Source organism: Paraburkholderia terricola (assembly GCF_900142195.1).
In the GTDB taxonomy this organism is placed as follows: domain Bacteria; phylum Pseudomonadota; class Gammaproteobacteria; order Burkholderiales; family Burkholderiaceae; genus Paraburkholderia; species Paraburkholderia terricola.
Window position 1 is genome coordinate 57672 of the sequence record NZ_FRAB01000016.1, and the last position, 54986, is coordinate 112657.

56 protein-coding genes and 1 pseudogene (2 of these 57 cut by a window edge) are annotated in these 54986 nt (G+C 64.1%); 34 read left to right on the forward strand and 23 right to left on the reverse strand.

Annotated elements, in window-relative coordinates; genetic code table 11:
* Positions 1-89, forward strand: the end of a protein-coding gene (locus tag BUE39_RS15970; protein WP_073429640.1) for a replication initiation protein. Its footprint begins 1258 nt before the window's first position; only the last 89 of its 1347 coding nucleotides appear in the window; its start codon lies beyond the left edge, outside the window; its stop codon occupies positions 87-89.
* Positions 90-157: 68 nt separating this feature from the next.
* Here the strand turns inward: BUE39_RS15970 and BUE39_RS15975 are convergent, their stop codons facing one another.
* The 3 genes and pseudogenes from BUE39_RS15975 to BUE39_RS35485 form a co-directional block, all read right to left on the reverse strand.
* A complete protein-coding gene (locus BUE39_RS15975; RefSeq protein WP_073429641.1) occupies positions 158-1213 on the reverse strand; it encodes a ParB/RepB/Spo0J family partition protein in 1056 nt (351 codons plus the stop codon).
* A gap of 24 nt (positions 1214-1237) precedes the next feature.
* Positions 1238-1900, reverse strand: a complete 663-nt coding sequence (gene parA / locus BUE39_RS15980; protein ID WP_073429642.1) for a ParA family partition ATPase — start codon at positions 1898-1900, stop codon at positions 1238-1240.
* Between the two features lie 923 nt (positions 1901-2823).
* Positions 2824-3483, reverse strand: a pseudogene (locus BUE39_RS35485) (type 2 periplasmic-binding domain-containing protein); the annotation flags it as partial.
* An 845-nt stretch (positions 3484-4328) separates the two neighbouring features.
* Between BUE39_RS35485 and BUE39_RS15990 the strand changes: the two are divergent.
* On the forward strand, positions 4329-4619 hold the full coding sequence (locus tag BUE39_RS15990; RefSeq protein ID WP_073429643.1) for a DUF1272 domain-containing protein: 291 nt from the start codon (positions 4329-4331) through the stop codon (positions 4617-4619).
* 71 nt (positions 4620-4690) lie between these two features.
* Here BUE39_RS15990 and BUE39_RS15995 read toward each other — a convergent pair whose 3' ends face one another.
* Both BUE39_RS15995 and BUE39_RS16000 read right to left on the reverse strand, forming a co-directional pair.
* Positions 4691-4900 (reverse strand): zf-HC2 domain-containing protein, encoded by a 210-nt coding sequence (locus BUE39_RS15995; RefSeq protein ID WP_176035781.1) that lies wholly within the window; start codon positions 4898-4900, stop codon positions 4691-4693.
* On the reverse strand, positions 4881-5489 hold the full coding sequence (locus tag BUE39_RS16000; RefSeq protein WP_073429645.1) for an RNA polymerase factor sigma-70: 609 nt from the start codon (positions 5487-5489) through the stop codon (positions 4881-4883). The genes BUE39_RS15995 and BUE39_RS16000 overlap by 20 nt, the downstream gene beginning before the upstream one ends.
* A 432-nt stretch (positions 5490-5921) precedes the next feature.
* Here BUE39_RS16000 and BUE39_RS35905 point away from each other — a divergent pair, with 432 nt between their 5' ends.
* The 3 genes from BUE39_RS35905 (at position 5922) to BUE39_RS36010 (ending at position 7173) form a co-directional block, all read left to right on the forward strand.
* Positions 5922-6053 carry a hypothetical protein gene (locus tag BUE39_RS35905; protein ID WP_268801998.1) on the forward strand — a complete coding sequence of 44 codons (132 nt, stop codon included), beginning with the start codon at positions 5922-5924 and terminating at the stop codon, positions 6051-6053.
* A 554-nt stretch (positions 6054-6607) separates the two neighbouring features.
* Positions 6608-6892 carry a hypothetical protein gene (locus tag BUE39_RS16005; protein ID WP_073429646.1) on the forward strand — a complete coding sequence of 95 codons (285 nt, stop codon included), beginning with the start codon at positions 6608-6610 and terminating at the stop codon, positions 6890-6892.
* 11 nt (positions 6893-6903) lie between these two features.
* On the forward strand, positions 6904-7173 hold the full coding sequence (locus tag BUE39_RS36010; protein ID WP_310126419.1) for a DUF6723 family protein: 270 nt from the start codon (positions 6904-6906) through the stop codon (positions 7171-7173).
* Between the two features lie 126 nt (positions 7174-7299).
* Here the strand turns inward: BUE39_RS36010 and BUE39_RS16015 are convergent, their stop codons facing one another.
* A complete protein-coding gene (locus tag BUE39_RS16015; protein WP_073429648.1) occupies positions 7300-7506 on the reverse strand; it encodes a hypothetical protein in 207 nt (68 codons plus the stop codon).
* A 343-nt stretch (positions 7507-7849) separates the two neighbouring features.
* On the opposite strand from BUE39_RS16015, the gene BUE39_RS16020 reads away from it, so the two are divergent.
* On the forward strand, positions 7850-8404 hold the full coding sequence (locus tag BUE39_RS16020; RefSeq protein ID WP_073429734.1) for an NADPH-dependent FMN reductase: 555 nt from the start codon (positions 7850-7852) through the stop codon (positions 8402-8404).
* A 79-nt stretch (positions 8405-8483) separates the two neighbouring features.
* Here BUE39_RS16020 and BUE39_RS16025 read toward each other — a convergent pair whose 3' ends face one another.
* Positions 8484-9527: a hypothetical protein gene (locus tag BUE39_RS16025; RefSeq protein WP_073429649.1), complete on the reverse strand. Its 1044-nt coding sequence runs from the start codon at positions 9525-9527 to the stop codon at positions 8484-8486.
* Between the two features lie 208 nt (positions 9528-9735).
* Positions 9736-12018, reverse strand: a complete 2283-nt coding sequence (locus BUE39_RS16030; RefSeq protein ID WP_073429650.1) for a hybrid sensor histidine kinase/response regulator — start codon at positions 12016-12018, stop codon at positions 9736-9738.
* A 473-nt stretch (positions 12019-12491) separates the two neighbouring features.
* On the opposite strand from BUE39_RS16030, the gene BUE39_RS34870 reads away from it, so the two are divergent.
* The 8 genes from BUE39_RS34870 to BUE39_RS16065 all read left to right on the forward strand — a co-directional run bounded on the left by BUE39_RS34870 (position 12492) and on the right by BUE39_RS16065 (position 19818).
* On the forward strand, positions 12492-12650 hold the full coding sequence (locus BUE39_RS34870) for a hypothetical protein (RefSeq protein ID WP_159442571.1): 159 nt from the start codon (positions 12492-12494) through the stop codon (positions 12648-12650).
* Positions 12651-12707: 57 nt separating this feature from the next.
* Positions 12708-13076 (forward strand): response regulator, encoded by a 369-nt coding sequence (locus tag BUE39_RS16035; RefSeq protein WP_073429651.1) that lies wholly within the window; start codon positions 12708-12710, stop codon positions 13074-13076.
* Positions 13069-13692, forward strand: a complete 624-nt coding sequence (locus tag BUE39_RS16040) for a chemotaxis protein CheC (RefSeq protein ID WP_073429652.1) — start codon at positions 13069-13071, stop codon at positions 13690-13692. Before BUE39_RS16035 ends, BUE39_RS16040 begins: the two co-directional genes overlap by 8 nt.
* On the forward strand, positions 13689-14627 hold the full coding sequence (locus tag BUE39_RS16045; RefSeq protein WP_073429653.1) for a sensor domain-containing diguanylate cyclase: 939 nt from the start codon (positions 13689-13691) through the stop codon (positions 14625-14627). The genes BUE39_RS16040 and BUE39_RS16045 overlap by 4 nt, the downstream gene beginning before the upstream one ends.
* A gap of 280 nt (positions 14628-14907) precedes the next feature.
* Positions 14908-15756 carry a presqualene diphosphate synthase HpnD gene (hpnD, locus tag BUE39_RS16050; RefSeq protein ID WP_073429654.1) on the forward strand — a complete coding sequence of 283 codons (849 nt, stop codon included), beginning with the start codon at positions 14908-14910 and terminating at the stop codon, positions 15754-15756.
* Positions 15757-15760: 4 nt separating this feature from the next.
* Positions 15761-17029 carry a hydroxysqualene dehydroxylase HpnE gene (gene hpnE / locus BUE39_RS16055; protein ID WP_073429655.1) on the forward strand — a complete coding sequence of 423 codons (1269 nt, stop codon included), beginning with the start codon at positions 15761-15763 and terminating at the stop codon, positions 17027-17029.
* Positions 17026-19083, forward strand: coding sequence for a squalene--hopene cyclase (shc, locus tag BUE39_RS16060; protein ID WP_073429656.1), 2058 nt, complete (start codon positions 17026-17028; stop codon positions 19081-19083). The genes hpnE and shc overlap by 4 nt, the downstream gene beginning before the upstream one ends.
* Positions 19084-19086: 3 nt before the next feature.
* The gene (locus BUE39_RS16065; protein WP_073429657.1) at positions 19087-19818 is read left to right on the forward strand and encodes a phosphorylase; all 732 of its coding nucleotides are present in this window, start codon (positions 19087-19089) and stop codon (positions 19816-19818) included.
* Positions 19819-19991: 173 nt separating this feature from the next.
* Here the strand turns inward: BUE39_RS16065 and BUE39_RS16070 are convergent, their stop codons facing one another.
* Both BUE39_RS16070 and hpnN read right to left on the reverse strand, forming a co-directional pair.
* Complete coding sequence (locus BUE39_RS16070) at positions 19992-21017, reverse strand: MlaA family lipoprotein (RefSeq protein ID WP_073429658.1); 1026 nt, start codon at positions 21015-21017, stop codon at positions 19992-19994.
* Complete coding sequence (gene hpnN, locus BUE39_RS16075) at positions 21014-23635, reverse strand: hopanoid transporter HpnN (protein ID WP_073429735.1); 2622 nt, start codon at positions 23633-23635, stop codon at positions 21014-21016. The genes BUE39_RS16070 and hpnN overlap by 4 nt, the downstream gene beginning before the upstream one ends.
* Positions 23636-23873: 238 nt before the next feature.
* Between hpnN and BUE39_RS16080 the strand changes: the two genes are divergently transcribed.
* Complete coding sequence (locus BUE39_RS16080; protein WP_073429659.1) at positions 23874-24479, forward strand: MlaC/ttg2D family ABC transporter substrate-binding protein; 606 nt, start codon at positions 23874-23876, stop codon at positions 24477-24479.
* Positions 24480-24596: 117 nt separating this feature from the next.
* On the opposite strand, the gene hpnH is transcribed toward BUE39_RS16080, so the two are convergent.
* Positions 24597-25748 (reverse strand): adenosyl-hopene transferase HpnH, encoded by a 1152-nt coding sequence (gene hpnH / locus BUE39_RS16085; protein ID WP_073429660.1) that lies wholly within the window; start codon positions 25746-25748, stop codon positions 24597-24599.
* A gap of 10 nt (positions 25749-25758) precedes the next feature.
* The gene (gene ispH, locus BUE39_RS16090; protein ID WP_073429661.1) at positions 25759-26703 is read right to left on the reverse strand and encodes a 4-hydroxy-3-methylbut-2-enyl diphosphate reductase; all 945 of its coding nucleotides are present in this window, start codon (positions 26701-26703) and stop codon (positions 25759-25761) included.
* A gap of 366 nt (positions 26704-27069) precedes the next feature.
* Between ispH and hpnC the strand changes: the two genes are divergently transcribed.
* Together hpnC and BUE39_RS16100 are read left to right on the forward strand one after the other, a co-directional pair.
* Positions 27070-27936 carry a squalene synthase HpnC gene (gene hpnC, locus BUE39_RS16095; protein ID WP_073429662.1) on the forward strand — a complete coding sequence of 289 codons (867 nt, stop codon included), beginning with the start codon at positions 27070-27072 and terminating at the stop codon, positions 27934-27936.
* On the forward strand, positions 27936-29108 hold the full coding sequence (locus BUE39_RS16100) for a glycosyltransferase (RefSeq protein ID WP_073429663.1): 1173 nt from the start codon (positions 27936-27938) through the stop codon (positions 29106-29108). Before hpnC ends, BUE39_RS16100 begins: the two co-directional genes overlap by 1 nt.
* A gap of 70 nt (positions 29109-29178) precedes the next feature.
* Here the strand turns inward: BUE39_RS16100 and BUE39_RS16105 are convergent, their stop codons facing one another.
* Positions 29179-29658, reverse strand: coding sequence for a hypothetical protein (locus BUE39_RS16105; RefSeq protein WP_073429664.1), 480 nt, complete (start codon positions 29656-29658; stop codon positions 29179-29181).
* A gap of 150 nt (positions 29659-29808) precedes the next feature.
* Positions 29809-30819, reverse strand: a complete 1011-nt coding sequence (gene hpnA / locus BUE39_RS16110) for a hopanoid-associated sugar epimerase (RefSeq protein WP_073429665.1) — start codon at positions 30817-30819, stop codon at positions 29809-29811.
* 169 nt (positions 30820-30988) lie between these two features.
* Here hpnA and BUE39_RS16115 point away from each other — a divergent pair, with 169 nt between their 5' ends.
* Positions 30989-31282 carry an acylphosphatase gene (locus BUE39_RS16115; protein ID WP_073429666.1) on the forward strand — a complete coding sequence of 98 codons (294 nt, stop codon included), beginning with the start codon at positions 30989-30991 and terminating at the stop codon, positions 31280-31282.
* Between the two features lie 110 nt (positions 31283-31392).
* Here the strand turns inward: BUE39_RS16115 and egtD are convergent, their stop codons facing one another.
* Entirely contained in the window at positions 31393-32373 is a 981-nt protein-coding gene (gene egtD, locus BUE39_RS16120) for an L-histidine N(alpha)-methyltransferase (RefSeq protein WP_073429667.1), read from the reverse strand.
* Positions 32374-32893: 520 nt separating this feature from the next.
* Between egtD and rarD the strand changes: the two genes are divergently transcribed.
* A complete protein-coding gene (gene rarD / locus BUE39_RS16125; RefSeq protein ID WP_073429668.1) occupies positions 32894-33790 on the forward strand; it encodes an EamA family transporter RarD in 897 nt (298 codons plus the stop codon).
* A gap of 26 nt (positions 33791-33816) precedes the next feature.
* Here rarD and BUE39_RS16130 read toward each other — a convergent pair whose 3' ends face one another.
* Entirely contained in the window at positions 33817-34356 is a 540-nt protein-coding gene (locus BUE39_RS16130) for an Mpo1 family 2-hydroxy fatty acid dioxygenase (RefSeq protein ID WP_073429669.1), read from the reverse strand.
* 90 nt (positions 34357-34446) lie between these two features.
* On the opposite strand from BUE39_RS16130, the gene BUE39_RS35495 reads away from it, so the two are divergent.
* Complete coding sequence (locus BUE39_RS35495; protein ID WP_235004885.1) at positions 34447-35187, forward strand: Crp/Fnr family transcriptional regulator; 741 nt, start codon at positions 34447-34449, stop codon at positions 35185-35187.
* Between the two features lie 418 nt (positions 35188-35605).
* Here the strand turns inward: BUE39_RS35495 and BUE39_RS16145 are convergent, their stop codons facing one another.
* The 6 genes from BUE39_RS16145 to BUE39_RS16170 form a co-directional block, all read right to left on the reverse strand.
* Positions 35606-35983, reverse strand: coding sequence for a hypothetical protein (locus tag BUE39_RS16145; protein WP_073429670.1), 378 nt, complete (start codon positions 35981-35983; stop codon positions 35606-35608).
* Between the two features lie 225 nt (positions 35984-36208).
* The gene (locus tag BUE39_RS16150; RefSeq protein WP_073429671.1) at positions 36209-36469 is read right to left on the reverse strand and encodes a hypothetical protein; all 261 of its coding nucleotides are present in this window, start codon (positions 36467-36469) and stop codon (positions 36209-36211) included.
* Positions 36462-37211: a DNA/RNA non-specific endonuclease gene (locus BUE39_RS16155; protein ID WP_073429672.1), complete on the reverse strand. Its 750-nt coding sequence runs from the start codon at positions 37209-37211 to the stop codon at positions 36462-36464. Before BUE39_RS16155 ends, BUE39_RS16150 begins: the two co-directional genes overlap by 8 nt.
* A gap of 337 nt (positions 37212-37548) precedes the next feature.
* A complete protein-coding gene (locus tag BUE39_RS16160) occupies positions 37549-37908 on the reverse strand; it encodes a DUF3564 domain-containing protein (protein ID WP_073429673.1) in 360 nt (119 codons plus the stop codon).
* 355 nt (positions 37909-38263) lie between these two features.
* On the reverse strand, positions 38264-39946 hold the full coding sequence (locus BUE39_RS16165) for an acid phosphatase (RefSeq protein WP_073429674.1): 1683 nt from the start codon (positions 39944-39946) through the stop codon (positions 38264-38266).
* A 121-nt stretch (positions 39947-40067) separates the two neighbouring features.
* Complete coding sequence (locus BUE39_RS16170) at positions 40068-40355, reverse strand: hypothetical protein (protein WP_073429675.1); 288 nt, start codon at positions 40353-40355, stop codon at positions 40068-40070.
* Between the two features lie 201 nt (positions 40356-40556).
* On the opposite strand from BUE39_RS16170, the gene BUE39_RS16175 reads away from it, so the two are divergent.
* Positions 40557-41537 carry an IclR family transcriptional regulator gene (locus BUE39_RS16175; RefSeq protein WP_073429676.1) on the forward strand — a complete coding sequence of 327 codons (981 nt, stop codon included), beginning with the start codon at positions 40557-40559 and terminating at the stop codon, positions 41535-41537.
* A gap of 72 nt (positions 41538-41609) precedes the next feature.
* On the opposite strand, the gene BUE39_RS16180 is transcribed toward BUE39_RS16175, so the two are convergent.
* The gene (locus tag BUE39_RS16180) at positions 41610-42683 is read right to left on the reverse strand and encodes a porin (protein WP_073429677.1); all 1074 of its coding nucleotides are present in this window, start codon (positions 42681-42683) and stop codon (positions 41610-41612) included.
* Between the two features lie 440 nt (positions 42684-43123).
* Between BUE39_RS16180 and BUE39_RS16185 the strand changes: the two genes are divergently transcribed.
* The 13 genes in view from BUE39_RS16185 to BUE39_RS16245 are tightly spaced (at most 48 nt apart) and all read left to right on the forward strand, a layout consistent with a single transcriptional unit that may run on beyond the window.
* Positions 43124-43438, forward strand: a complete 315-nt coding sequence (locus tag BUE39_RS16185) for a non-heme iron oxygenase ferredoxin subunit (RefSeq protein WP_073429678.1) — start codon at positions 43124-43126, stop codon at positions 43436-43438.
* Between the two features lies 1 nt (position 43439).
* The gene (locus BUE39_RS16190; RefSeq protein ID WP_073429679.1) at positions 43440-43751 is read left to right on the forward strand and encodes a recombinase-like helix-turn-helix domain-containing protein; all 312 of its coding nucleotides are present in this window, start codon (positions 43440-43442) and stop codon (positions 43749-43751) included.
* 48 nt (positions 43752-43799) lie between these two features.
* Positions 43800-44891, forward strand: a complete 1092-nt coding sequence (locus BUE39_RS16195) for an aromatic ring-hydroxylating dioxygenase subunit alpha (protein ID WP_073429680.1) — start codon at positions 43800-43802, stop codon at positions 44889-44891.
* A complete protein-coding gene (locus tag BUE39_RS16200; protein WP_073429681.1) occupies positions 44884-45651 on the forward strand; it encodes an SDR family oxidoreductase in 768 nt (255 codons plus the stop codon). The genes BUE39_RS16195 and BUE39_RS16200 overlap by 8 nt, the downstream gene beginning before the upstream one ends.
* Before the next feature lie 26 nt (positions 45652-45677).
* Entirely contained in the window at positions 45678-46205 is a 528-nt protein-coding gene (locus BUE39_RS16205; RefSeq protein WP_073429682.1) for a cupin domain-containing protein, read from the forward strand.
* Positions 46206-46243: 38 nt separating this feature from the next.
* Positions 46244-47134, forward strand: a complete 891-nt coding sequence (locus BUE39_RS16210) for an alpha/beta fold hydrolase (protein ID WP_073429683.1) — start codon at positions 46244-46246, stop codon at positions 47132-47134.
* Positions 47135-48043 (forward strand): IclR family transcriptional regulator, encoded by a 909-nt coding sequence (locus BUE39_RS16215; protein WP_235004886.1) that lies wholly within the window; start codon positions 47135-47137, stop codon positions 48041-48043. It begins immediately after the preceding gene.
* On the forward strand, positions 48040-48837 hold the full coding sequence (locus BUE39_RS16220) for an SDR family oxidoreductase (RefSeq protein WP_073429684.1): 798 nt from the start codon (positions 48040-48042) through the stop codon (positions 48835-48837). The genes BUE39_RS16215 and BUE39_RS16220 overlap by 4 nt, the downstream gene beginning before the upstream one ends.
* On the forward strand, positions 48830-50488 hold the full coding sequence (locus tag BUE39_RS16225; protein ID WP_073429685.1) for a thiamine pyrophosphate-binding protein: 1659 nt from the start codon (positions 48830-48832) through the stop codon (positions 50486-50488). Before BUE39_RS16220 ends, BUE39_RS16225 begins: the two co-directional genes overlap by 8 nt.
* Positions 50481-51311: an aspartate dehydrogenase gene (locus BUE39_RS16230; protein WP_073429686.1), complete on the forward strand. Its 831-nt coding sequence runs from the start codon at positions 50481-50483 to the stop codon at positions 51309-51311. The genes BUE39_RS16225 and BUE39_RS16230 overlap by 8 nt, the downstream gene beginning before the upstream one ends.
* Positions 51312-51343: 32 nt before the next feature.
* On the forward strand, positions 51344-52834 hold the full coding sequence (locus BUE39_RS16235) for an aldehyde dehydrogenase (RefSeq protein ID WP_073429687.1): 1491 nt from the start codon (positions 51344-51346) through the stop codon (positions 52832-52834).
* Positions 52835-52861: 27 nt separating this feature from the next.
* Positions 52862-53827, forward strand: a complete 966-nt coding sequence (locus BUE39_RS16240; protein WP_073429688.1) for a VOC family protein — start codon at positions 52862-52864, stop codon at positions 53825-53827.
* Positions 53820-54986: the 5' portion of an NAD(P)/FAD-dependent oxidoreductase gene (locus tag BUE39_RS16245; RefSeq protein WP_073429689.1), read on the forward strand. It continues 99 nt past the right edge of the window; 1167 of the gene's 1266 nt are visible here — the first part of the coding sequence; it begins with the start codon at positions 53820-53822; its stop codon lies beyond the right edge, outside the window. The genes BUE39_RS16240 and BUE39_RS16245 overlap by 8 nt, the downstream gene beginning before the upstream one ends.

Below are 54986 nucleotides of genomic sequence, written 5' to 3' on the forward strand. Positions count from 1 at the left end.
TCTTCGACTGGCTGGCGCGCAAGACCTGGGGCGAGCCGACCGATGGCGATTTGCTCGCCTTTACGCTAAGTCAATCGCGCGCGGCGTAATCATTCATTGAGACGGCGGACACGATCATGTGCCGCAGTATCGTGTTCCGCGCTCATTCCAGCATCTCTTACTTCAGCATCTTTTCGATCTGCCGGAGGATGTCGTCGCGCTTTTCGCGCGTGAGCCCCTTCAGTCGCAATTCGATTCGATCGTCACCGTACGATTTGAGATCGCCCACCGAAACGCCCCCAAGCTTGATTTCGAGACGTTGAGCATAGCGTTGCCGGCCCGCCGGTTTGCTGCTTTCCTGGGCGGTGGCTCGGCCCTTCACGATGTCGGCGACTTGCCGCGTGCTGAGGTCATCGGAAATGATTTTGTTGATCAGGCGCAGCGTTGCATCCGCGCCGCGAGCGGTGTGATAGCGACCCACCTGATACGCCATGTTCGAGCCAAAACGGTCAGGCCGCGCGACCATTTCATGCATGACGGCCTCTGGCAACTTGGCGATCGACAAGGCAACGGCAACGGTCGATTCGTCCAGTCCGAGATGTTCGGCGAGCTCCTTTTGGCTCTGGAAATGCCGATCATCGAGAAAGCGTTTCCATACGACTGCGTTGTCAAATACCGTCTGCGAATCGCGTTGGACGTTGAGGTCATAACCAAGCTTATAGCTCTGGATCCCGATCGGCAGGTCGATGACGACCGCCTTAACCGATTCCTTGTTCGCTTCTTTCAGCGCCCGCACGCGCCGCCCTCCGTCGCTGACGAAGTAGGTGCCGGGATTTTCGTAATCGGGAATGACGTGAATCGCCTGCTGCTGCCCCTGCCTTGCGAGATTGACGGCAAGCTCGGCAATGGACGGCTTTAGGTAAAAGTGCCGGGGATTGAAGGGGCTCGGCTTGATCGTTTTGAGCGCGAGGTCGATTACCTGGCCTGGCCGATAGCCGTGCTCGATTCGCCATGCGCGATAGGCTGCGGACTCATTGGACACCTCGTCAGCGTCGATTTCTACGTCGCTTTGCGGCACGACCGGTGAAACTGGGCGCCCCGCTGCCTGGTTGCCCGGCGGGCCGTTCTTGACGAGACCGTCGATTGCATTCAGACGGTCGAGCGCGGTTCGCTTTTCACTGCTGGTCGTGTCAGGACGTGCTTGAAAGCCTTTGGCGAATTGGGAGGGTTTCATTCAGGGTCCTTTATGCGCATAAATTCACGGGAGCAGGGCGGCGATCTCGTTGGCGCACGCCCGTACTTCGATGGCGGCGAGCTTGGCACCGCGATCGTTCATTTGAAGCACTGTCTGCCCTAACGCCATTGCCTGCTTGTAGGCCTCGCGTGTCGGAATCTGGGTTTTGAGCAACGGGAATCCAAGCTCTTCCAACGCACGCTTCAGTTCGCGTGTGAGCATCCGTTTCTCTTCCGTCTTGTTGAGCAGGAATACCGCCCGGAGGTCCTCGTTCATTACTTGAGCTTGCTGGACCAGCTTCACCAATCCAACGCTCGACCAATAGTCGGCAGGCGATGACGACGTCGGAATTACCGCGACGCTAGCTGCGAGCAATACGACGCCGGAGACTTTCTCTGTGATAGACGGTGGGCAATCGACGACGATGATGTCGTAGTCAGCCACGAACTTCTTGATCTCGCGATGGATCTGGCTACCGGCTTCGGAAAGATTGACGACTGGAAACGGGATGCCGGTGTCGCCGTCTGACGATGCACTGGCCCAATGGATCAGCGTGTTTTGACCGTCTGCGTCTACAACGAGGACGCGTTTCCCTTTCTCATGGAATGCGGCGCCCAGGTGCATCGCGATTGTGCTTTTCCCGACTCCTCCCTTCTGCTGAGTTACCGCGATGATTTCTGCTGCCAATCTTCACCTCCTCTTTTTAGACGCAAATGGATTTTACCTGGATGAATTGGCATTTCAATCAATTTGTGTAAACGCGAGAAGAAATAGCCATTTGGCCTAGGTTTATGCGCATAAAGGTGGTCGGGCGATTAGACTCCCCTTTGCGACGATCCCGGTCCGGCGCATACCGGCGGGTTGGCCGGTCAATGCGTTAAGCCGCGACACTGCGCGCTGTGGGCGCGCCGCTTAGGGCTACCGCATGTTGTGTGTGGGCGAGGCGACGTTTGATTGATGTTCGTTGACGGTGCACTTCCTGGGCGGCCTCATATCATTGCCGCGGCCCCTAACGCACGCGCACACCGCAAGGGTTCGCGCGGGGAGCTTTATGCGCATAAAGCTCCGGACGAAGAGATTGTTTTGCCCGTTCGCTTGTGCTGGGTCGGCTGCTGCATATCGTTGCGTCAACAGGAAGGTCTATGGCTCAACGCGTAGGCGAACGCCATAAGGGCGCTGATAGCAACTCGGTGATGACGCTGACGTGGAAGCCGTCCGCGATCTCCTACTAGGAATGCCCAACCCCGTCCTCATCGGAAACCCCCGCAAGCGCTTTATGCGCATAAACCGTGGATATCCCAACGATGTTGAGGCAGCCAACTTGCCAACGGTCGCAGGTGGGCGCGAAGCCGGCGCTTCAGCTCGGCGCTAAAACATAAAGAAAAGGCCACGGCTCCATCGATCCATCCGACGCCACGCCAAACAACGCATGATCACCATCTACCACGACCCCCGCTGCTCGAAATCGCGCGTCACATGCGACTTCGTCGCCAGCACCTACAACACCGCCAATAATGAGAGGTGATCGAAGTCATCGAATATTTGAAGCAGCCGTTAACGGTCGCCCAACTGGCGCAACTCAACGCGCAATCGGTTGTACCGTCCGCAAGGTGATTCGCGATTCCCACTCCGTCGACGAGCAAGAGCGCATTCGACTGCCGCTTCCCGCTTCGAGGAACGGATCCCAGATCGCCCATGCTTCAATTGCGCCTCGCTGAAGCGGCGCGCGCGTCGCGGGCGGCAGAAAGACCGGCTGGACGTCGCTGTATTTCACGCCGCTCTTCTGTAGTGCTGAGACGAGTAACCAGTGAACATCGGAACCTTTGTTAAGCGCAAGTTTCTGTCTTTCGGATCGGCCTGCGTTTTGATCGGCGTCTCTCGATGCACAAGAATGCCTTCGGCACGCGGTGTCGGAATCTCATAGGCGGTATAGACGAAGTTTGGGCTACCTGCGCAAACACCGCCGGCGCCTCGCCGACATAGCCGAAGTCGATGGCGCCCACGTTCAGTCCTTCGAGCAACTGCGGTCCGGCAGGAAACTCGGTCCACCTGACGGTTACGCGCGAGAAGTGCGAGCCGCTTTTCGAGCGTGCCGTGCAACTTCAGCAGCACAGGCGTATTGGCGGCTTTCCGATAGCCGATGCAAAAATCCTTCGTGGACAGTCGTCGGCAAAGACGGAAGGGGAGATGGCGGATAGGGCGGCAGCGGCTAGCGAGGCACCCACGCCGGCGATAAACGAACGGCGGGTGAGCAGCGAATGATGAGACATAAAAATGCTCGTCAAAAAAGACGAGCGCAAAACGGTCCGACTGGCCGCGACGATAATTCGTCCGCAAGCCTAGATGAACGACAAATTCGCATAAGCAAATCATGTCCATGGACGGAACGAGGAACCTGCTGGTGCGCGGTCTACCCGTATCGGTCCGGACCCAGCTACACGGTCGCCAGATTGCTGCTTAAAGCAGAACGTCCTTTTCAATACGCTGCGGTGAGCCGTTGGCCGCGCTCACGCTCACCGCAACGCGGTGAACCCGGCTGCTGACGCTGGCATGACGCATGACCGGGGACGGCATTCCGCGCGAAAAAAAAGCTGTCGATGGCCGGTGCGCGTGCTCACCATCGTCGCCAGCGGCGGTCACAAACAGCGCTGATAATTGCCGGCATCAGCACGACGATTACCGAGGTCGCGGCCAACGCCCAATGCCGCTGATTCTATTGGCTTCGCTGACTCCTGCCGCACACGGCTGGCCGCCGGCTCGGCGCCCCTCCGCATGACCATCGCCCCAGCCGCGACGGCCGGCATCGTCGCACCGGTGGTCGCCAACCCGACATGATCGATTCAAGCGTTCCGGACAATGCGAAAACATTTCGGGTTTCTTCAAAAAGCACGACAAATACTCGTGCGCCCGATATACAAACAAATCATGCCCACCGCTGGCCTTACCGCGCCGCGCCGATTGCGAACCGTGCTGAACCCGACAGCACAGCACCAGCCGCCGCCGTGGCAGGAATTGACGCCTGGCTGTCCATTCCGCATGACCCGCGCCGCTTACACTGCAGCCTTATACATGAGCGTACGACCCGTACCTCACTCCCTAGTCACGCGGAGCCATCATGCTTGAACTAAGACCATCGTGCGAAGGATGCGGCAAGTCACTGCCGCCGAACGCCTCCGACGCAATGATCTGCACGTACGAATGCACGTTCTGTGAAACGTGCGCGCTCACCAGGCTGCGCAACGTATGTCCGAATTGCGGTGGCAATTTCCAGCGCCGGCCGATCCGTACCCGCGAGCAACTCGCGAAACATCCGGCGCGTACCGAACCACATCCCGTCTCGATCGACGAAGCGTCGCACGCGGGTTTCTTCGAGCGCTATCGGAGCACGCCGCCCGGCGAGCGCTAAAAGAGCCTGCGTTTGCGCCGCCAATTGCGTTCAACAGTCGATGATCAACGCTCGATGCGCCGTCAAGCACTTCAATCGTCACTACCCGTAGAGTCCGGCGTCGCAATCCCGCTCATCGAACGCGCCGCTACACGCAACAGACGGATCTGCTTGCGGTAATTGCGACAGCCGCTGCAGGTCGGCAGATGCAGCCGGATCGCCACCCATTCGCCGGTTTTTAGCGGACGGTCGAGCGCGTCGGACAACAGGCGCGTGATGTTCTTACACTTCCCCATTCGCATCCTCCCTCGACAAACCCTTTTCGCTCAGACAAGTGCGTAAGCGCAGCCGCGCGCGGTAGATCAGCACGCTGCAATGATTGGCGGTCATCTTGAGTTCCGCGCAGATCGCCTCGGTCTCCAGGTCGAGAAATTCGCGCATCATGAACACGCGTCCGATGTGTTCCGGCAGATGTTCGAGACACATCTCGAACAAGGTCCAGAACTGTTGCTGACGCAGCGCGGTTTCGGGCGTGGGCCAGGGCCGCGGCTTGGTTTCGCTCGACCAGTGGCCGTTGTCCTTGAACAGTTCGCGATCGAGCAGCGCCTCGCCGTCGAGTTCAGACTCCAGCGCGGACAGGTTCACCGTGCGTTGCCGTGCTCGCAACGTGTCGACGAGCTTGTGACGCAGGATGCCGAACACCCAGGTCTTATGCTCCGATTGCGCGGCGAACCGGTCGGCTTGCGTCCATGCGGCGGCGAGCGCTTCCTGCACGGCGTCTTCGGCGGCGGCGGCATCACGCAATTGCAGTCGGGCGAAGCGAACCAGGTCGCGCCGCAATTGCGTGAGATAAACGGGATCGTCGAGCGCCGGCCCATTTACACGCGCCATGACATGCTCCACGGCCGGGCATTTCTTGTTGAATCGTTGCGGTTCATAAGGGGGTGCTTTTGCTCGCGCGTTCTCTGGGATCGTGCGCCATTCTCCCGCACGTCCTTGCACAAGCGAAACGGTATCGAGCATATTCCCGCCGACAAGCGCTGACCGATGAGCTTGGTCGCGCCGGACGGGACGTTATGACAATCGAAAATAGATTATTGCGCAAATCGAAAAATGGGCATGTGGGGCATACACACGTCAGCAGGCTGTAAGCGAAGCGGCCATTGGCGGGCCAGAGCGGCACCCAATCGATTCGGACGGGCAATTATTTCATTCCTTGAAAAAATGTCTTCTTGGCTTCGCGGTTTTTAGGCCGACGCTGAATCGCTATCCTTCGCTCATTCGATCGCCCAGATCGCGAACCCAATGCCAAGGAGTAGCACCATGAAACGCATTCTTTCCGCCCTGATCGCTTCGGTTGCTCTGTTCGCCGCCGCCTCCGGCGCAGTTCACGCCGCCGCTCCCGCGCAATGCAACGGCCCGGCATCCTACTGCAATGTGTTCTTCGGTAACTGATCCGGCTGGCTGCGCGCTGCCCGGACGCTCGTCCGGCGCGCAGCGCTAGGATAAGAAAGCCTTGGAAGAAGGGCGCCGCTATCGGCGCCCTTCGTGCATTCAAGCCACCGTGGAGCGAAATGCGACGCTGCCCTACGCGGCAAGCGCCAGCCCGCGACGCCTCGCTGACTCGCCCGACACCGCGCAAGAACAGAGCAAAGAGATAGAGAGCGCTCCCACAAGACACGACGCCGCGAGCGGGCTGAAGCAACACGCGCGCCTGTCTCGTAAATGCGCCTAACACTCGTCCTCTAACGTGTTACAGTGGGCCAACAGCCTGCAGTTCTCCTGCGCGCTTCGCGCAGTCACCGACGCAAACGTCCCTCGCCACGGCGCCCTGGATCGAGCAGGTCCCTTCCTCCTACCTGGTTTGCAGTGCCGTCAGCCCGGCCCAACTGACGCGGCTGCTGTTCACACGCACCCGTCGCTCACATTGTTTTTGCAGAAGCGCCGCGATCCGGCCGGCGTCACGCCACTGCGACACGGTTCACGAAAGCCTTCACGGAGATCCGCACATGAGCAATACGATCAGAAGTTACCGCGGCCTTGAGATTTATCCGCTGGTTTATCCGCACCAGCCGAGCGGTCTCGATCGCGTTCGCCATTACGATGCGGGCTTCGATGCGGCCGTGCGAATCAGCCGGCGCGGAGCCGACGACACGGTGACCGGCAGCCGGGTGTTTCGCGTGCCGAGCCGTTCGCCTTTCGGCGCGGCCGGCGACGCCCGCATTGCCTCCGCCAACTACGCTGAACAGGTGATCGACGGCATGGTAGCCGGCCAGTCGATCGCCGGCCTTTGATGCGCGCGACAATGGCAAGTCCCGTTTCCAGGCGCTCGCAGAGCGCGCCGCTTCCCGCTCTCACAGGCCGCGCGAACTATCAGGTGACGGCGTCGTCACGCCGTACCTCGAGCGGCACGGTGCCGACGCTCAAAGTGCTCCGCTTGAGCGACGAACGGGTGATCTACCCGTTCCAGGGTCATGCGGATATGCCCTTTTTCGCCGAAGCCGGCGCGGCGCAGTCCTATGCGGAAGCCTATGGCTGGCAGCTTGTGGATGGCGACATCGCGGTTCCGGAGTGAGCGCGAACGCCCGCGCCTGAACCCGGCGGCAGGCGCCTGCCCTGGCGTCCCGCGCGCGGCATGCATGTCTTGCGGTTTCATCGATCCCGTGTCGCACGCAGCACACTCGCGCGGAGTCATCGCCGCTCAGATTTTTCCGCCGCCGTCCATGCCGTGTCCCTGACGCCATACTTCCTTGCCGCGTTCGGACAGCTCGCCGCTGCTGTGCGTTGCATCCGCTTGCGTATCGTCGACGGCCATGTCGCCGCCGGGCTGTTCCTGCGACCGCTGCTTCTGCTTCTTCCGGGCCGCCAACGCTTCATCGTGCGACTTACCCGCGTAGTCCCGAGTCATCGTGGGTTCCTCCATTGAGTGGCTTACCGCAACCATCCAGCAAGCGCCGTTCTTGCCGCGCGCCCATCCGCCGCCGATCGAGCCATTTGCCTCGAATCGTCCAACCCCGAAAGCACGCTTGATTGACAAGGCAAAAGTACGAGTTATCCACAAGGTTATTCAGTAAATCTGTGGATAACTTTATCGGCAGCGGGGTTATCCACCGGTGGTCTTGCAGGACACCTTCCCGCGCCGTCAACAACGCGCGTTTTTTGCCCTTGGCGACGTCATCCGGCGCGGCTTTGCCTATGATGGACAGTTCATCCCTTTCGCGCGTCAAGCGCCTTTCGTTGAGGAAGTGAACATGGCCTATCACATCGCAGTCGTCGTCGGCAGTCTGCGCCGCGAGTCGTTCAACCGCCAGTTGGCGCAAGCGGTGGTGTCCCTCGCGCCGGCCGATTTCACGTTCGAATTCATCGACATCGGTTCGTTGCCGCTTTACAGCCAGGAATACGACGCCGACTACCCCGAGGCCGGCAAGCACTTGAAGCAGCGCGTGGAAGCCGCCGACGGCCTGCTGTTCGTCACGCCCGAGTACAACCGCTCGATACCCGGCGTGCTGAAGAACGCGATCGACTGGGCATCGCGGCCGTGGGGCACCAATTCGTGGGGCAACAAGCCCGGCGCGGTGATCGGCACGTCGGTCGGCGCGACCGGCTCGGCGCTTGCGCAACAGCATCTGCGCAATGTACTGGCGTATCTCGACGTCGCGACGTTGGGTCAGCCCGAAGTGTTCATCAAGCACGACCCGGCGGTCATCAACGAAAAAGGCGAGATCCTGAACGACGGCACCCGCAAGTTCCTGCAGACCTTCGTCGACCGTTACGTCGCGTGGGTCAAGCGGCATACCGCCGCCTGACGATTCCGCCAGCGCCAAACCCGCCGTTGACCGATGCGGCGGCATTGCCGCATCTCAGGCACGCCGCCGCGACCGTCTTCTATACGTGGTGATGCCCCGTCACCCGTTCCCAGCCGTGGCGCACGGCGAGCTTGAAGCGCTCCCACGTGCTTTCCGTCGACGTGGTTTCCCAATGACGACGGGCCTCCGGCTCGATGTCGTCCCACGGCCTGTCGCGGAAACGCATGTCGTTGCCGATCTCCGCGCCATAGCGATAGGCGGGCACGTAGTCTTCGTAGCGCGAATTTTCGGCCGCGTATTGCTCGTCGTAGTGGTTGCGGAAGTCTTCCTCGTATTCCAGATATTCGTTCGGAATCTGGCCGCCCAAACCGGCGGTGGGCTCATCAGCGTTAGGGATCACCTCCGACGGACGCATGACCGCGCCCGAACCCGGCACGGAACCGGCGGCGATCGCGCTGCGTCCCGCGTCGCCCGTCAGCGGCTCCCTGATCGGCTCGTTGACCGGGTCCGCCGTCGGCCGTTCGTTGGGCGGCGGCGGCACGAACCGTTCGGCCTCGGTACTGCGCGAGGGCGAGGTGTACATCGGATCGGCCGTCGATGTGGACCGCGCGGTGCTTCCCGGCATCGCTTCGCCGGGCGTCGTCACGCCGGGCGCGGCCGTGCCCGATGCGTTCGGTGTACGCTGCGCGCCGCGCGCCGCGGTGCCGATGCCCAGTTCGTCGAGCACCGAATGCTCGCGCGCGGCCTCCGGTGACACATCCTGATCCGGCGAGCGTTCGCCGACGTCGGTTGCGCCGAGCCGCCTGAACGTGTTGCGGGCGAGTTCCGCGTGCGATTCGCTCGCCGCGTTCACGCAGACCAGCACTGCGCCGCGCCGAATGGCTTCGGCGTAACGCGACTTCTCTGCCTCACGCGAACCGCTTGAGAACAGGCTGGACAGAAAGCGTTCGATGTTGGCGAGCACGCCCGAGCCCGCGACTTCGCCGGTGGCCGATCCGACGGACGGCCCCTCGTTCGCCTGCAATTCGATGGTGTCGCGTGCGAAGCCGGTTTGCACGAGCGTGTCGCGGGCGGCTTCCGCTTGAGAATAGGTGTCGAATAAACCAATCACGGCGTGTCGCATGGCTGTCTCCCGACATATTGAGGCGAGCGGCGGAACGCGCCGCCCTTCTATTTCCTCTGCCTTGCAACGATCGTGCCGGCATCTGCCGATGCGGCCGCGCGCCCGCTGTGAGCCCGCCGATCAACATGTCGGGCAAACGGGCACGCCATGCCGCTTCCGCGCTTTTACAACGCCCGGTAAATGGCGCTAGCGCCGGCTCGAGCCGGTTCTATGGCGCCGGATGCGCCGCCGGATCGGTGTCCGGTTGCGCGAGGTCGCGCTGGATCGCTTGCAAAAGCTGGTCCAGCAACGCGATATCGAACGGCTTCGACAGCACCCGCACGTTCACATGACGCGCGCGGTCGAGTTCTTCCGCGTAGCCGGTCATCAGAATGACCGGTAGCCGCGTATCGAACGCGAGAACGGCTTCCGCCAGATCGATGCCGTTCATCTTGCCCGGCATGTGGATGTCCGACAGCACGAGATCGAACGGCAGCGGCTCGCCGGTGCGAGCCTGCTTCGCATGCGCGTCGTCGAACAGACGCAGCGCCGTATCGGCGTTGAAGACGCAGGTGACCTGGTGGCCCATCATCTGCAGCAGGGCTTCGGTGCCCGCGGCCACCTCCTCGTTATCCTCGACGAGCAGAATGCGCAAGCCATGCGGCGCGCCGCTGTCCTCGGCGCGCGCTTCGGCCGGTCCCTCGGCTTCCGGCGCGGCCGTCGCGCGCGGCAGATAGAGACGCACCGAGGTGCCCGCGCCGACCGCGCTGTCGATCGCGGCAAGTCCGCCCGAGCGCTCGCAGAACGCAAAAACCTGCGGCAGCCCGAGGCCCGTACCCATGCCTTTCGCCTTGGTCGTGAAGAGCGGCTCGAAGGCGCGCGCGAGCACGTCGGGCGCCATGCCGGCGCCGGTGTCCTCGAGCGAGAGTTGCACGAAGTCGCCGGTCAGCGGAAAGCCGTCTTCGTGACGGAAATGGATGTTGGTGGCCCGCACGGTGAAGCGCCCGCCGTTGGGCATGGCGTCGCGCGCATTCACGGCGATGTTGATCAGCGCCAGTTCGAGCTCCGCCACGTCGACGCGCATCGGCCAGATGCCGGCGGCGACGTCGATCACCAGCGAAATCTTCGCGCCGAGCGACGCGCGCAGCAATTCGCGGCAGGCCGGCAGCCAGCGTTCGAGCGCCAGCGTCTCATTGCGCAACGGCTGCTTGCGCGCGACACCGAGCAATTGCCGGGTCAGCGACTGACCGCTCTTGAGCGCCCGCTCCATCGCCGACAGTTCACGATCGAGGCCGGGCGCGCCGCGCCGCCGCGCGATCTGCAGGTTGGCCGAGACGATCATCAGCAGATTGTTGAAATCGTGCGCGACGCTGCCGACCAGCGTGCCGAGCGCCTCCATCTTGCGCGATTGCCGATACGCGGATTCGATCGAGCGGCGCATCGACGCTTCGGCCTGCCAGCGCTCCCACGCTTCCTCTTCGGCCCCGAGGCGCCGCAGCGACAGCCAGATCACGCACCACAGCGCGATCGACGGCGTGAACAGCGACAGCAGCAGCACGCTGAGATGCCGGTACCACGCCGCCCAGATCGCCGACGCGCGATAGCCGCACAGCACGTACACCGGATACGAACCGACGTGCCGGTAAGCGACGATCAATTTCTCGCCGTCGATGTCGGAATGCGTGCGCACGACGCCGGCCCGCCGCCCTTGCGCGAACGCTTCGGCGAGCGGCGATTGCGCCGGCATGGCGCTCGGCTCGCGCGGGCTGCGCGGATAGTGAGCGAGGATCGCGCCGTCCATGCGCACGAGGGTCATCGTCATGGCCATGCCGTCGCTGCCGCCGAGCAGTTCGCGGTAAAACGCGCTGAAATAGCTGGGCCGCAGCGCCACCGAGACCATGCCCGCGAACGCGCCGTCGGCGCCGCGCCGCTCGACGCCCATGTTGAACACCTGTTCACCGGCGACGTGCCCCGTCATGACCTTCGACACGTGTTCGAGGTCGCGCCCGTCGCGAATGCCGGTGAAATCCTCGCGCCCGGCCACCGAGAGCGTCGGCACGGGATAGAAACGGCTGCTCGCGAGCAAGCGGCCATCGCGCCCGAAGATCGACACCGCGGCCACCTGCGGATAGCCGCCGCCCATCACGCGCAGCTTCTCGTGAATGTCGGCCTCGCGCGCGCTGATGCCGTCGTCGTCCAGATCCTGTGCGAGATCGACGATGCGCGAGTCGAGCGTTTCGTTCATGTCGAACACCTTCAGCGCATGTTCTTCCGCCACCCGCACCGTGCGCAGCGCCATGTCGGTGGCGTCGGCCTCGCGCGCGCGGAAGTCGCTGAACGCCATGGCCGCGACATACACGCACGGCAACACGATCGCGGCGATCAGAAGCGCGATCAGGGTGAGGCGCCGCACCTGGAAGTTCTGTTCCGGCACGGCGGGGAACAACGCCTCGTCCTGCCGGTTAGCGGAAAGGCGGCTCGCTTGAGACGGGTCGAACCGGTCAGGTGTCATTTTTCGATCGTGCTAAATGCGTTCGGCGCGAGGAGGCGGTGAGTCGGCATGATACGAGAAGCATAGACGCGCAACGGCGGTAGAAGTTACCGCGATGACCCAGCATGCATTCGGTCCGCAGCTATTTGTCTGTTTTTTTAAACAGTGACGAATCGGGAAGCGCAAACGTACACAAAAGTATAAATATAAAAAATTGGCATCCGATGCTAATAAAATATGTTCAAAATTCGCTTGAAGCAGGAAAAAACGATTAGCGAACATCGAATTGTCGTGTTGCCTTTCCGCTGATTTGCTTCGAAAATCGACGCCACGATAAAAAATGCGCCCGCCATGTTCGGACGCATCTGCCGCGAGGGCCGCCGCACCATGCGTACAACGCGTGAGGGAAGGCGTTCGCGGAAACACGCGCGCGGCAAGAGACCATCCCGATCCATCGAGCCGCGCGGGATTCCTCTACGGGGTAGGCTTCGAACATGCCGGTCATCGCCGTCGTCCACCGTGCGCGCACGCATCCCTGCATGCCCGACGGTTCCGCCATGCGCATCCCGCCGCACGCGCGCCCCGCTCGCCCGCAACGTGCATTCCCGCAAGCCGCGGCGCATCTTGCCGCCGACCGGCACATCACGCGCTAAAGAAAACGCCCCATCCGCCGATAACACGCAAGAGCTAATACCGCACTCCCACCGCCCATGCCTTTGCCTATCGTGATCGCCGATGATTCGCTGCTTGCCCGCAAAGTGCTCACCAAGGCATTGCCGCCGGACTGGGATGTCGACGTGTCGTACGCGTCGAACGGACGCGAAGCGCTGCGCCTCTATCGCGAAGGCAAGGCGTCGGTGATGTTCCTCGACCTGACGATGCCGGACATGAACGGCTACCAGGTGCTCGAAGCGTTGCAGCATGAGGATCTCAACACATTCGTCATCGTCGTGTCCGCCGATGTTCAGCCGATGGCCCAATCGCGCGTGCGCGCGCTCGGCGCCGCCGCGTTCATCGCCAAGCCGGTGACGCCCGCGGCGGTACTTCCGATCCTCAAGGAGTACGGGTTGTATGTCTGAGCGAGCCCTCACTGAAGATCAGCGCGACGCGCTGCAAGAGGTCGCCAATCTGGCGATGGGCCAGGCCGCGACGCGTCTCGCGCGGCTGCTCGATGCGTTCATCGAATTGTCGGTGCCGCGCGTGCGGGTGGTCGGCGTCAGCGAAGCGGCGCAAACGCTGCGCGAGATGACCGGCATTCAGGACACGGTGAGCGCGGTGCGCCAGGGCTTTCGCTCGGACATCAAGGGCGAGGCGCTGGTGATCTGCCGCAGCGACAGCATCGAGCAATTGTGTTCGCTCGTCAGCGATCCGTACTCGCGTTCGGCCTACGAGGCGGTGAGCCAGCAGGAGCTCGTGTTCGACGTCGCCAACGTGCTGACGGGCGCGTGTGTGTCCAGCATTCTCGACCAGCTCGGCCGCACGCCGGTGTTCTCGGCGCCCGGCCTGCTCGGCGAGGCCATGACGCTCGAGGAAGTGTTTCAGCCGGGCGTGCTGCAATGGGAAGTGGCATTGCTCGTCGAAGTGAACTTCGCGCTCGAGGACCAGAGTTTTCGCGCGCACCTCGTGATGTTGATGGCCGAAGAATCGATTCGCCATATGAACGGAGCGCTCGACGCGCTGTTGTCCAGCCTATGACTGTGTCCGTGGATTCGCTCAGCGATCTCGTGGTTGAACGTGTCGGCTTCGGCATCTTCGTGCTCGATCGCGAGATGAACGTGCTCATGTGGAACCGCTTCATGCAGGACCACAGTGGCTTGCCCGCGGAGCAGATGGTCGGCAAGTCGCTCTTCACGCACTTTCCCGAACTGCCGCGCGTGTGGCTCGCGCGCAAGATCGAAAGCGTGTTCCAGCTCGGCAGCTTCGCGTTCAGTTCGTGGGAGCAGCGCCCGTATCTGTTCAAGTTCGATCACGACCGGCCGATCACGGGCGGCGTCGATTTCATGCAGCAGGACTGCACCTTCATGCCGCTCATGCGTGATCGCGAAGTGGTGGCCGTGTGCGTGACCATCTCCGACGTCACGCACGTGAGCATCGTGCAGCGCGAACGCGAGGAGGCGGTCGCCAAGCTTCAGGAATACGCGGACCGCGACGGTCTCACGGGCATCGCCAACCGGCGTTTCTTCGAAGCGCGCCTGCGCGACGAATACACGCGCTGGCAGCGCTACGGCGGCGACATGTCGGTGCTGCTGTTCGATCTCGATCACTTCAAGAAGATCAACGACCAGTTCGGCCACGGCGTCGGCGATACGGTGCTGCGTGTCATGGCGCAGCGGGTCGCCGGGGTGGTGCGGGCCCAGGACACGTTCGGGCGTTTCGGCGGCGAGGAGTTCGCGTTGCTGTTGCCCTGTACGCCGCTCGACGACGCCATGCGGGTCGCCGAAAAGATCCGCTGCACGATCGCCGATACGCCGGTCGAAGTGCAGGGCACGAGCGTGCCGGTGACGGCGAGCGTCGGCGTGGCGGCGGCGCGCGTGGGCGCGCCGGCCTACGACGTGCTCATCAACGAAGCCGACGCCGCGCTTTACAGCGCGAAGCGGCAAGGGCGCAACCGCTCGGTGGCGTTCGTCTGACGGCGCGGCGTTTGCGTGCGTGGCGGGTGCCGTAAGCCGACACCCTGCACAAGGGTAGTATCGCGCTACGGCCGGACGGCCTTTCGGTCGTGCTCGGCTTCCAGCCCTGTATTGACCCCGCGATTCTGCGGCATCTCAGAAACGTTGCTATACTTTTCGCCGTTTCCGGCGTCCCTGCCGGGTGTTTCGCGCGTGTCCGCGCGCGCGGGCCGCGTGCCCTGCGGGTAGGCATTAAAACTTCTTGAACGCCTTTCAGCGGGCGCCTCCAGCGGAGATCGTCTTGGCTGTTTCCAATCTTGTCGTGGACGATACAGAAATCGACGCCGCTGCCGCCACCTCCGGCAGCTCGTTCTATATCGCAATGCGCATCCTGCCGGCCGCGCAGCGCGACGCGATGTATCAGGTCTACGCTTTCTGCCGCGCCGTCGACGACATCGCCGACAGCGATCTGCCGCGCGCCGAACGCGCCGCCGCGCTCGAGCGCTGGCGCGCCGACATCGACGCGTGCTACGCCGGCGCGCCGCGCGCTTCGTTGCGCGCGCTGACGCGGCACATTCACACGTTCCATCTGCAACGCGAGGATTTCCACGCGATGATCGACGGCATGGCGATGGACGCCGCCGCCGACCTCTGCGCGCCCAACGAAGCCACGCTCGACCTCTACTGCGACCGCGTGGCAAGCGCGGCGGGCCGTCTATCGGTGAGGATATTCGGGATGCAGGACGAGCCGGGCCGCCTGCTCGCGCACCATCTCGGCCGCGCGCTGCAACTCACCAACATCCTGCGTGATATCGACGAAGACGCCGGCATCAACCGCTGCTATCTGCCGCGTGAGTTGCTGGCGCGCGAAGGCATCGCCATCGAGAGCCCGGCGCAAATCGCCGACGACCCGTCGCTGCCGCGCGTCTGCGCGACGCTCGCCGAGCGCGCCAAGGAACACTTCGCCGCCTCCGACGCCATCATGAACCGCGAGCCGCGCGCTCAGGTGCGCGCGCCGCGCATCATGTCGGGCGTCTATCGCGTACTGCTCGATCGCACGCTCGATCGCGGCTTCGACATTCCGCGCACGAAGGTCAGCAAGCCGAAGCTGCGCATGCTGTGGATCGTCGCGCGTTACGCGTTCTTCTGACCTGATGCAAAAGCTCGTACATGTGGTCGGCGCGGGCCTCGCCGGCCTCGCCGCCGCGGTGCAATTGCAGCGGCGCGGCGCGCAAGTCGTGCTGCACGAGGCCGCCGGCCAGGCGGGCGGTCGCTGCCGTTCGTACTACGACGCCAAGCTGGGCGCGACCCTCGACAGCGGCAATCACATGGTGCTGTCGGGCAACGCCGCCACGCTCAACTACGCGCGCGCGATCGGCGCCGCTGATGAACTCGTCGGCCCGGTGCAGCCCGACTTTCCGTTCGTGGATCTCGCGACGCGGGCGCGCTGGACCGTGCGGATGTCGCCGGGACGCCTGCCCTGGTGGGTTTTCGATCCGCATGCGCGCGTGCCCAATACCGGGCCGGGCGAGTACCTGTCGCTGATACCGCTGCTGTTCGCCAAGCCCGGACGCCGTCTCGTGCAGACCATGCGCTGCAATGGCCCGTTGTGGGACCGTCTGCTGCGGCCGCTATTTCTCGCGATGCTGAACGTCGAGCCACGCGAGGCGTCGGCCGAACTCACGAGCGCGATGGTTCGCGAAACGCTGCTTGCCGGCGGCCTCGCGTGCCGGCCTCTGATGGCGCGCAACGGACTCGGCAGTGCGTTCGTCGATCCGGCACTGCGGCTGCTGCAACACGGCGGCGCGGCGATCCGGCTCGGCTCGCGTCTGCAAGAGATGGCGTTTGCCGCCGATAACCGCCGCGTGCACGCGCTGAATTTCGCGGACGAGACCATCGCGATCGAAGCGAATCACGCCGTGATTCTCGCGGTGCCGCCGCAGACCGCGCAGACGCTCGTGCCCAACGTGCGCACGCCGAACCGCTTCGCGGCGACGCTCAGCGTGCACTTCGCCGTCGAGCCGCCATTCGGCTTGCCGCCGGTCACGGCGCTGCTGAACGCCACGGCCGACTGGCTGTTTGCGTTCGACGGCCGCGTATCGGCGACCGTCTACGCCGCTGACCGCCTGCTCGACACGCCGCACGAAACGCTGGCGCAAACCGTCTGGGCCGAAGTGGCGCAAGCCGCCAACCTGCCGGCCGAGCCGATGCCGCCGTGGCAAGTCACGCTGGAAAAACACGCGACATTCGCCGCGCTGCCGGATCAGGAAATGCTGCGTCCCGGCACGCGTACTCGCTGGAACAATTTGATGCTCGCGGGCGACTGGACGGCCACCGGCCTGCCCGCGACGATCGAAGGCGCGATCCGCTCCGGCCAGAAGGCCGCGGACACGCTGCTGAATCAACCGATGGAACGCCGATGAACGACTTATCCCAAGCCCAGCAGTTGGGCGCCGTCCCACCAGAATTCGCCACCGAGCCGGCGCTCGATGCGCCCGCCGCCGCGCCGCAAGCGGCTGTAGAGCATGCAGCGCCCGATGTCTCGCTCGACGCCGCCCTCGACGCCACGATCGCGCGCGCCACCGATGCGATTCTCGCCGCGCAGAAACCCGACGGCCACTGGGTCTACGAACTCGAAGCCGACGCGACGATTCCCGCCGAATACGTGCTGCTCGTCCACTATCTCGGCGAAACGCCGAACGTGGAACTGGAGCAGAAGATCGCGCGCTATCTGCGCCGCATCCAGTTGCCCGACGGCGGCTGGCCGCTTTTCACCGACGGCGCGCTCGACATCAGCGCGAGCGTGAAGGGGTACTTCGCGCTGAAGATGATCGGCGACCCCGTCGACGCCGAGCACATGGTCCGCGCGCGCGAGGCGATTCTCGCGCACGGCGGCGCGGAACAGGCGAACGTGTTCACGCGGATTCTGCTCGCGCTGTTCGGCGTGGTGTCGTGGCGCGCGGTGCCGATGATGCCAGTCGAAATCATGCTGTTGCCCATGTGGTTTCCGTTCCATCTGTCGAAGGTGTCGTACTGGGCGCGAACCGTGATCGTGCCGTTGCTGGTGCTGAACGCGAAGCGGCCCCTCGCGCGCAATCCGCGCCGCGTGCGCATCGACGAATTGTTCCGCGGCGCGCCGGTCAACACCGGCATGCCGGCGCGCGCGCCGCATCAGCATGTCGGCTGGTTCCGCTTTTTCCGTGGCGTGGACGTGCTGCTGCGCGCGGTCGACGGCCTGTTCCCGCATCCGCAGCGCGAACGCGCGGTGCGCGCGGCGGTCGCTTTCGTCGATGAACGGCTGAACGGCGAGGACGGCCTCGGCGCGATTTTCCCGGCAATGGCCAACTCGGTGATGATGTACGACGCGCTCGGCTATCCGGCCGATCATCCGAACCGCGCGATTGCCCGCCAGTCGATCGAAAAACTGCTCGTCGTCAAGGATGACGAGGCGTATTGCCAGCCTTGTCTGTCGCCGGTATGGGACACGTCGCTCGCCGCGCACGCGCTGCTCGAAACCGGCGAGGCGCGTGCCGAACAGGCGGCCGAGCGCGGGCTCGCGTGGCTGCGTCCGCTCCAGATTCTCGACGTGCGCGGCGACTGGATCTCGCGCCGCCCGAACGTGCGGCCTGGCGGCTGGGCGTTCCAGTACAACAACGCGTATTACCCGGACGTCGACGATACGGCGGTGGTGGCGATGGCGATGCATCGCTCGGCGGCGCTCACGCAATCCGACGTCGACCGCGAAGCCATTGCGCGCGCGCGCGAATGGGTGGTCGGCATGCAAAGCAGCGATGGCGGCTGGGGCGCGTTCGAGCCGGAAAACACCCAGTACTACCTGAACAACATTCCGTTCTCCGATCACGGCGCGTTGCTCGATCCGCCGACCGCCGACGTATCGGGCCGCTGTCTGTCGATGCTCGCGCAACTCGGCGAACTGCCGCAGGGCAGCGAGCCGGCGCAGCGCGCATTCGCCTACATGCTGAAAGAGCAGGAATCGGACGGCAGCTGGTACGGCCGCTGGGGCCTGAACTACATCTACGGCACGTGGACGGCGCTCTGTTCGCTGAACGCCGCCGGCATGCCGCACGACGACCCGCGCATCAAGCGCGCGGTGCAGTGGCTGCTGTCGATCCAGAACGAAGACGGCGGCTGGGGCGAGGGCGGCGAGAGTTACAAGCTCGACTACCGCGGCTACGAGCGCGCGCCGAGCACGGCATCGCAAACCGCGTGGGCGCTGATGGGCCTGATGGCCGCGGGCGAGGTCAATCACGAAGCGGTGGCGCGCGGCGTCGCCTATCTGCGGCGCGAACAGCGCGAGCACGGCCTGTGGGACGAAACACGTTTCACCGCCACGGGTTTCCCGCGCGTGTTCTATCTGCGCTATCACGGGTATCGCAAGTTCTTCCCGCTGTGGGCGCTGGCGCGCTTCCGTCATCTGAAGCGCAACGGGCTCACGCGCGTCGCGGTCGGGATCTGACGGATGCCGTTTTCGACATCGCCGTCAGCCGAGGCGGGCGGCGGCAGCTTGCCGGTGATCTTCGTGACGGGGATGGCGTTCGAGGCGCGCATCGCGCGCGGCCAGGGCGTGGAGGTGGTCTATGCGGCGCGCGCCGATCTGCTCGAGCGCGCGTTGAGCGCGGCGGTCGCGCGCGGCTGTTCGGGGATCGTCAGTTTCGGCACGGCGGGCGGTTTGGCGCCGGATCTGGAGCCGGGCGCGCTGATCGTCGCCGAGGCCGTCGAGGGACCGTTTGGACGTCTGCCGACCGATCGTCCGTGGGCTGACAGACTCGCCGCCGCATTCGCCAGCGGACCGCTGGCGGCGCGTCTACGGCGCGGCCTCGTGGCCGCTGTCACCGCACCGTTGGTGAGCGCGGACGACAAGCGGGTGCTGCATCGTTCGAGCGGCGCGTTGGCGGTGGATATGGAATCGCACATTGCCGGCGCGACGGCCGCCGCGCATGGCGTGCCGTTCGCCGTGTGCCGGGCCATCGTCGATCCGGCGTGGCGCACGCTGCCGTCGGCCGCCACGGCCGGTCTGCGGGACGACGGCAGCACCGCGCTCGCGCCGATTCTGCGGGAATTGATGCGCCAACCGTCGCAGATCGGAGCGCTGATCCAGGTCGCCGCCGATGCGCGGGCCGCGCGGACTTCGCTGGTGCAGGCCCGGCGCGCGATGGCCGTGGCTGGCGCGTTGCTGCCGACAGCAGGCTGAAGCGGCTGCGAGCCGGAGCCGAGCCACCGCTACGTCGAGCTGATCGAGCGCGTTTTCTTTGCTACGCCGCGCCGCATGCGTAGGCCGCAATTCTTCCTAGGTCTTGTCCTGTCTCCGTGGTGCGCTCATGTGAAGCGCACCACGGCGGCGCATTGCACGCCGCGACCGAATCGTTACTGCGCCGCAGGCGTGGCGGCCGGCTGTTTCTCACCGACCGGCGCAACCTGAGGTGCCGGCGCAACCTCTCCTGACGCGCCCGCGGGTGCCGCGGCCGGCGTCGCCGGCGTTACGCCCGCTGCGCCGCTGGCGGGCGCAGGCGCGTCGTCGGGATCGGTGTAGTTAGGCACCCCCGCCGGAGCGCCTGTGGCGCTTCCCGAGGCTGCGTTCGGGGCTTCTGCCGTATCGCCCGGGTCGGCGTAGTTCGGCAGGCCGGCGGGCGCACCGGCGGCCGCGCCCTTGGCCGGGATCGCCGGCGTGCCGGAATCGCCCTGGTCCTCGTAGTCCGGCAGCGGCGCGGCGTTGTCGCCCGTGCCGCGCAGACGCGCCCGGCGCTGCTGCGTGTACGCATCGCGCACGAACGAGTATTTGTCCAGCGCGGCCTGTTGCAGCAGATCGGTCGCGCCCAGCAGGTCGGAGCGCACGCTCACGAATTGCAGCACGTACAGCGGATTGCGCTCCGCCGGCTCGATGTAGTTCAACGGATTGAATTTCACATCGACCACGAGACCCATGCTGTCGCGCACCGTGCTCGGGCCGAACAGCGGCAGTACGAGATACGGGCCCGACGGAATGCCCCAGTGGCCGAGCGTCAGCCCGAAGTCCTGATGGTGTTTCGGCAGGCCGGCCGGCGTCGCCCAATCGAGCAGACCGCCCAGGCCGAAAGTGGAATTGAACGCGAAGCGGACGAGGTCTTCGGTCGCGTCGGTGATCTTCAATTGCAACAGGGCGTTGGCGGCGTTGCTCAGGTCGCCCAGGTTCGAGAAGAAGTTGCTCACGGCGGTGCGCAGCGGCTGCGGCGTGACCTTCTGATAGCCCTTTGCAACCGGCACGGCGATGTAGCGGTCCACCCCGTCGTTGAAGTTGAACACGGCCCGGTTCACCGGTTCGAACGGGTCGCCCGGCTTGCGGTCGGGGCCGGTCGCGCAGCCCGAGATCAGACCGGTGGCGGCGAGCGCCAGCACGGTGGTACGCAGCTTCATTCTGATATTCCTTTGTGCTTCGCGCGACGGGCGCGCGGCTTGCCCATCAGCACGGGTTGGAACACCACCGCGCCGATCAGTGTGCAAAACAACGAGAGCGCCAGCAGGCGTCCCATGCTCGAGGTTCCCGGATGATGCGACAGCCAGAGGCTGCCGAATGCGGTCGCGGTGGTCGCCGCGCTGAACAGCACCGCGTGCGTGAGGCTCGATTGCAAGAGGCCGGTTTGGCCGTTGCGCCACGCCATCACGAAGTAGATCTTGAATGCGACGCCGACCCCCAGCATGAGCGGCAACGCGATGATATTCGCGAAGTTCAGCGGCATGCCGAACACCACGCACAGTTCCAGCGTGACGAGCGCCGACACCAGCAGCGGCACCAGCGTGCGCAGCATGTCGCCGAAGCGCCGCAGCGCGATCCACAGCAGGATCGCGATCGACAGCAGCGCCCAGCCCGCCGCCTGCAGGAACGCCTTGATGATCGTGTCCGCCGAATGCAGGATCGAAATCGGCCCGCCGATCGCGCCGGGCTCCGCCTTCTTCACCGCATGGGCGAAGCGGGCGAGCATCGCGTCGTCGTTCGGATCGGTGCCGGCCTGGACCTTCGGCGCGATGTCGACCAGCGCGCGGCCATCTTTCGAGACCCAGCCCGCCGAGATTTCCTTGGGCAGATTCTCGCGAGTGATCTGAGTCGGCTGCAACAGATTCTCCAACTGCTTCAGCGCGATGCGCAGCGGCTCGGACATCGCGGTTTCGGCGCGCTCGCGCACGGCGGCGTCGGCGGCGGCCAGCTTTTGCAGCGTCGCCGACAGATGCTTGGCCTCGGCGGCGCCGGGGCCGGGATGGTCGTCGGCGGCGAGCGCGAGCTGATTCGACGCGCGCTTTAACGCCGCGACGCGCAGCGCGTCCGTGGCTTGCGGCGCGGGGGTCTGCTGCAACGCGGGCAACAGTTGCTGCGCGGCGCTCGCGACCAGCATCAGCTTTTGCTGCTGCTCGGTGGGAATGAACGTGTCGAGCGTGGTGACGCGGCCCACTTCCGGCAGCGTGCGCAAATGCGCGGCCATGCGGTCGGCGTCGGCTTGCGAGGCGGCGAGCGCATGCACGTTGTTGACGGCGGCTTCCGGCGAATCCTTCAGCGAGATCAGCGTCGCCATGGACTCCGTATGCGGGTCTTTCAGATGCAGCGGGTTGAAGTCGAAACGCAAGTGCGCGAGCAAGGGCGTCGCGCCGAGCACGACGATCAGCGTGCCGATCAACACTGGCTTGCGGTTTTGATCGAGGAAATCGTCGACGGGAGCAAGTTGCTTGAAGCCCGGCGAAGCGGGTTCGCCCGGTGGACTGAAGACTTTCAGCAGCGCGGGCAGCAACGTCATGTTGGTGAAGTACGCGACGAACATGCCGACGCCCGCGATCTCGCCCAACTCCGACACGCCGCGATAAGCCGTCGGCAGGAACGAGAAGAAGCTCAACGCGACGGCGACCGCCGCGAGCGTGAGCGGCACGCCGATGCTGTGCGACGTATGCATGAGGGCCGCCGAAAGACGGTCGTCGCGATTGCGCTCCTCACGATACTTGACCCCGAACTGCACGCCGAAATCGACCCCGAGTCCGACGAACAGCACCATGAACGCGACCGAGATCATGTTGAGCGCGCCCACCAGCATCAGGCCGAGCGCCGCGGTGATCGCGAGCCCGACGAACAGCGTGATGAACACGGCCGCGATCATGCGGCCCGAGCGCAGCGCGAGCCACAAGATGATGAGAACGACAATAAACGTGCCGATGCCGTTGAGCACCGCGCCGTCCTTGACCGAGGCGAATTCTTCGTCGGCGAGCGGCTGTTCGCCGGTCAGGCGGACCGTGGCGCCATAGCGTGAGTCGAGGTGCAGCGAGGCGGCGGTGTCGCGGATCGCCTTCGACGCGCTCGCGCCCGGCTCCAACGCGTCGTAATTCACAACCGGCTGCACGACGACGAAAGCGCGCGCCGGATTGGTGGCGGCGCTCTTGTCGACCAGCGCGCGCCACGAGAAGGCGGCCGGCTGGCCGGCCAGTACGCGATCGAGCGTGGTGGCGCTTTGCGCCAGCAGATGGCTCATGTCGGCGAGCTTCACCTGGCCGAGTTGAAGCGGCAGCAACAGGCTCGTGGTGAGCGTGCCGGCGAGGCCGGTCAGGCTCGGATCGTGCGCAAGAGCGTTGACGAGCGGGCGCGACTGAACGAGTTGCGAAGTGGTCGACAGGACTTCTTCGGTTGACGGAAACAGCAGGCCGTTGTGTTCGAAGAACGGACCGCCCGCCGGCTGCGAAACCGCCACGAACTCCTTCGGATCGGCTTTGAGCGCGGCGGTGAGCGCGCCAGCGGCGGCGTCGGCGAATTCGGGAGCGCGCGCTTCGACCACCACCAGCACGGTTTCGCCGCGATCCGGGAAGGCCTCGCTCATGGCATGTTCGAGCGCCGACCATTGCGGGTCCGTCTCGATGAGACGGCTGATGTCCGTGTTGATCTTGAAGTGATGAGCGACGTAGATGCCGCTCAAAACGGCGAGCACGAGCGACAGGGCGATGATCCATAGCGGATGACGCACCGAATAGGCGACGAGACGGACGATGGATGACTTCAGCATGTAGGCGAGACGGGCCTTATCGCGGGTGTTGTTCTTGACGAAAGAGCACAAGTATACAGAGCCGAAGCGATCTGACTCAGGTTCGTCGGCAACCCGGCGTAACAAATCGAGGTAGCAAACGCGGCTCCCGGTCCGGCCATGCCGAGCGGGAACGCAATATCGGTATACTGGTCTATCCTGTTTTCGCCGCGGACTTGCGAACTTCGCGGCGCTGACTTCTTCCAGTTCTGGCGAGCGTATGAAACGTTATCTGTCTGCTTTTCTGGCTGCGGCCGTGGTGTCCACGGCGGCCTATGCGCAAAGCGCGCCCGATGCGTTGGTGAAGAGTGCCGTCGAGGGCACGGTGAGCGCCATGAAGGCCGATCCGCAGGCGCGCGGCGGCGACATGGCGAAGATCACGCAACTGGTCGAAACGCGGTTCGTGCCGGCAACGGATTTTCAGCGCACCACGCGCATTGCTGTCGGAAAGGCCTGGAGCACCGCGACGCCCGAGCAGCAAAAGCAGTTATATGAGCAATTCACGCTGCTGCTCGTGCGCACTTACGCTTCCTCGCTTTCGCAACTGCGCGATCAGGATGTGAAGTTCAAGTTCTTGCCGGCCAATGTTCCGGCCGGCGCCAGGGACGTCGTGGTGCAGTCGCATGTACTCAGTCGCGGCGGCGACGACGCCATCGACTACCGGCTGACCAAGGGTCCCTCCGGCTGGAAGATTTACGACATCAACATGATGGGCGCCTGGCTGATTCAGGTCTATCAAACGCAGTTCGCCGATCAGCTTTCGAAGGGCGGGGTCGACGGGCTGATCAAGTTTCTGACCGCGCACAATGCGCGCGGCGCAGGTTAGGCCCTCTTCCTTGGCTGCAGATAAAAAAGCGCGGTGGCTTTGATTGCCACCGCGCTTTTTTTATAACCCTTTAACCCCTATACGGGGCGGCGCGACACCGCCCCTGAACCAACCCTCTCAGTGCGCAGTAGCCGTCTGCACCTTCTTGCCCTTGCCGCTGCGCTGAATCTCTTCCAGCTTGATCTCGACGTGGCGGGAAAACACGTAATCGGCGGGGCGTTGCTTGTCCAGCGGAATGTCCTTGGTGAACGCGCCTTCCGTTTTCGGACCGCGCAAGCTGACCTTGAGTGCCTTCAGCGGATGCGCCACCGTGTCCATCACGGCCGTTGCCTCGAAGCCGCAGTGCACCATGCAGTCAGCGCACTTCTCGTAGTTGCCGGTGCCGTACTTTTCCCACTCCGTGGTTTCCATCAATTCCTTGAAGGTCTTCACATAGCCTTCGCCGACCAGATAGCACGGCTTTTGCCAGCCGAACACGGTACGCGCCGGGTTGCCCCACGGCGTGCATTCGTAGGTCTGGTTGCCGGCCAGGAAGTCGAGGAACATGGCCGACTGGCTGAACGACCAGTTCTTGCCGTTGTTGCCGCGCTTGAAAATCTCGCGGAACAAATGCTTGGTCTTGTCGCGGTTCAGGAAGTGCTGCTGATCCGGCGCGCGTTCATACGCATAGCCCGGCGAAACGGTGATGCCGTCCACGCCCATCGGACCGACCGTGTCGAAGAACGCGGCCACGCGCTCCGGCACGGCGTCGTTGAACAGCGTGCAGTTGATGTTCACGCGGAAACCGCGGCGCTTGGCTTCCTTGATCGCCGCGACCGCCTTCTCATAGACGCCGTCTTGCGAGACCGAGTGATCGTGCATCTGCTGGTCGCCGTCCAGGTGAACCGACCAGACGAAGTACGGATTCGGCTCGTAGTCGTCCATTTTCTTTTCCATCAGCAGCGCATTCGTGCACAGGTACACGAACTTCTTGCGCGCGATGATGCCCTTCACGATCTGCGGCATTTCCTTGTGCAGCAACGGCTCGCCGCCTGCGATCGACACCACCGGCGCGCCGCATTCGTCGACTGCGCCCAGGCACTCTTCCAGCGAGAGACGCTGATTCAGGATGGGATCCGGATAGTCGATCTTGCCGCAGCCATTGCAGGCGAGATTGCAGCGGAACAGCGGTTCCAGCATCAATGCGAGCGGGTAGCGTTTGTTGCCTGAGAGATGCTGACGCATGATGTATGCGCCGACCCGAACTTTCTGTAGCAGCGGAATAGACAAGACGTCCTCCTTAAACTTCGCGTGCAGCGAGTGGTTGCATCAGCTTCGATGGCAACTTGAATTCGACTTTTTCTTCACGGCCCGCCATCGTCGTGACATCGACAGGCCCCAATGCGCTCAGCGCATCGATCACGTTCTTCACCATCTCTTCCGGCGCCGAAGCGCCCGCCGTGATGCCGACGGTCTGCACGTTGGCAAACCATTCCGGCTTCACTTCCGAACCGTCGGCGACGAGATAACTCGCCACGCCGCTTTCGCTGCCGATCTCGCGCAGCCGGTTCGAGTTCGAACTATTGGTTGCGCCCACCACGAGCAGCACGTCGACCTGCTTGCTCAACTCGCGCACCGCCGCCTGGCGATTTTGCGTGGCATAGCAGATGTCGCGCGTATCGGGACCGACGATGTCGGTAAAACGGCGCAGCAGGGCGTCGATGATGCCGCGGGTGTCGTCCACCGACAGCGTGGTTTGCGTCACATAAGCGAGCGGCGTGTCGAGCGGCAGGTCGAGATGCGCGACTTCGGCTTCGCTCTGCACCAGCAGCACCTTGCCCGGGATCTGGCCGATCGTGCCTTCCACTTCGGGATGCCCGGCGTGGCCGATCAGAATCAGCGTGCGCCCCGCGCCCACATACTGGCGCCCTTGCACGTGCACCTTGGTGACGAGCGGGCAGGTCGCGTCGAGCACGTCGAGGCCGCGTGCCTCGGCGTCGCGTTCGACGGTTTGCGCGACACCGTGAGCGCTGAAGATCGCCACGGCGCCTTGCGGCACTTCATCGAGCTCCTCGACGAAGCGCGCGCCCTTCTGGCGCAGATTGTCGACCACGTGCCGATTGTGGACGATCTCGTGGCGCACATACACGGGCGCGCCGTGTTGCTGTAGTGCGCGATCGACAATCTCGATTGCACGAACAACGCCCGCACAAAAGCCCCGGGGTTGAGCAAGGATGACTCGCATAAGTTGGCGAACTCCGACTGACGCGGGATTCGAAGAAGCCGGTAAATCTGACTTTATCGCCGCGATCATCTAATTAGTTGACGTCTTGAACGCCGGCGCCATGCCGCCGGGTAGCAAAACCAAACGCGCATTCTAACGCTATCAGGCCGGCTTTGCTTTGCCAGGCCCGCCAGGCGTTGGGCGCACGCCGCAGTGGAGCGGTTGCCGCCAGGCGGCATATTGGCTGCGCGCGCGGCAATGCGCGGCAATGCGCGGCAATGCGCGGCAATGATTACACGCTGCACCGGATTATCGGAACCCTTAAACTACGTGGTCCTGCGGCGCGGTTTCGCGGCCGCATTACAGACTGGAATCGAGGCTCGCTGGATGGACGTCGATCAATACGAAAACTTTCCGGTCCCGAGCGTGTTGCTGCCGAAGGCGCTGCGCGCGCCCGCCGGCATTCTCTATCAGGTGGTGCGCACCGCCGCCGACATCGTGGACGAAGGCGACTGGAGCGCGGCCGAGCGGCACGCGCGCCTTGCCGACTTCCGCGCCGGTCTCGACGCGGTGGCGGCGCGCCGCGCCGCTCGCGTGCATCCGCTGCTGTTCGGCAAGCTGGCCGGCGTGGTGGCGCAATACAGGCTGCCGCTTGCGCCGTTGTACGACCTGCTGCTTGCGTGCGGGCAGGACATCGACGCCAACCGTTACGCCGACCGCGCCGCATTGCTCGATTATTGCCGGCATTCGGCGAACCCGATCGGGCATCTGCTGCTGCATCTGATGGACGCCGCCACGCCGGAGAATCTCGCCGACGCCGACGCGATCTGCACGGCGTCGCAGTTGATCAGCTTCTGGCTCGACGTCGCGGCCGACTGGAAACAGGACCGCCTGTATCTGCCGCTCGCCGACCTGCAGCGCTTTAACGTGACCGAGGCGCACATCGCCAACGGCGTCGTCGACGACGCGTGGCGCGAACTCATGGCGCACGAAGTCGCGTTCGCGCGCGAGATGCTGGTGCGCGGCGCGCCGCTCGCGTTGCGCATTCCGGGGCGGCTGGGTATCGAGCTGTGCGGCGCCGTCCACGGCGGTCTGCGTTTTCTGGAGCGCATCGAGGGGGCGGGCTACGACGTATTTCGCGCGCGCCCCGAACTCAACACGTTCGACTGGTGCGTCGTCGCGGTACGCACGGTGGTGATGCGCCTGTCGCGGCGCGTCGGCGGGCAAGCGCGTTCAATCGAGGGTAATGCTTAATGGCGGCGGTTCTGTTTCTTCTTTCGTGTCTTTCGCTGTTGATCTGGTGTGTGCTGCTGTTCGCGCGCGGCGGTTTCTGGCGCGCGCGTCCCGCCGCGCCGCTCGCGCTCGCGCCGCGCGAAACCTGGCCGGCGGTCGCCGCCGTGGTGCCCGCCCGCAATGAAGTCGACGTGATCGCCCAGGCGGTCAGCACGCTGCTTCAGCAGGACTATGCGGGCGATTTCCACGTGATCGTCGTCGACGACCACAGCACCGACGGCACCGCCGACGCGGCCCGTGCCGCCGCGCTGCAACTGCAATGCCCCGACCGCTTGACGGTGCTCGCCGCGAAACCGCTGCCGCCTGGCTGGTCCGGCAAGGTGTGGGCGCAGTCGCAAGGCATCGAGGCGGTGCGCACGCTCGGCGTGCCCGCCGATTTTCTGCTGCTGACCGACGCCGACATCGGCCATCCGGCGGATGCGCTCGCGCAACTCGTGGCTCGCGCGGATGCGGAGCAGCGCGACCTCGTCTCGCTGATGGTGCGTCTGCGCTGCGATTCGTTCTGGGAAAAGGCGCTGATTCCGGCGTTCGTGTTTTTCTTCGCCAAGCTGTATCCGTTCGCATGGGTCAACAACCCGCGCAATCGCACGGCGGCGGCGGCGGGCGGCTGCATGCTGGTGCGCCGCGGCGCGCTGGAGGAAGCGGGCGGCATCGAGTCGATCCGTGCCGAGCTGATCGACGACTGCAGTCTCGCCGCGCGGATCAAGCATCGCGGCACGGGGCGTCATCCGATTCGTCTGGACGTGGCGGCGCGCAGCGTGTCGCTGCGTCCGTACGATAGCTGGCGTGACATCTGGAACATGATCGCGCGCACCGCCTTCACGCAGTTGCATTACTCGCCGCTGCTGCTGGCGGGCACGCTGGCCGGCATGACGATCATTTACCTGATGCCGCCCGTGGCCGCGCTCGTGCTCGGTCCGGTGGGCTGGCCCGCGTGGCTGGCGTGGGCGGCCATGTGCTGCGCCTACGCGCCGATGCTCGGCTACTATCGCCGCTCGCCGTTGTGGGCGCCGTTTCTGCCGCTGGTGGCATTGTTTTATGTCGGCGCGACGTTCGCGTCGGCGGTGCGCTACTGGCGTGGCAAGGGCGGGCAATGGAAGGCGCGCGTGCAGGCGCCGGTGCAGGAGCGTTGAGGCGTCGCGCCGCGTGTTGCGAAGAACGGCTTGAACGAAAAGCGGCGCCCGGGAGCGCCGCTTTTTCATCTCAACCCTTGGTGAGCATCATGTAAAGCTGGATCACCATGTCGGGCGAGAACGTGAACGGCACCCAGCCGTGGCCGGTGTGGCGCATGACCAGCAAACGGTCGCCATTCGACTGTTTTTGCACCGCCATGACCGGATTCCTGGTCGACACGAAGCGCCAACCCGGCGGGATGCCAGGCGGCGGCTCGGGCGTCATCGACGCGCGCGCGTTCGACAATTCCTCGATCAGCTTGCCGATCTGATCAGCACGCAACGCGACTGTCTGGCCGCCGATCGTCATGGTGATCTCGTTCTGCGCGGGGCGATTGATTTCGAGCGTGGGCTGAAGCTGCGCGGCGGACTCCTCCACGGACGCCGGCGCTTGCTCCACGGCGGCAGGTGCGGGTGTCTCGGGGATGTTTTCGGCCTGCGGGGCCACGACAGCCTGAATGAGCTGATCGACGCCCGTTTCCAGTGCGCCGAGCTGTTCGTGAAGGTTCATGCGAGGTTTCTCTGGTAAGACCCGCGATTTTACCTGCTGCGCGTAGGCTTTTACCTGTCGCAACCACGTTGACGTTGTAACAAAATGCTGACGCCCGCGCCGGGTCGTGCGGCGCGGGCGTGATCGTTCATGCACGCGTCAGCGCGTTTGTCAGGGCTTCAGGAAGCCGGCTTGCCGGAACCATTCGAGCGCATCGCTCAAGCCTTCACGATAGGGCCGCGCGCGATAGCCGAGTTCGCGTTCCGCCTTCGCCGATGTGAAGTACATCTTGTTCTTCGACATCTTCAGGCCGTCGACGGTGACGAACGGTTCGCGCTTCGTGAATCTCGCGACCGCTTCCGCGCCCATCGCGAGCGGATAGAGCGGCCAGCGCGGCAAGCTCAGCGTGGGCGCCTTGCGGCCGGTCAGCGCCGCAATGTCGGCGAGCATTTGCTGAAGCGGCAGATTCTCGCCGCCGAGCACGTAGCGCTCGCCGATCTTGCCGCGTTCGAGCGCGAGAAAATGGCCGGCCGCCACGTCGTCCACGTGCACGAGGTTCAGCCCCGTATCGACGAACGCCGGAATCTTGCCGAGCGCCGCCTCGACGATGATGCGCCCGGTCGGCGTGGGCTTCACGTCGCGCGGACCGATCGGCGTGGACGGATTGACGATCACCGCCGGCAGCCCGTCCTCGGCGATCATGCGCTCCACCGCGCGCTCGGCCAGCACCTTGCTGCGCTTGTACACGCCGATGGCCTGATCAGCCTTGAGCGGCGAGGTCTCGTCCGCGGACTGGCCCGAGCTGGTGACTTTCAGCGTCGCCACGCTGCTCGTATAGACGATGCGCTCCACGCCTTCGTGCAATGCCGCGCGCATGGTCGCTTCGGTGCCTTCCAGATTCGCGCGCTCGATTTCGCTTGGGTCCGGCGCCCACAGGCGATAGTCGGCGGCGACGTGCAGCAGGTAACGCACGCCGCGCAACGCGACGCGCATCGACGCTTCGTCGCGCATATCGCCCACGACGATTTCCGCGTCCAGCGCCTCGACGTTCTTGCGCGGACTGGTGGCACGCACCAGCACGCGCACCTTGAACCCCTTTTGTTGCGCGATGCGCGCCACCGACGAGCCGACGAAGCCGGATGCGCCGGTCACGAGCACGAGATCGCGATTCTGTTCGGACATTCTGTTTCCATTTCCCGCGTGACAGTCGACGGATTGTACGTGGCGCGCGCGCCGCGTGTCGCGCGGTGCGTGCCGGGCGCGTGCGCAAGGCAAACCCGCAAGCCGCCGAGCAAGCTCGCCGCGACGCGACTAGAATGCCGGCTTGAAAGTTTCGTGTAGCGAGGACGGCATGGCCCCGGATCTGGATCAGCGGATCGAAACATATTACGTGCGGGTGCGCGGCATCGTGCAGGGCGTCGGCTTTCGCCACGCGACCGTGCGCCAGGCTCACGCGCTCGGTATCAAGGGATGGGTGGCGAATCTCGACGACGGTTCCGTCGAAGCGATGCTGCAAGGTTCGGCCAATCAGGTCGACCGGATGCTGTCGTGGCTGCGTCACGGCCCGCCGGCGGCGCGCGTGACCGAGGTGGCCGGCGAGGAGCGCGCGACCGAAAAGCGCTTCGAGCGTTTCGAGCAGCACTGAGCCGCCATTACGAAGATCCGTAAAGGCAAAGGCGGCGGGCCATCGGGTTGATGGCCCGCCGCCTTGCTGTTTGTGCGTCTCGCGTCTCGGGGCGCTGACCGCTTATTGGCCTATTGCGCGACCAGCAAACTCTCCGCGAACCCCCATTCCTTTTCGACCCACTGATGGGTACACGCGAAGCCGGCGTCGTCGGCGATCGGGTGCATTTCTTCCGCGCGATATTTGTGGCTGCTCTCGGTCCAGATGGTTTCGCCCGCCTTGAGCGACACCGTCAACTCCGCCGCGCCCACGCGCACGATGAGGTCGCGTGTGGCGCGCAAATGCATCTCGATGCTGCGCGCGTCGGGGTTGAAGCGTGCGACGTGCTCGAACGCATCGAGCGGGAAATCGCCGTCGAGTTCGCGATTGATGCGCGCGAGCAGATTCAGATTGAACGATGCCGTCACGCCGATCGAATCGTCATAGGCCGCGATCAGCACCGGCGTCGGTTTGATGAGATCGGTGCCGAGCAGCAACGCGTCGCCGGGCGCGAGCATGGTGCGGATGTCGCGCAGAAAGCGCGTCGCCGCGAGTCTGCCGAAATTGCCGATCGTGCTGCCGAGAAACAGCACGAGCAGCCTTTCGTCCGCCGCGCGTTTCTTGCTGACTTCGGCGAGACCGGCCAGGTAATCGCGTTCATAACCGACGATCGAAATCCGCTCGATGTCGCCGAGTTCGCGCCTGCACAACTGCAACGCGCTGCGAGAAATTTCAATCGGGCAGTAAGAAGTAGGGCGCTTTTTACACAGTGCTTCCAGAATGCGCCGTGTTTTACGGCCGCTGCCGCTGCCGAGTTCGGCGACCGTCACGTCATGCGGCAAATGGGCGACGATGTCGGCGGCATGCCTCGCGAGCAGTCGCTCCTCGGCGCGCGTCACGCCGTATTCGGGCAGCACAGTGATGACTTCAAACAGCGCGGAGCCTACTTCGTCATACAGATACTTCGACGGCAGCTCTTTCTGCGGCGTATGGGTGAGTCCCGCGCGAACCTCGGCGGCGAAGGCTGAGCGCAGGTCGGGGGATGCGTCGTGCGAGAGGGCTGGCTGGGTCATGCTGGCTCCAGTAGTCACATTCGATGAGCAGGATTGCTGGCCGGGCGGCGGCATGCGGATTCGACGAAACGTCGATGCATGCCGCAGGGAAAGAAGGGGGCTCGGTCCGTGTTGACCATGTTGTAGCCGGCCCGGCTCGTTGAGGTGGCAAATGCGTTCAAACGGCGTTGCAAACGAAGTCGAGAAGCGTGTCGTCGGCAAACGATGCCGCGACAGACCGTCTAGCAAGATTCGCGCTTGAAGCATGGCGCGCGACGTTGCGGGTGAAATGTCTCCGATTCGCCCATCGCGCGTGAAGTTATGTTCTAGTGCATCGACGCGCGATGCGCACGAAATAAATTGCGGCCTGCGGCTCGACAACGCGCGAAGCGGCAAGCGGATAACCCGTCTAGAATGCCGCTTGCCTCGTGATCTGTCGAATACATCCAATGACAACAATAGCCGCCGCACCGCGCGATGTTGCGCTGCACACATCCGCGTTCGCGCTTGCGCGTGCATCGCATGCGCAACGGTTCGCGCGATGAACCAGTACGACCTCAGACGCGGTATCGCACTGTCGGTGGGCGCATCGGCGATGTTCGCCTTGCTCTCGGTTTACGCGAAGCTGCTCGCGCCGCTGAGCGGCCTCGACATATTCGCGTGGCGCATCGTGTGGACCGTGCCCGGCGCGCTGTTGCTGATCGTGCTACGCCAACGCATGCCGATTTTCCGGCAACTTGTTTACCGCATGGTGACCGAGCCGAAGATTGCCGCCGCGATGGTCGTGAGCGCCGCGCTGCTCGGCGCGCAACTGTGGGTGTTTCTGTGGGCGCCGTTACATGGCCGCATGCTCGAAGTCTCGCTCGGCTATTTCCTGTTGCCGCTTGCGATGGTGCTGGTGGGGCGCTTCTACTATCGCGAGCGTCTCGACGGCTTGCAGTGGCTCGCCGTTATCTGCGCCGCCGTGGGCGTGGGTCATGAACTGTGGATGACACGCGCTTTTTCGTGGCCCACCTTGCTCGTCGTGCTCGGCTATCCGCCGTATTTCGTGTTGCGCCGCAAGATCCAGCACGATTCGCTCGCGATCTTCACGGTGGAGATGGCGCTTCTGTTGCCGGCGGCGGTGGTGTTTATCCTCAGCGGCGATTCGCTGACGGTGATCGGCGGCCGCCTCGACATGTGGTGCCTGTTCTTGCCGGGCCTCGGCGCGCTCAGCACCCTTGCGCTGGCTTCGTACCTGAAGGCGAGCCGTCTGTTGCCGGTCGCGTTGTTCGGCGTTCTCGGCTATGTCGAGCCGGTGTTGCTCGTGCTCGTTTCGATCACGTTGCTCGGCGAAACACTGCGCGCCGAGCAATTGACCACCTATATTCCGATCTGGATCGCGGTCGCGCTGACCGCCTTGCATAGCGTGCGGCTCGTTCGGCTCGCGCCGACCTAGGACTTGGCCGGGTCCTGCTGCGTTGCTCAACGATGCGCCGCCGCATGATCCGCATTGATGCGAGTCGGGCCGACTTGCGCCTCGATCGCTTCGCGCAGCGCAGGCCGCCAGCCGAAAGCGAACAGCGCTTCGGCGAGAACGAATAGCGGGCCGATCAACAGGCCGATTACGTCGTCGACGAACGCCGGCTTGCGATGTTCGTAGGCCACGTGGCCGACGAACTGAAATACCCAGCCGATCACGAAGAGGCCGATGCCGGTGGCGAGCCACATGAGCGTGGATTGCGCGCCGAGCCACTGGCCGAACGCAACGCACAGCACCGACACGAGCGCCATCATCACGCCGAGCGGCGCGTCGAGCACGAGGTAATAGACGGTCGCCGCGCCAAACAAGATCCACGCCGGCGACAACGCAAACGGTAGCGCGCCGACGGCGAATGCGGGCCGGCTCGACAACACCCCGAGAGCCAGCACGATTAGCGGAATGCCGATGAAATGCGTGGCGATGTTGCGCCGGTCGCGATGATAGGCCGCGTATTGCGTAAGCTGTTGCGTCAGCGTTCTCATGGATGCCGCTCCTTTGTCAAAGTCAGCATAATCGCGGGCGGCGGAATTTGAAACCATCGGTTAGCCGACAATCGGACAGGATGCCGTCGCATGACTGCGAGTTTTGCATCGAATGAGCTTGCTGCGTTGCTTGCGCGCAGCGCGTGGTTTCGCTCCGCGCCTGCCGCCATGTGGGCACCGTTGCTGGAAGCGGGCCGCGTCGAACATCTTGCGCCGGGCGAGCGGCTCTTCACACGCGGCGATTCCGACGATGGCCTCTATTGCGTGCTCGACGGCCCGATGAGAATCGGCGCCGCCAGTTCGAGCGGCAAGGAAGCGTTGCTCGCCGTGATCGAGCCGGTGAACTGCTTCGGCGAGATCGCGTTGTTCGACAATCGCGCGCGAACCCACGACGCGTATGCCGAACGCGATTCCGCGCTGTTTCATGTGCCGTGCGCCGCGCTCGGCGCATTGCTCGAACGCACGCCCGAGTACTGGCACGCGTTCGGTTTGCTGCTGACGCAAAAGCTGCGCCTCGCCTTCGATGCCATTGAAGAGGCGGCCTTGCAGCTTGTCGCGTGCCGTGCCCAGACGTTCGATGAGTTGCGCCGAGGCGCGCGTGATCGGCATGCGCGTTTCGTCGGTGAGCGGGTGATCGAACGCGAGCATCGCCTTGATCAGCGCGCCTTTGCGAGCGTGCGCTGCCTCAACGGTCCGATCAGTGCTGCCGGAAGCGTCGAGATCAGCGTATGCAGCGTGAAATCGACGTCGTCGCGCGCAATGTCGAGCTCCACGCGAATTTCTTCGCGGACGGTTTCCATGCCGACGACATACACGCCAAGCGGGGAGTGAAGCAGTGCGCGCAGAAGCGTTGCTGGAACTTCGCGCGACGAGTGCGGCAGCGTTACCAGCAGGCGGGCGCGTGACGAGCGGAAGGGGATGACGTTGTTATGCTGAACCGGCGGCGCGCTGAGCGGCTGCGCGGCGAAGCTGTTGTTCGATTGGGTGAGAGCCATATGACGCGGCATGGGTTGACGCCGTGGTGAGTCGAGACAGTGTCAGATTAGATGCATGCGAGTAAACGCAGCGCAAAAATTGCGGGGCTCGCCGCAAAAATCATGCGATCGCCGCGTTAGTCGGCTTCACGGAATTGCGTGTCGAACGCGCATGAAAAAAGGCGAGTCGTCAGACTCGCCCCTCCCTGAACGGCACAGCTCAGCCTGAGTTATTTACGTCTGCGTGGCCGCTGCGTGCCGAAACCGTACACGTGTTATTGCGTTTTCGTCGTGTCGGTCGTTGCGCCGTCGGTTTTTACCGGGGCAGTGCTGGCCTCGTTCGCGCTCTCCGTCTTGTCCTTGGCAGCGCCGGTTTCAACGGTCTTCTTCGTGGCTTTATGCGTCTTGGCCTTGTGCGTGGTGGAGGTCTTTTTCACATGCGCCTTGCTCGCGGCCTTCGTGGGCGCTTTGCTCATGGCGGTGCTTTCGTCCGCGGCGCCGGTTTGCGCGGCGGTGTTCGCCTTCAGATTCGCCTGACCGGCGGCTTGCGTTTGCGCGGGTTGTGCGGATTCGGTGGTCGACGGTGCGGCCGTTTGTGCAAAAGCGGTCGACACGAGCAGGGCGGAAGCAACAGCGGCGAAAAGCGTCTTCATGGTGTAACTCCTGTTTTAACCGATCTAACCGATTGGTTCTTCGGTCTTACGGTGGTTTCGTCTTCGGCGGCCGAACTGGAATGTTCAGCGCTGCCGGTTTAACGTTGACCGGAAGACAGGAGTTGACGGCGCTGTGGTGACAAAACGTAAGCTATGAAACAGGTTGGATCAGGGCGAAGGCGGCGCGCGTCTTTCCGCCTTCGCGTGACCGTCGCGGCGGGCGCGTTATTGAAACGGATTCCGCACGACGCCCGGTTTCGCATCCGGCTCGTCTTTCACTTTCGCGGGCAATTGGCTGTCCGCCTGCAATGCGGCGACGATCGCGTCCACCGCGTCCTTCAGCGCGAGCGCCGCCTTCAGTCCACGCTGGTCCCTGGTCAGTTCGAGCGTGCCGTTCACGACGACGCGCGTGGTGCCGTTGCTCACGGTCAGCGCGTCGCCCTGAATGTTGAGCACGTCGTCATCGTTCGAATAGGGTTTAAACACCTTTCAGTCCTCCCGGTCGCTGATCCTTGAGATTTTCCGGTATGCCCGGAAAGCGGATGCCCGATGCCGCTTCGAGTTCGTGAATCGTCCTGATCTCGTAACGGCTGGTCGAGACATTCTCCACCACCACGGCGAACGCCAGTTGCCGCGAAGGCACGTAGACGGCCTTGAATAACTGCGTCGGCACGAACACGCGCGTCGGCCCGATGGTCTGCAATTGCTGGCCGCTGAAAATCGGCCCGGTGACCACGTAGGTATCGTCATACGACATGGCGATCTTGCGCACGGCCGTTTCGATGCGCGACCACAAGCGCTGATTGTTCTCGCGGTTTTGCGGCACGACGTTCGCCAGCGAGAACGATTGTGCCATCGCTTGCTGATTCCAGCGATTGCCCGCCGGACTCATATGACCACGATCGAAGCCGCTGCGTTTGTAGTCCGCGAGCGTCGCGCCTTCGCCGTCGGGCAGACGCCTGTCCTCGAAGAATTTGTTGGTGCGCACCATGTCTTTCGCGGCTTCGATGTGATCGCGCGTCAAAAGCTCGGCGGACCACAGCGGACCGTGCGTGATGCCCGAATGCAGAACCGCGAAATCGCTATAGCAAAGCATGCGCGCTTTCGGCGCCATCTTCTGATTGATCAGAACCGGCCATTGCGCATTCGGTGTGAACTGGGTGCAGGAAGACGCCGCGCTCGCGTGAGCGGCGACGGCGAATAACAGACAGGCAAACCACTTCTTCATGTGTCAGTCAGTCGAGGGAATTGGGGGCGCAAGTATAGCGTCGCGACTTCGAATCGAGCGGCGTTGAACGCGGAAAAAACGCGGAGGGACGCGGTGGCGGGAAGGGGAAGCGGGCGTGCGGCGCGAACAATCCCTGCACATGCGCCGCACAAAAAAACGGGCCGCTTTTCAGCGACCCCAATGCGTGGATTTCCGACTCTACGCACGTCAGCTTAAGTCGAGCTTAAACGCGTGGAGAACGGAGCATGACGTATCGCCCGACGAGCGAATGCGCGCGCTTGCGCGCATTCGTGTACGTGAGCGGGAATTTCGACCGAATGGAAGAAAGCGCCGGATATTAATTTCCGAATACGCTGTGTTCAGCGTGGACCGTTTGACGATCGACCGCTTGCAGGCGCCAGAAGCCGCTGGTTTTTGCGCGCGTCGGCAAGGCAGTCCATGCGGCGGCGCCTTGCGCCGCGCTCACGCGCTGCTTGCGGTCGACGTGCAAGCCGCGCAGCGTGCACAGCGGCGCATCCGTGCTGGGCGCACAGAGCGTGGTGACGCCGTCTTCATCGTGCAACTCGCCCCACGGGGGCAGATCGATCCCCTGATGCGCTTCTCTCGACCACCGATGTTCGTCGGTATCGAGCCATAGCACAGCGTAATCGTGGTTCACGGTGGGATCGGAACCGTTGATCAGGATGGTCAGTCGCATGGCAGTTCCGTGCAATTACAGAGTGGGGCTTTAAGAGTCTATGTCGCTGCGCGTGTTATGCAAGCCGGGTGTGTGAGCGGCGCACAAAAAAATGCGGATGCCATAAAGCGCACGGCTGTACGATTGCCGCGCGGTCATCGTCGTTCGCGCAGCCGAGCCATGCGGCATCGATTTCTACAACTGGCGGCATGCATGGGATGCCTGACTACGGCAACGTTCTGCGCGCAACGGACAGCGCATCGCTGCATGCGGCGGCTCAGTGATTCGCGGCGGTTGGTGAGACTCACCAGCTAGCCGCGGCAGAGCCGCCGCCAACCGCGAGCGGCGCCGCGAACACCCTTCGCACGACGAGCGCTTAAAGCAGATCCAACGGCGCGGTCAAATCCCCGAGCGGCGCGAGCCCGTTGCTCGCGAACGCCCGGTCGCGCGCGGCCACGCCTTCGAGCGGCGCCAGTCCATGCACGCGACTGATCAGGCGAAGAATCGAGTTGGTGTCGTACACCGTGTGGTCGACATATCCCTTCCTCGCCAGCGGCGAAATCACCAGCGCGGGAATCCGCGACCCCGGACCCCAGCGGTCGCCTTTCGGCGGTGAGACCGGGTCCCACCAACCGCCGTTTTCGTCGACGGTGACGATCACCACGGTATTCGCCCACTGCGGGCCGCGCTGAATATGCTCGATCACGTTGGCGATGTGACGGTCGCCCGATTCGACGTCCGCATAGCCGGCATGCATATTCAGATCGCCTTGCGGCTTGTAGAACGTGACGGCCGGGAGACGTCCCGCGTCGATGTCCGCGATCAGGTGATTACTCGACGCGTCGTTGCCGAGGCCCGCGTCGCGCAGATATTTGCGGCGTGCCGCCGTGCCCGGCGCGTAATTGGCGAAGTAGTTGAACGGTTGATGGTGATACTGGAAGTCGGGCACCGCGCCCGTGTCCTGATGCTCCCACGCGTATTGCCACGCCCCGCTGTACCAGGCCCAATCGACGCCCTTGTCCGTCAGACGGTCGCCGATCGTCGCATAGCGTTGCGGCGGCAGCACGCGCGGATTCGAGAAGTCCGCAAGGGCCGGATTGCCGCCTTCGGCCGGCCGCACGTTGCTCGGCTGATAGGGCGGCGCCATCGTGTTGACGGCATAGCCGTCGGCGGTGAACGTGCCGTCGTTGACGAATTTCGGCGGGCCGTCGAGCGCGGAGGCGGGCGAGTCGGCCGCCTGCTTCAGCCGCGTGCCGGTCGGATCGTCGCCTTCGATCACCGACACCAGTTTCTTCGCCGGGCTGTTGTGGATGTCGGGATAGAACGGCGCCTGCGCCGAGATCAGAAAGATGTGATTGAGCCACGAGCCGCCGAAGGCCGCCATGAAGAAGTTGTCGCACAGCGTGTACTGCTGCGCGAGACTCCACAGCCGCAACGTGTCGGCGGAATTGCGGTAGTGCCCCATCACGAGGCCGCCCGAATCGCCCCATGCGGCGAACTGGTTGTTGCGGCCGGCATTGATCTGCATCTGGTTCTGATAGAAGCGATGCACGAGGTCGCGCGTGATCACGCCGGCCGGCAGCGGCGCGCCTTGCGCGTCGGTGAGATGGAACGGCCCGTTTCGCAGATTGCCGATGTCCTTCTGGCCGATCATGTAGCGCTTGCCGTCCACTTCCTGCGCTTGCGGCACGAGCCCGCCCCAGATGGCGGGCAGGCGCGGCAGCGGTGTTCTGCCGTCACGGTCGAGTTGCAGATAGCGCTCGGCGCTGACCGCATCGAGCGGATGCTGAATGCCTGGAAAGTTACCGTACAGGTTCGCAAAGCTGCGGTTCTCGGCGTAGATCACCACGATATGCTTGACCTGATCGCGCAACGCCGCGTCGAGCCGCAAGTCGGCGGCACTGTGTGTCGCATCGCCCGCCGCGGTTTGCCCGGTCTTGCAGCCGGTCAGCGCGAGTCCGATGCCGACTGCCGCGAGACCGGTCAGGACGCGGCGGCGTTCGGGATCGTTGGGGGCGTCGTCGGGATTGGGCGGCAGGGTGGAGTCGTTGTCGTTCATCGGTAGGTTTCGAATTGTGCGTGACAGACATCGATCGCCGCCGGGGGCGGCGCGTCTGATACGCGTTGCGGGTTCGAGAGGTGGCCGGAAGACGCCGGCGAGGGGTGGGCCAAGCGAACAGCTAAGGCAATCGACGCTTCACGCGCCAACTGTTGTGCGTTGCGTCAACGGCGAGCAGAAGCCAATCTTTTGCGTCGACGGGATGGCGTTTTTGCGTGGCGTAACCGTCCACGGATAATTCGAGTTCGTCGAATGCGCGCCGATGGCAGGTGGCATGCGCGCCGGACCCGTCCGCGAATTCGACGATCGCCTCGGCCGCACGGGCCGGCTCGGGCAGATGCGCGATGCGCACCGAACAGCCGGGGTAAAGGTGCGAATCGGCAACCTGAACCTGAATGGATGCGGACATGGGCGTGGCCTCCAAACGCTGGTGAGCGAAAGCGCGGCGGTGAGACCTCGCGCAACCGACCGGAGGAAAGAATAGCACCGGGACCCACGATTGTTGTGCATCCGTGACGCGAATTGCAACGTCGCACGCGAGGCGTGGTCCATGATTCCTTCGCGCTATCATGCTGATCTAACGACGATGACAGTAGAAACGGCAGCCAAGATGGCAAAAGAAGAGCAGACAGGAGCGGGACGCAAGCGCGCGAAGCCGCGTAACGCGGCGGCCCCGGCTTCGCAGGATGAGGCGGCGATGTCCCATTCGGAGCGGGTCGCTTCCACCGATGCCGCCGACTCCGCGGAGGAAGACAACACTGGTGGCTCGACCTACCTCGTGCCGGGCCTCGAGCGCGGCTTGCGCATCCTCGCCGAATTCAGCGCGCGCGAACCGGTACTCGGCGCGCCCGAATTGTCCAAGCGCATCGGCATTCCGCGCACTACCACCTTCCGTTTATTGCAGACGCTCGAAGCACTCGGCTTTCTCGAACGGGTGAACGGCGACCGTTATTTCCGCCTGAGTGTCGCGGTGCTGCGGCTCGGCTTCGAATACCTGAACTCGCTGGAACTGACCGACGTCGGCACGCCGATCCTCGAACGCTTACGCGATGCCACCGGTCTGAGCACGCATCTGCTGATTCGCGACCAGCGCGACGTGGTATTCGTCGCCAAGGCGCAAACCCACGCGCCGATGTTCAGTTCGGTGAAGGTGCATGTCGGCACGCGTCTGCCCGCGCACGCTACCGTGCACGGCCAGGTGCTGATGGGCGATATGAGTTTCGAGGAATTGCGTCAACTCTATCCCGAGCCGCAACTGGAGCGTTTCACTGAACGCACGCCGGCCACCGTCGAAGAACTCTATGGACGCGTGCGCGAAAGCGCGGCGCTCGGCTACGCGTTGAGCGAGGCATCGTTCGAGCGGGGCATTTCCGTGGTGAGCGCGCCGGTGCGCGATCAAAGCGGCAAGATCGCGGCCGCGTTGACCGTCACCATTCCGCGTTCGGATATCGGCGAGGCTGAAGAGCGCGAACCGCTCGTCATCGCGGTTTGCCAGGCGGCGCTCGAACTGTCCGAGCGACTCAGTTATCGCCCGCGGCCGGACGATCCGACCGCGGTTCTGGCGCGCCGCAAGCCGGTCGCGGCGCACTGATTCCGCTGGATGTCGTGCAACGGCCCGGCGGTTTTCACCGCCGGGCCGTTTGCCTGGCCCGCTTCGTTCACATCAGAACGAGTGATGGATGCCGGTCAGAACGATCGTCTGGTTCCGGCCGCTCGACACGCCCGCCGTGAAGAACGCGGCATGCGCATTCGAATTGGCATGCTGGTACAGCGCATTCACGTAGAGCTGCGTCGACTTCGACAGCGCATAGATATCGCCGATCTCGAACTGCGTCCAGCGACGGCCGGCCAGCGTCGTCGTCGCGGCGCCGCCGGAAACGCTGTTGAACGGCGTGAACTGATAATTCGCGCCGACGTCGTAGCTCTGATAGGTGTCCGAGTGTCCCGCCGATTCCAGCTTCACCCGCGTGTACAGCCCATGCACCAGCAGTTTGCCGAACTGGTATGACGCGCCCGCGCCCATGTTTTCGACCTTGCTGGCGCTGTAGTTCGCTGCCGCCACGCCCTGGAAGTTGGTGATGCCCGTGGTGACGATCGACGGCGTGCGGTTGTGCTCGTTCGCATACGTGGCGCCGGCCTTGAACGGGCCGTTCGCATAGCTGAGCGCGAAACTCAGCGTCTTGCCCGTCGAGAAGTTCGTCGTGTTGCCGAGACCCATCATCGCGCCGACCGTGAAGCCGTAGAAACTCGCCGAGCGGAATTTCATCGAATTGTCGAACGGCACGACGCCGGTGTCGGCGAGCTCGTCGATATTGCCGGGGTGAAACGCGTACCAGCTCGCCGCCAGATAGGCCGTGCTCAACGGACCCAACACGTCGAAGCTGAACGGCGTTTGATGGCCGAACGTGACCGTGCCGATCTTGTCCGAACTCAGGCCCACAAAAGCGTGGCGATTGAACAGCGTGCCGGATTTCGCAAAGTTGCCGGTGTTCGTATAGAAGCCGTTTTCCAACTGGAAAACCGCCTTCAAACCGCCGCCCAGATCTTCCACGCCTTTCAGGCCCCAGCGGTCCGGCTGCATGTTGCCTTGCTCCATGATCCACTTCGAATGACCGCCTGCATTGCTGATATACGCAATGCCGGCATCCAGGCTGCCGTATAGCGTCACGCTGCTTTGCGCCCATGCGCCTGTCGTTGCGCAGGCTGCCGTCAAACCGGCTGCAATGATGTGCTTCACCGTTGGTCCTCCTGATCGCGCGGCGGATGGCGCGCGCCGATTTCGCCGTCCCTGATCCGTGCTTTTGGATTGAATGCAGCTCTGGCTCATACGCCAAACTACTGCGCTATTTGTTCCATATATGGGCGTTTGTATCGCCTATGGAAAATTATAGTGACTCAAACAGCGGTCAAAATAAAATTTTCGGGCTCGGGATAAACCCGCATGAAGGCTGTCGCAAGGAGTGCGGGAGTCACCGTAAAGCCAAGCCCATCAAGGCACACAGCCACAAATGGCGTCTTCGCAATCCACGCGGCGCTGCGTTCCGGGGCGTCACGCTCGGTGTTTTCCCCTACCGGTGGAAATTTTTATTTCTTCTCGTCGAAGCCGATCCTATACTTATCCATACGCGAACCACTGTTCCTTATATGGAACGTAAGGCTTCAGGAGAAAGGCGAGAAATGACTGACCAATGGCGCTGCGCCGGCCATGCCGGCGATCTGTCCGAAGACGCGCCGCTCGAGTTCAAGCTCGACGGCACCGAGATCGGCATCTACAAGGTGGGCGACGCGCTGTACGCGCTCGAAAACGTCTGCCCCCATGCGTATGCGCTGCTCACGCAGGGGTTTGTCGACGGCGACACCGTCGAGTGCCCGCTGCATGAAGCCGTGTTCCATATCCCGACCGGCAAATGCCTGAAAGAGCCCGGTGGCCGCGACTTGAAGACGTACTCGGTGCGTCTCGCCGGCGAAGAAATCCAGATCAAGGTGGAATGACATGCGAGAGGTAGCCGTGAACTTCAATCCCTTCCTGAAGCCGTGGCTCGCGCCACAGCCCAACAACGTGGCCGGCAAGGGCGTGATCGAAAAGCCGGGCGAGAGCGAGAACTTCATCTGGCAAACGCGTAAGGCGGAGCCGACCCAGTACGAGAACGACTTCGGCGACGCGCTCGAAAAAGTTTTCGAAGCCGGCGCGACGGAATTGCACGAGGTGGTCGACGGTTTGAATCGCGTGGGTTTCCGCACGCCGGAAGGCAATGCGTGGAACGCCGAACGCCTCGCCGCCGAATTCCGCCTGCTCGCCGAATAGGCGCGCTTTCCGAACACGTCTCACCGCTTTCGCATCCGGAGTCTTTTCATGACGTCCCCCAATACAACTCAGGGCGCGGCCGATCCGATCCAGTCTTATCTGGACAAAGGCTTGCGCAATTACTGGTATCCCGTCGCACCGAGCTGGCAAGTCGGCGACGCACCCATCGGCATCACGCGACTGGGCGACCAGATCGTGCTGTGGCGCGACAAGGAAGGCAAAGTCCGCGCGCTCGAAGACCGCTGCCCGCATCGCGGCGCGCGTTTGTCGCTCGGCTGGAATCTCGGCGGCAGCGTCGCGTGCTGGTATCACGGCATCGAAGTCGACGGAGGCGGCACGGTCGTCAAGGTGCCGGCGGTATCGAACTGCCCGCTTGAAGGCCAGCAGTGCGTGAAGTCGTATCCGGTCGAAGAACACGCCGGCGCGATTTTCCTGTGGTTCGGCGACGACGCGCACAAGAAACCCGCGCCGCTCAAGTTGCCGGATGAACTGGTCGGTGACGAATACGCGAACTTCGCGTGCATGTCGAACTGGAAGTGCAATTACCAGTACGCGATCGACAACGTGATGGACCCGATGCACGGCGCGTATCTGCACGCGACGTCGCATTCGATGGCCGAAGGCGACAAGCAGGCCGACATGCGCGTGCGCAAGACCGAGACCGGCCTGATGTTCGAAAAGATCGGCCAGCGCGACGTCAACTTCGACTGGGTGGAACTCGGCGAAACCGGCGCGCTGTGGATGCGCCTCGCGATTCCGTACCAGAAGAAGTTCGGCCCCGGCGGCAGCTTCGGGATCGTCGGCTTCGCCGTGCCCGTCGACGAAAACAACTGCCAGGTTTACTTCTGGCGCGCTCGCAAGGTGTCGGGCTGGCAGCGCGACGCGTGGCGCTTCCTGTACCGCAACCGGCTGGAAGGTCTGCATTGGGCCGTGCTCGAACAAGACCGCTACGTGCTCGAAAGCATGGCGCCGAACGCGCGCGAGCATGAATTCCTTTATCAACACGACGTCGGCGTGACGCGTGTGCGCCGCATGCTGCGCCAGCGCGCGCAACAGCATTTCGCCGAACTCGACGCCTACCGCGAGCAAGCGGCCGGCGCCGCGTCCGCCACCTCTGCCCCGGGCCACAGCCATGCATGACGAAGCGGTTGTCGCACTCAACGGCCGGCGCGTCCTCGTGACGGGCGGCGCGCGCGGTCTCGGCGCGGCGTTCGTCCGCGCGCTGGTCCAAGCCGGCGCGCGCGTGGTGTTCGGCGACGTGCTGCACGACGAAGGCGAAGCGCTCGCCGCATCGCTCAACGGGCAGGGCCACGAGGTCACGTATCTGCCGCTCGATCTCGCCGAACCCGCCAGCATCCGGCAATTCGCCGAGCAGGGCGCGGCGCGGCTCGGCGGTCTGGATGCGCTGATCAACAACGCGGCGATCACCAACTCCGGCGGCAAATCGGCCGACGAATTGTCGGTCGAGACATGGGACGCCGTGATGAACGTCAACGTGCGCGGCACCTGGCTGATGAGCACGGCCGCGCTGCCTTATCTGCGTGACTCGGGGCGCGGCAGCATCGTCAATATCGCGTCGGATACGGCGGTGTGGGGCGCGCCGAAACTGCTCGCGTATGTCGCGAGCAAGGGCGCGGTGATTTCGATGACGCGTTCGCTCGCGCGCGAATTCGGCGCTCACGGCGTGACGGTCAACGCGGTCGCGCCGGGCCTCACCGAAGTGGAAGCCACCGCCTACGTGCCCGCCGAGCGTCACCAGTACTACCAGCAAGGCCGCGCGCTCGCGCGCGCCCAACTGCCCGACGACGTAACCGGGCCGGTGCTGTTCCTGTTGTCCGACGCCGCGCGCTTCGTGACCGGCCAGTTGCTGCCGGTCAACGGCGGCTTCGTGATGAATTGATCTTGCCGAATCGAAAGGAGAAAGAGATGGCGGATGTCGATATCGAACGCAAATCGTGGGACCAACCCGCGGACAAGACCTTTACCCAGTGGCTGGACAGCCGCGTCGCGCGGCTCGCCACGCGTCGCTATGACTGGGACGCGCTGAAGTTCCAGGCCGACTACGACCCGAAGTATCGCCGCGCGCAAATGCGCTACGTCGGCACGGGCGGCACCGGCGTCGCGAAAGACGTGAACACGGTGCCCGCGGGCGGCTTCACGTTCTCGACGATGTTGATCCCCGCCGGCAACATCGGCCCGAGTCATATCCACATGGACGTCGAGGAAATCTTCTTCGTGATGCGCGGCAAGATGAAAGTGATCTGCGAGAAAGACGGCGAAACGTGGGAAGCCGTGCTCGGCGAACGCGATCTGATATCGGTGCCGCCGGGCGTATATCGCACGGAAATCAACATCGGCCAGGAAGACGCGTTGATGTGCGTGATGCTCGGCTCGCCAAAGCCGGTCACGCCGACGTATCCGCCGGATTCGCCGTTGGCCGCGCTCAAGCGCTAAGCCGTCAACGTAGTTCGTATTCACTCGCGAAGGAAACCATGTCCGCAGTCCCGTCCGCTACCGCCGATCAGAACGCCCCGCTCGAAGCGCGTCTTGCGCGCTTTCCTGCGCAGCAGATCTGGCTTGCATCGCAACGCGCGGTGAGCTATCGCGAAGCGAACAGCGCCGCAACGAACGCGCTGCCGCTCGTGTTGCTGCACGGTATCGGTTCGGGCGCGGCTTCGTGGGTGCAGCAATTCGAAACGCTCGGCGACACGCGCCGCGTGATCGCGTGGGATGCGCCGGGTTATGGCGCCTCGACGCCGGTCACGCCTGAATCGCCCGCGGCCGCAGATTACGCAGCGGTATTGAACGAATGGCTCGACGCGCTCGCCATCGAACGTTGTGTGCTGCTCGGCCATTCACTCGGCGCGATCATCGCGGGCGCGTTCGCCATGACGCATCCGCGGCGTGTGGCCGGTTTGCTGTTGCTGTCGCCGGCGGGCGGTTATGGCGCGGCATCTGCGGCGGTACGCGAGACGAAACGCGCTCAACGCCTCGCGATGATCGAGGCGTTGGGCCCGCAAGGACTCGCCGAAAAACGCGGCGCCACTATGTTGTCCGCCTACGCGAGCGACGAAGCGCGCGCGTGGGTGCGCTGGAACATGTCGCGCGTGATTCCGCACGGCTACGCCCAGGCGACCCATCTGCTCGCCAACGCCGATCTCGCCGCCGACCTCGTGCGTTACAGCGGCCGCGTCAACGTAGCCGTCGGCGCCGACGACACCATTACGACGCCCGCAGCCTGCGAACGACTCGCACTGGCGGCGGGCACCCCACTGCAAGTCGTGCCACGCGCGGGGCACGCCGGCTATATCGAAGCACCCGCCGCGTACACCGCGATCATCGACACGTTCTGCCGCGCGAGCGACGGACAACGGAGCCAATGAATGAAGCCCGACCTGCCCGACACCACGAACGTCAGCCGCGCTGCGGACGACGACCGCATCGGCAACGACAGCGATGCCGGCAACGAAACCGGCTATCGCGTGCCCGGTCTCGAACGCGGCCTGAGGATTCTCACGGAGTTTTCGCCGCGCGAGCCCGTTCTCGGCGCACCGGAACTATCGAAGCGCCTGAAGATTCCTCGCACGACGGTGTTCCGTCTGCTGCAAACGCTCGAATCGCTCGGCTTTCTCGAGCGCGCCGATAAGGATCGCAACTATCGCCTCGGCGTCGCGGTGCTGCGGCTCGGTTTCGAATATCTGAGCTCGCTCGAATTGACCGACCTCGGCCTGCCGATCATCGAAGCCTTGCGCGACGAGACCGGCTTGACCAGCCATATCGTGATTCGCGATGGGCGCGACGTCGTGTTCGTCGCCAAGGCGCAAAGCCACGCGCCGATTTTCAGTTCGGTGAAGGTCAACGTCGGCACCCGTTTGCCGGCTCACGCGACGACGCATGGTCAGGTGCTGATGGGCGACATGACGCTCGACGAGTTGAAGAAGCTCTATCCCGAGCCCGAACTCGAACGCTTCACCAAACAGACGCCCGTCACCGTCGACGATTTATACGAGCGCATTCGCGACGACGCACGGCGCGGTTTCGCGATCAGCGAGTCGTCGTTCGAGCGCGGCATTTCAGTGGTCAGCGCGCCGGTGCGCAACGACACGGGCCGCATCGTCGCCGTGATCACGACAACGATTCCGCGCCACGAGATCGGCGCGTCGCTGCTCGACAGCGGGTTGATCGACAAGGTCCGCCGCGCCGCCGGCGAACTCTCGCAGCGGCTCAATCACCGGCCCAAGAGCGGGCCGGATGCGGGCAGCAAATACATGAAGGCATTGGGGCTCCGATGATTGAAATCGATTTGACCGGGCAGGTCGCGGTGGTGACGGGCGGTTCGTCCGGCATCGGCCTCGCAACCGCCGAACTGTTTCTGCGCGCAGGCGCGTCGGTTGCGATTTGCGGCCGCGACAGCGAACGTCTCGCGCAAGCGGAAGCCGCGCTGAACACCCGGTTCCCGCAAGCGCAACTGCTGGCGCAAGCCTGCAACGTACTGAATGCCGCCGACGTGAACGCGTTCGCGCAAGCCGTGCAAGCGCGCTTCGGCCGTACCGACATGCTGGTGAACAACGCGGGCCAGGGCCGCGTGTCGACCTTCGCCGACACCACCGACGAAGCCTGGCGCGAAGAGCTCGATCTGAAGTACTTCAGCGTGATCCGCCCGACTCGCGCGTTCCTGCCGATGCTGCGCGACGCGGCCAACCCTTCGGTGGTGTGCGTGAACTCGCTGCTCGCGCTGCAACCGGAACCGCACATGGTCGCGACATCGTCGGCGCGTGCGGGCGTGCTGAGCCTCATCAAGTCGCTCGCGGCGGAACTCGCGCCGCAACGCATCCGCGTGAATTCGATTCTGATCGGCATCGTCGAATCGGGGCAATGGCGCCGCCGCTACGCGAAAGAGGCGCAGCCGGGCCAGAGCTGGGACGACTGGACCGCCGAACTGGCGCGCAAGAAAAACATTCCGCTGGGCCGCTTCGGCAAACCCGAAGAAGCCGCTCAAGCGCTCTTTTATCTGGCTACGACGCTGTCGTCCTATACGACGGGCAGCCACATCGATGTTTCTGGAGGCGTTGCACGACATGTCTAACACAACCACCGTCGGCGAACTGATCGCCGCTTTTCTCGAGCAGTGCGGGGTGCATACCGCATTCGGCGTGATCTCGATCCACAACATGCCGATCCTCGACGCGATCCATCAACGCGGCCAGATCCGCTACGTCGGCGCGCGCGGCGAAGCGGGCGCGGTGAACATGGCCGATGGTCTCGCGCGCGTTTCCGGCGGACTCGGCGTCGCGTTCACCAGCACCGGCACGGCCGCGGGCAACGCAGCGGGCGCGATGGTCGAGGCATTGACCGCGGGCACCGCGCTGCTGCACATCACCGGTCAGATCGAGACCGAATACCTCGATAAAGATCTCGCGTATATCCACGAAGCGCCCGATCAACTGTCGATGCTGCAATCGATCTCGAAGGCCGCGTTTCGCGTGCGTTCCGTTGAAACCGCGTTGCCGACCATCCGCGAAGCCGTGCGCGTCGCGCAAACCGCGCCGAGCGGCCCGGTCAGCGTCGAGATTCCCATCGACATTCAGGCCGCCCAAATCGAATGGCCCGCCGATCTGGCCGCGCCGCACGTCAGCACGCTCACGCATTCCAGCGAGCGCGTCGCGCAACTCGCCGAGCAACTGGCGAAGGCGAAACGTCCGCTCTTGTGGCTCGGCGGCGGCACGCGCCATGCGCGCGCGGCGGTCGAGCGCATGGTCGCGTTGGGCTTTGGCGTCGTGACCAGCGTGCAGGGCCGCGGCGTGCTGCCGGAAGATCATCCGGCAACGCTCGGCGCGTTCAACGTGCACGCCGCGGTCGAAAGCTTCTACAAGACGTGCGACGCGCTGCTGGTGGTCGGTTCGCGTCTGCGTGGCAATGAAACGCTGAAGTACAGGCTGGCGCTGCCGCAGCCGCTGTATCGCATCGATGCCGATGCGCTCGCCGACAACCGCGGCTATCGCAACGACATGTTCGTGCACGGCGACGCGTCGGCGGTGCTGGAGGAACTCGCGACGTTGCTCGAAGGGCGCGTGAAGGTCGATCCGGCCTTCGCACAGGATCTCGCGGCGGCGCGCGAAAGCGCGCTCGCCGATGTGGCGCGAGGGCTCGGCCCGTACAAGCGCCTCGTCGACGCGCTGCAAAAGGCCGTGGGCCGCGACTACAACTGGGTGCGCGACGTGACGATCTCGAACAGCACGTGGGGCAACCGCATGCTGAAGATCTTCTCGCCGCGCGCGGGCGTTCACGCGCTCGGCGGCGGTATCGGCCAGGGCATGCAGATGGGCATCGGCGCGGCGCTCGCGGGCAGCGCCGCGAAAACCGTGTGCCTCGTCGGCGACGGCGGCTTGATGGTGAACGTCGGCGAACTCGCGACGGCCGTGCAGGAAAACGCCAACGTGATGATCGTGCTGATGAACGACCAGTGCTACGGCGTGATCCGCAACATCCAGGACGCGCAATACGGCGGCCGCCGCTGCTATGTCGATCTGCACCAGCCGGATTTCGCGCAGTTCTGCGAGAGCCTGAAGCTCACGCACTACCGCATCCAATCGCTCGATCAGGCCGAGGAGATCATTCGCGAGGGCATGGCGAAAACCGGCCCCGTGCTCGTGGAAGTGGACATGCTGTCGGTCGGTTCGTTCGCCAGCGCATTCGCCGGTCCGCCGGTCAAGGAACAGGAGCCGCAGCATGCGTGAGGCCGATTACGCCGGGCGCCACGCTCCCGTCGATGTCGCCATGATCGGCTTCGGCGCGATCGGCCAGGCGGTGTACCGCTCGGTTGAAGCCGACCCGGCCGTGCGGGTGTCGCACGTGATCGTGCCGCAGCGGCATATGGCGGCGGTGCGCGAAGTGGTGGGCGCGTCCGTGGACGTGGTGGCGTCCGTTTCCGCATTGAGCAGCCAGCCGCACTTCGCGCTCGAATGCGCGGGACATAGCGCGTTGATCGATCACGTGGTGCCGTTGCTCAGAGGCGGCACGGACTGCGCGGTGGCGTCGATCGGCGCGCTCTCCGACATGATGCTGCTGGACGCGTTGTCCGCCGCCGCCGATGAAGGCGACGCGACCTTGACGCTGCTCTCCGGCGCGATCGGCGGCATGGATGCGCTGGCGGCGGCCAGGCTCGGCGGCCTCGACGAAGTGCTGTACACCGGGCGCAAGCCGCCCACCGGCTGGCTCGGCACGCCCGCGGAACAGGTCTGCGATCTGTACGCGCTAGGCGAACAGCAGGTGATCTTCGAAGGCAGCGCACGCGAAGCGGCGCGCCTGTACCCGAAGAACGCCAACGTCGCCGCAACGATTGCGTTGGCCGGCCTCGGTCTCGACCACACCTCGGTGCGGCTGATCGCCGATCCGAAGGTGACGCGCAACGTGCATCGCATCGTGGCGCGCGGCGCATTCGGCGAAATGTCGCTGGAAATGTGCGGCAAGCCGCTGCCGGACAACCCCAAGACGTCCGCATTGACCGCGTACAGCGCGATCCGTGCATTACGCAATCGCGCGGCGCGCTGCGTGATTTAAGACCCTGGCTGAAGCAAACCGGAACGACCGACATGACTCACTTCGATACCCGTCTCGTGCCTACCGGCGATATTTTCATCGGCGGGGAATGGCGGCAAGGGCGCGGCAAGCCCTACCAAAGCCTGTATCCGGCGGATCAGTCGGTCAACATGGAAATCTCGACGGCCAATGCCGACGACGCCCGCGAAGCCGTGGAAGCCGCCGACGCCGCGTGGCGCAAGGCGGATTGGTCGGGCTTGAAGCCGCATCAGCGTGCGCTGATTCTGTACCGCATCGCCGATCTGATCATGGCGCATCACGAAGCGCTCGCGCAATTGCAGCGTCGCGACAACGGCAAACCGATCGGCGAGACGCGTGTGCTGGTGGCAAGCGCGGCCAACACGTTCCGCTACTTCGCCGCATGCCTCGAAACGCTCGACGAGGAAGTCACGCCCTCGCGCGGCGACTATCTGACGATGAGTATTTACGAACCGATCGGCGTGATCGCCGCGATTACGCCGTGGAATTCGCCGATCGCATCGGATGCGCAAAAGCTCGCGCCGGCGCTGGCGGGTGGCAATGCGGTGGTGTTGAAGCCCGCCGAAGTGACGCCGCTGATCTCCCTGGCGCTGGCTCGCCTCTGCGAGCAAGCCGGTGTGCCGAAGGGCGTCGTAAGCGTGCTGCCGGGCAAGGGCTCGGTGATCGGCGACGTGCTGGTGCGTCATCCGCTGGTGAAGAAAGTGTCGTTCACGGGCGGCACCGAAGTGGGCCGCGGCATCGCGCGCATTGCGGCGGACAAGCTGATGCCGGTGTCGCTCGAACTCGGCGGCAAGTCGCCGACCATCGTGTTCGACGACGCCGATCTCGATCATGCGGTGAACGGCGTGCTGTACGGCATTTTCAGTTCGTCGGGCGAGGCGTGCATCGCGGGATCGCGTCTGTTCGTGCAGCGCTCGATTTACGACGTGTTCATGAAGCGTCTCGTCGAGGGCGCGCGCAAGCTGCGCGTGGGCGATCCGTCGCGTGCGGAAACGCAGATGGGGCCGCTCATTACCGCGGCGCATCGCGAAACGGTCGAGCGTTACGTCGCGTTGGGCCTGGAAGAAGGCGGCCGCTTGTTGTGCGGCGGCGAGCGCCCGGTCGGCGAGGGGCGCGAGCAAGGCACTTACTTTCAGCCGACCATTCTCGAAGGCCTCACGAATAACGCCCGCATCTGCCAGGAAGAAATCTTCGGCCCGGTGCTGGTCGCGATGCCGTTCGACGACGAAGCGTCGCTGCTGGAAGAAGCGAACGACAGCGTATTCGGTCTCGCCGCCGGCATCTGGACGCGCGATTACAAGCGCGCTTACCGGGTCGCCCGCGCGCTCGAAGCCGGCACCATCTGGATCAACACCTACAAGCTGTTCTCGATCTCCACACCGTTCAGCGGCTGGAAAGAGAGCGGCATGGGGCGCGAGAAGGGCCGTCTCGGCATCCGCGAATACATGCAGCAGAAGAGCCTCTACTGGGGCTTGAACGACGCGCCGCTGGCGTGGGCGAATTGAAGACGCAAGATACGCAAGAGGCATGTTATGACGATTCTCGGCATTGAACAGATTATTTACGGCGTGACGGATCTCGCTACCTGTCGCCGCTTTTTCGCGGACTGGGGCTTGAAGGAAGTCGCGCACGATGAAACGCATGCGCGCTTCGAAACGCTGAACGGCTGCACGGTTCTCCTGGCCGATGCGAGCGACCCGTCGCTGCCGCCCGCGTTCGAAGAAGGGCCGACGCTGCGCGAAGTGACGTGGGGCGTCGCGACGCAAGCGGAACTCGACGAACTGCGCGGCCGCTTCGCCGGCCAGCCCGGCCACTTCGAAACCGGCGACGCCGTCGGTTGCATCGACCCGAACGGCATGGCGATTCGCGTGGAAGTGACTCGCAAACGGGTGCTCGATATTCACGGTTCGCCTTCGAACGTATGGGGCCAAACGCTGCGCGTCGATCAACCGTCGCCGATTTACGAGCGTGCCGAACCGGTCGAAGTGGGTCACGTCGTGTTCTTCACGAACTGTCTCGCGGAACAGGAAAAGTTCTACCAGGACCTGCTCGGCTTCGAAACATCGGATCGCTATCCGGGCCGCGGCGCATTCATGCGCTGCGCGCCGCACGGCGGCCACCACGATATTTTCCTGCTGGCGCTGCCGGGCGGCAAACGCGGTTTGAATCACGTCGCGTTCACCGTGCGCGATATCCACGAAGTATTCGGCGGCGGCATGCACATCAGCCGTTGCGGTTGGGATACGCAACTCGGGCCGGGGCGTCATCCGGTTTCGTCGGCGTACTTCTGGTACTTCCAGAATCCGGCCGGCGGCCTGATCGAGTACTACGCCGACGAAGACCAGCTCACGCCCGAATGGCAGCCGCGCGATTTCGAACCCGGCCCGACCGTGTTCGCCGAATGGGCGATCGACGGCGGCATCGACGGCAATACGCGTCGCCAGAAAAACGCGCAAGCGCCGGAGGGCAAGTTCATGACGGAGCGCAAAAATGACTGACGCTGCCACGGAAAAGGCCCTGGCCGCGCACGCCGGACTCGAAGCGCCGCGCACCATCGTCGTGATCGGCGGCGGCCAGGCGGCCGGTTGGGTCGTGAAGACATTGCGCAAGGAAGGCTTCGACGGCCGCCTCGTGATGATCGCCGACGAGGTTCATCTGCCGTACGAGCGCCCGCCGTTGTCGAAGGCCGTGCTGGCGGGCGAGGCGGATATCGACACCGTGCGGCTCGTCAAGCCCGACGATTTCGCCGCGCTCAACGTCGAGGCATGGCAACCCGATCGCGCGACGTCGATCGATCGCGAGCAACGCATCGTGCGCACGCAAGCGGGCCGTGAAGTGCAATACGACCGTCTGGTGATCGCCACGGGCGGCGCGGCGCGCCGCTTGCCGGACTCGCTCGTCAAGACCTCGCACATCGCCTATCTGCGGACGCTCGACGAAGCCGTGGCTTTAGGCGAACGGCTGCGCGCCAGCAAGCGCGTGCTCGTCGTGGGCGGCGGCTGGATCGGCCTCGAAGTCGCGGCCACCGCGCGCAAGCTCGGCGTGAATGCAACGGTGGTGGAGGGCGCGCGGCGTCTGTGCGCCCGCTCGTTGCCGCCAATGGTGTCCGACTTCCTGCTCGACCTGCATCGCGCGAACGGCGTGGACGTGCGTTTGCACGCATCGCTGGTGTCGATCACGGATCATCCGAACGACGCCAGCCGCATCCGCGCGACGTTCGCGGACGGCTCGACCGTGGATGCCGATTTCGCGGTCGCCGGTATCGGTCTCACGCCGCACACGGCGCTGGCGGAAGCCGCGGGCGTGAAGGTGGAAGACGGCATCGTGGTCGATCATTTCGGCGCGACCGACGATCCGCGCATTTTCGCGTGCGGCGACGTCGCCAATCATCCGAGCGCGTGGCTCAAGCGCCGCGTGCGGCTCGAATCGTGGGCCAATGCGCAGAACCAGGCGATCGCCGCGGCAAAGGCGCTGCTCGGCACGTTCGAACCGTATGCGGACATTCCGTGGTTCTGGTCCGATCAGTACGACGTGAATCTGCAAATTCTCGGCGACATTCCGGGCGACGCGCAACTGGCTGTACGCGGCGACCTGCCGGGCAAGAACGCCACGCTTTTCCATCTGGAAGACAACGCGATTCGCGGCGTGATCGCCATC

Excerpts from the sequence above, each read along its gene's own strand:
- BUE39_RS15975 (WP_073429641.1), bottom strand. The coding sequence starts at position 1,213 with ATGAAACCCTCCCAATTCGCCAAAGGCTTTCAAGCACGTCCTGACACG.
- BUE39_RS15990 (WP_073429643.1), top strand. The coding sequence starts at position 4,329 with ATGCTTGAACTAAGACCATCGTGCGAAGGATGCGGCAAGTCACTGCCG.
- BUE39_RS15995 (WP_176035781.1), bottom strand. The coding sequence starts at position 4,900 with ATGCGAATGGGGAAGTGTAAGAACATCACGCGCCTGTTGTCCGACGCG.
- BUE39_RS16000 (WP_073429645.1), bottom strand. The coding sequence starts at position 5,489 with ATGGCGCGTGTAAATGGGCCGGCGCTCGACGATCCCGTTTATCTCACG.
- BUE39_RS35905 (WP_268801998.1), top strand. The coding sequence starts at position 5,922 with ATGAAACGCATTCTTTCCGCCCTGATCGCTTCGGTTGCTCTGTTCGCC.
- BUE39_RS16005 (WP_073429646.1), top strand. The coding sequence starts at position 6,608 with ATGAGCAATACGATCAGAAGTTACCGCGGCCTTGAGATTTATCCGCTG.
- BUE39_RS36010 (WP_310126419.1), top strand. The coding sequence starts at position 6,904 with ATGGCAAGTCCCGTTTCCAGGCGCTCGCAGAGCGCGCCGCTTCCCGCT.
- BUE39_RS16015 (WP_073429648.1), bottom strand. The coding sequence starts at position 7,506 with ATGACTCGGGACTACGCGGGTAAGTCGCACGATGAAGCGTTGGCGGCC.
- BUE39_RS16020 (WP_073429734.1), top strand. The coding sequence starts at position 7,850 with ATGGCCTATCACATCGCAGTCGTCGTCGGCAGTCTGCGCCGCGAGTCG.
- BUE39_RS16025 (WP_073429649.1), bottom strand. The coding sequence starts at position 9,527 with ATGCGACACGCCGTGATTGGTTTATTCGACACCTATTCTCAAGCGGAA.
- BUE39_RS16030 (WP_073429650.1), bottom strand. The coding sequence starts at position 12,018 with ATGACACCTGACCGGTTCGACCCGTCTCAAGCGAGCCGCCTTTCCGCT.
- BUE39_RS34870 (WP_159442571.1), top strand. The coding sequence starts at position 12,492 with ATGCCGGTCATCGCCGTCGTCCACCGTGCGCGCACGCATCCCTGCATG.
- BUE39_RS16035 (WP_073429651.1), top strand. The coding sequence starts at position 12,708 with ATGCCTTTGCCTATCGTGATCGCCGATGATTCGCTGCTTGCCCGCAAA.
- BUE39_RS16040 (WP_073429652.1), top strand. The coding sequence starts at position 13,069 with ATGTCTGAGCGAGCCCTCACTGAAGATCAGCGCGACGCGCTGCAAGAG.
- BUE39_RS16045 (WP_073429653.1), top strand. The coding sequence starts at position 13,689 with ATGACTGTGTCCGTGGATTCGCTCAGCGATCTCGTGGTTGAACGTGTC.
- hpnE (WP_073429655.1), top strand. The coding sequence starts at position 15,761 with ATGCAAAAGCTCGTACATGTGGTCGGCGCGGGCCTCGCCGGCCTCGCC.
- shc (WP_073429656.1), top strand. The coding sequence starts at position 17,026 with ATGAACGACTTATCCCAAGCCCAGCAGTTGGGCGCCGTCCCACCAGAA.
- BUE39_RS16065 (WP_073429657.1), top strand. The coding sequence starts at position 19,087 with ATGCCGTTTTCGACATCGCCGTCAGCCGAGGCGGGCGGCGGCAGCTTG.
- BUE39_RS16070 (WP_073429658.1), bottom strand. The coding sequence starts at position 21,017 with ATGAAGCTGCGTACCACCGTGCTGGCGCTCGCCGCCACCGGTCTGATC.
- hpnN (WP_073429735.1), bottom strand. The coding sequence starts at position 23,635 with ATGCTGAAGTCATCCATCGTCCGTCTCGTCGCCTATTCGGTGCGTCAT.
- BUE39_RS16080 (WP_073429659.1), top strand. The coding sequence starts at position 23,874 with ATGAAACGTTATCTGTCTGCTTTTCTGGCTGCGGCCGTGGTGTCCACG.
- ispH (WP_073429661.1), bottom strand. The coding sequence starts at position 26,703 with ATGCGAGTCATCCTTGCTCAACCCCGGGGCTTTTGTGCGGGCGTTGTT.
- hpnC (WP_073429662.1), top strand. The coding sequence starts at position 27,070 with ATGGACGTCGATCAATACGAAAACTTTCCGGTCCCGAGCGTGTTGCTG.
- BUE39_RS16100 (WP_073429663.1), top strand. The coding sequence starts at position 27,936 with ATGGCGGCGGTTCTGTTTCTTCTTTCGTGTCTTTCGCTGTTGATCTGG.
- BUE39_RS16105 (WP_073429664.1), bottom strand. The coding sequence starts at position 29,658 with ATGAACCTTCACGAACAGCTCGGCGCACTGGAAACGGGCGTCGATCAG.
- hpnA (WP_073429665.1), bottom strand. The coding sequence starts at position 30,819 with ATGTCCGAACAGAATCGCGATCTCGTGCTCGTGACCGGCGCATCCGGC.
- BUE39_RS16115 (WP_073429666.1), top strand. The coding sequence starts at position 30,989 with ATGGCCCCGGATCTGGATCAGCGGATCGAAACATATTACGTGCGGGTG.
- egtD (WP_073429667.1), bottom strand. The coding sequence starts at position 32,373 with ATGACCCAGCCAGCCCTCTCGCACGACGCATCCCCCGACCTGCGCTCA.
- rarD (WP_073429668.1), top strand. The coding sequence starts at position 32,894 with ATGAACCAGTACGACCTCAGACGCGGTATCGCACTGTCGGTGGGCGCA.
- BUE39_RS16130 (WP_073429669.1), bottom strand. The coding sequence starts at position 34,356 with ATGAGAACGCTGACGCAACAGCTTACGCAATACGCGGCCTATCATCGC.
- BUE39_RS35495 (WP_235004885.1), top strand. The coding sequence starts at position 34,447 with ATGACTGCGAGTTTTGCATCGAATGAGCTTGCTGCGTTGCTTGCGCGC.
- BUE39_RS16145 (WP_073429670.1), bottom strand. The coding sequence starts at position 35,983 with ATGAAGACGCTTTTCGCCGCTGTTGCTTCCGCCCTGCTCGTGTCGACC.
- BUE39_RS16155 (WP_073429672.1), bottom strand. The coding sequence starts at position 37,211 with ATGAAGAAGTGGTTTGCCTGTCTGTTATTCGCCGTCGCCGCTCACGCG.
- BUE39_RS16160 (WP_073429673.1), bottom strand. The coding sequence starts at position 37,908 with ATGCGACTGACCATCCTGATCAACGGTTCCGATCCCACCGTGAACCAC.
- BUE39_RS16165 (WP_073429674.1), bottom strand. The coding sequence starts at position 39,946 with ATGAACGACAACGACTCCACCCTGCCGCCCAATCCCGACGACGCCCCC.
- BUE39_RS16170 (WP_073429675.1), bottom strand. The coding sequence starts at position 40,355 with ATGTCCGCATCCATTCAGGTTCAGGTTGCCGATTCGCACCTTTACCCC.
- BUE39_RS16175 (WP_073429676.1), top strand. The coding sequence starts at position 40,557 with ATGGCAAAAGAAGAGCAGACAGGAGCGGGACGCAAGCGCGCGAAGCCG.
- BUE39_RS16185 (WP_073429678.1), top strand. The coding sequence starts at position 43,124 with ATGACTGACCAATGGCGCTGCGCCGGCCATGCCGGCGATCTGTCCGAA.
- BUE39_RS16190 (WP_073429679.1), top strand. The coding sequence starts at position 43,440 with ATGCGAGAGGTAGCCGTGAACTTCAATCCCTTCCTGAAGCCGTGGCTC.
- BUE39_RS16195 (WP_073429680.1), top strand. The coding sequence starts at position 43,800 with ATGACGTCCCCCAATACAACTCAGGGCGCGGCCGATCCGATCCAGTCT.
- BUE39_RS16200 (WP_073429681.1), top strand. The coding sequence starts at position 44,884 with ATGCATGACGAAGCGGTTGTCGCACTCAACGGCCGGCGCGTCCTCGTG.
- BUE39_RS16205 (WP_073429682.1), top strand. The coding sequence starts at position 45,678 with ATGGCGGATGTCGATATCGAACGCAAATCGTGGGACCAACCCGCGGAC.
- BUE39_RS16210 (WP_073429683.1), top strand. The coding sequence starts at position 46,244 with ATGTCCGCAGTCCCGTCCGCTACCGCCGATCAGAACGCCCCGCTCGAA.
- BUE39_RS16215 (WP_235004886.1), top strand. The coding sequence starts at position 47,135 with ATGAAGCCCGACCTGCCCGACACCACGAACGTCAGCCGCGCTGCGGAC.
- BUE39_RS16220 (WP_073429684.1), top strand. The coding sequence starts at position 48,040 with ATGATTGAAATCGATTTGACCGGGCAGGTCGCGGTGGTGACGGGCGGT.
- BUE39_RS16225 (WP_073429685.1), top strand. The coding sequence starts at position 48,830 with ATGTCTAACACAACCACCGTCGGCGAACTGATCGCCGCTTTTCTCGAG.
- BUE39_RS16230 (WP_073429686.1), top strand. The coding sequence starts at position 50,481 with ATGCGTGAGGCCGATTACGCCGGGCGCCACGCTCCCGTCGATGTCGCC.
- BUE39_RS16235 (WP_073429687.1), top strand. The coding sequence starts at position 51,344 with ATGACTCACTTCGATACCCGTCTCGTGCCTACCGGCGATATTTTCATC.
- BUE39_RS16240 (WP_073429688.1), top strand. The coding sequence starts at position 52,862 with ATGACGATTCTCGGCATTGAACAGATTATTTACGGCGTGACGGATCTC.